Origin of the sequence: Inhella proteolytica, from assembly GCF_016093275.1 — a bacterium.
In the GTDB taxonomy this organism is placed as follows: Bacteria; Pseudomonadota; Gammaproteobacteria; order Burkholderiales; family Burkholderiaceae_C; genus Inhella; species Inhella proteolytica.
This window is the reverse complement of the sequence record NZ_JAEDAK010000004.1, coordinates 280,382-336,336: the sequence shown is the minus strand read 5'-3', so window position 1 is coordinate 336,336 and position 55,955 is coordinate 280,382. Positions and strand designations below refer to the sequence as shown.

General features: G+C 70.5%; 49 protein-coding genes (2 of these 49 running past the window's edge). 24 read left to right on the top strand and 25 right to left on the bottom strand.

Annotation, left to right across the window (positions count from 1 at the left end):
* On the bottom strand, positions 1-1,174 hold the 5' portion of the coding sequence (gene recG, locus I7X39_RS08365) for an ATP-dependent DNA helicase RecG (protein ID WP_198110523.1). Its footprint begins 875 nt before the window's first position; only the first 1,174 of its 2,049 coding nucleotides appear in the window; it begins with the start codon at positions 1,172-1,174; its stop codon lies off the left edge, out of view.
* 56 nt (positions 1,175-1,230) lie between these two features.
* Between recG and I7X39_RS08360 the strand changes: the two genes are divergently transcribed.
* From I7X39_RS08360 to I7X39_RS08345, 4 genes are all read left to right on the top strand, one after another.
* On the top strand, positions 1,231-1,860 hold the full coding sequence (locus I7X39_RS08360; protein ID WP_198110522.1) for a hypothetical protein: 630 nt from the start codon (positions 1,231-1,233) through the stop codon (positions 1,858-1,860).
* A gap of 70 nt (positions 1,861-1,930) precedes the next feature.
* Positions 1,931-2,386: a YybH family protein gene (locus I7X39_RS08355; RefSeq protein ID WP_198110521.1), complete on the top strand. Its 456-nt coding sequence runs from the start codon at positions 1,931-1,933 to the stop codon at positions 2,384-2,386.
* 155 nt (positions 2,387-2,541) lie between these two features.
* Entirely contained in the window at positions 2,542-3,285 is a 744-nt protein-coding gene (locus tag I7X39_RS08350; protein WP_198110520.1) for a matrixin family metalloprotease, read from the top strand.
* A complete protein-coding gene (locus I7X39_RS08345; protein WP_198110519.1) occupies positions 3,282-3,722 on the top strand; it encodes a hypothetical protein in 441 nt (146 codons plus the stop codon). Before I7X39_RS08350 ends, I7X39_RS08345 begins: the two co-directional genes overlap by 4 nt.
* Positions 3,723-3,764: 42 nt before the next feature.
* Here the strand turns inward: I7X39_RS08345 and I7X39_RS08340 are convergent, their stop codons facing one another.
* Positions 3,765-4,781 carry an alpha/beta fold hydrolase gene (locus I7X39_RS08340; protein WP_198110518.1) on the bottom strand — a complete coding sequence of 339 codons (1,017 nt, stop codon included), beginning with the start codon at positions 4,779-4,781 and terminating at the stop codon, positions 3,765-3,767.
* A 93-nt stretch (positions 4,782-4,874) separates the two neighbouring features.
* Here I7X39_RS08340 and I7X39_RS08335 point away from each other — a divergent pair, with 93 nt between their 5' ends.
* Positions 4,875-5,774 carry a LysR substrate-binding domain-containing protein gene (locus I7X39_RS08335; protein ID WP_198110517.1) on the top strand — a complete coding sequence of 300 codons (900 nt, stop codon included), beginning with the start codon at positions 4,875-4,877 and terminating at the stop codon, positions 5,772-5,774.
* Here the strand turns inward: I7X39_RS08335 and I7X39_RS08330 are convergent.
* The 5 genes from I7X39_RS08330 to I7X39_RS08310 all read right to left on the bottom strand — a co-directional run bounded on the left by I7X39_RS08330 (position 5,767) and on the right by I7X39_RS08310 (position 11,799).
* Positions 5,767-6,207, bottom strand: a complete 441-nt coding sequence (locus I7X39_RS08330; protein WP_198110516.1) for a hypothetical protein — start codon at positions 6,205-6,207, stop codon at positions 5,767-5,769. The two genes, I7X39_RS08335 and I7X39_RS08330, sit on opposite strands and share 8 nt — an antisense overlap.
* A gap of 154 nt (positions 6,208-6,361) precedes the next feature.
* Positions 6,362-6,736, bottom strand: a complete 375-nt coding sequence (locus tag I7X39_RS08325) for a YciI family protein (RefSeq protein WP_198110515.1) — start codon at positions 6,734-6,736, stop codon at positions 6,362-6,364.
* Between the two features lie 68 nt (positions 6,737-6,804).
* Positions 6,805-7,407, bottom strand: coding sequence for a chorismate--pyruvate lyase family protein (locus I7X39_RS08320; protein ID WP_198110514.1), 603 nt, complete (start codon positions 7,405-7,407; stop codon positions 6,805-6,807).
* 28 nt (positions 7,408-7,435) lie between these two features.
* Positions 7,436-8,239, bottom strand: a complete 804-nt coding sequence (gene proC / locus I7X39_RS08315; protein ID WP_198110513.1) for a pyrroline-5-carboxylate reductase — start codon at positions 8,237-8,239, stop codon at positions 7,436-7,438.
* 200 nt (positions 8,240-8,439) lie between these two features.
* Positions 8,440-11,799, bottom strand: coding sequence for a sensor domain-containing protein (locus I7X39_RS08310; protein ID WP_198110512.1), 3,360 nt, complete (start codon positions 11,797-11,799; stop codon positions 8,440-8,442).
* A gap of 117 nt (positions 11,800-11,916) precedes the next feature.
* Here I7X39_RS08310 and I7X39_RS08305 point away from each other — a divergent pair, with 117 nt between their 5' ends.
* Positions 11,917-13,281 (top strand): MATE family efflux transporter, encoded by a 1,365-nt coding sequence (locus I7X39_RS08305; RefSeq protein WP_198110511.1) that lies wholly within the window; start codon positions 11,917-11,919, stop codon positions 13,279-13,281.
* Between the two features lie 178 nt (positions 13,282-13,459).
* Here the strand turns inward: I7X39_RS08305 and I7X39_RS08300 are convergent, their stop codons facing one another.
* From I7X39_RS08300 to metH, 6 genes are all read right to left on the bottom strand, one after another.
* A complete protein-coding gene (locus I7X39_RS08300) occupies positions 13,460-14,428 on the bottom strand; it encodes a hypothetical protein (RefSeq protein WP_198110510.1) in 969 nt (322 codons plus the stop codon).
* Positions 14,429-14,659: 231 nt separating this feature from the next.
* Positions 14,660-19,462, bottom strand: coding sequence for an NAD-glutamate dehydrogenase (locus I7X39_RS08295; protein ID WP_198110509.1), 4,803 nt, complete (start codon positions 19,460-19,462; stop codon positions 14,660-14,662).
* Positions 19,463-20,314: 852 nt separating this feature from the next.
* The gene (locus tag I7X39_RS08290; RefSeq protein WP_198110508.1) at positions 20,315-23,227 is read right to left on the bottom strand and encodes a ligand-binding sensor domain-containing diguanylate cyclase; all 2,913 of its coding nucleotides are present in this window, start codon (positions 23,225-23,227) and stop codon (positions 20,315-20,317) included.
* 62 nt (positions 23,228-23,289) lie between these two features.
* Positions 23,290-23,904: an FMN-binding negative transcriptional regulator gene (locus tag I7X39_RS08285; protein WP_198110507.1), complete on the bottom strand. Its 615-nt coding sequence runs from the start codon at positions 23,902-23,904 to the stop codon at positions 23,290-23,292.
* Positions 23,904-25,067, bottom strand: a complete 1,164-nt coding sequence (locus I7X39_RS08280) for a GGDEF domain-containing protein (RefSeq protein WP_198110506.1) — start codon at positions 25,065-25,067, stop codon at positions 23,904-23,906. Before I7X39_RS08280 ends, I7X39_RS08285 begins: the two co-directional genes overlap by 1 nt.
* Positions 25,068-27,773, bottom strand: a complete 2,706-nt coding sequence (gene metH, locus I7X39_RS08275) for a methionine synthase (protein WP_198110505.1) — start codon at positions 27,771-27,773, stop codon at positions 25,068-25,070.
* A gap of 120 nt (positions 27,774-27,893) precedes the next feature.
* Here metH and I7X39_RS08270 point away from each other — a divergent pair, with 120 nt between their 5' ends.
* From I7X39_RS08270 to I7X39_RS08260, 3 genes are read left to right on the top strand one after another with little or no spacing between them, the layout of a single operon-like run.
* Complete coding sequence (locus tag I7X39_RS08270) at positions 27,894-29,093, top strand: HD-GYP domain-containing protein (protein ID WP_198110504.1); 1,200 nt, start codon at positions 27,894-27,896, stop codon at positions 29,091-29,093.
* The gene (locus I7X39_RS08265) at positions 29,090-29,851 is read left to right on the top strand and encodes a substrate-binding periplasmic protein (RefSeq protein ID WP_198110503.1); all 762 of its coding nucleotides are present in this window, start codon (positions 29,090-29,092) and stop codon (positions 29,849-29,851) included. Before I7X39_RS08270 ends, I7X39_RS08265 begins: the two co-directional genes overlap by 4 nt.
* A 15-nt stretch (positions 29,852-29,866) precedes the next feature.
* Positions 29,867-30,664 (top strand): substrate-binding periplasmic protein, encoded by a 798-nt coding sequence (locus I7X39_RS08260; protein ID WP_198110502.1) that lies wholly within the window; start codon positions 29,867-29,869, stop codon positions 30,662-30,664.
* Here I7X39_RS08260 and I7X39_RS08255 read toward each other — a convergent pair.
* From I7X39_RS08255 to I7X39_RS08235, 5 genes are all read right to left on the bottom strand, one after another.
* The gene (locus I7X39_RS08255) at positions 30,616-31,659 is read right to left on the bottom strand and encodes a homocysteine S-methyltransferase family protein (RefSeq protein ID WP_198110501.1); all 1,044 of its coding nucleotides are present in this window, start codon (positions 31,657-31,659) and stop codon (positions 30,616-30,618) included. The two genes, I7X39_RS08260 and I7X39_RS08255, sit on opposite strands and share 49 nt — an antisense overlap.
* A 22-nt stretch (positions 31,660-31,681) precedes the next feature.
* Positions 31,682-32,071 (bottom strand): SirB2 family protein, encoded by a 390-nt coding sequence (locus I7X39_RS08250; RefSeq protein ID WP_198110500.1) that lies wholly within the window; start codon positions 32,069-32,071, stop codon positions 31,682-31,684.
* 56 nt (positions 32,072-32,127) lie between these two features.
* Positions 32,128-33,657: a thioredoxin family protein gene (locus tag I7X39_RS08245; protein ID WP_198110499.1), complete on the bottom strand. Its 1,530-nt coding sequence runs from the start codon at positions 33,655-33,657 to the stop codon at positions 32,128-32,130.
* Between the two features lie 83 nt (positions 33,658-33,740).
* Entirely contained in the window at positions 33,741-34,673 is a 933-nt protein-coding gene (locus I7X39_RS08240) for a hypothetical protein (RefSeq protein ID WP_198110498.1), read from the bottom strand.
* 116 nt (positions 34,674-34,789) lie between these two features.
* Positions 34,790-35,146 carry an ArsR/SmtB family transcription factor gene (locus I7X39_RS08235; RefSeq protein ID WP_375140760.1) on the bottom strand — a complete coding sequence of 119 codons (357 nt, stop codon included), beginning with the start codon at positions 35,144-35,146 and terminating at the stop codon, positions 34,790-34,792.
* A gap of 104 nt (positions 35,147-35,250) precedes the next feature.
* Between I7X39_RS08235 and I7X39_RS08230 the strand changes: the two genes are divergently transcribed.
* The 6 genes from I7X39_RS08230 to I7X39_RS08205 are packed head-to-tail and all read left to right on the top strand — an operon-like array spanning position 35,251 to position 42,753.
* The gene (locus tag I7X39_RS08230; RefSeq protein WP_198110497.1) at positions 35,251-36,273 is read left to right on the top strand and encodes an efflux RND transporter periplasmic adaptor subunit; all 1,023 of its coding nucleotides are present in this window, start codon (positions 35,251-35,253) and stop codon (positions 36,271-36,273) included.
* Positions 36,273-39,482: an efflux RND transporter permease subunit gene (locus tag I7X39_RS08225; protein ID WP_198110496.1), complete on the top strand. Its 3,210-nt coding sequence runs from the start codon at positions 36,273-36,275 to the stop codon at positions 39,480-39,482. Before I7X39_RS08230 ends, I7X39_RS08225 begins: the two co-directional genes overlap by 1 nt.
* A gap of 2 nt (positions 39,483-39,484) precedes the next feature.
* Positions 39,485-39,694, top strand: a complete 210-nt coding sequence (locus tag I7X39_RS08220; protein WP_198110495.1) for a YgaP family membrane protein — start codon at positions 39,485-39,487, stop codon at positions 39,692-39,694.
* Between the two features lie 49 nt (positions 39,695-39,743).
* Positions 39,744-40,172: a thioredoxin TrxC gene (gene trxC, locus I7X39_RS08215; RefSeq protein ID WP_198110494.1), complete on the top strand. Its 429-nt coding sequence runs from the start codon at positions 39,744-39,746 to the stop codon at positions 40,170-40,172.
* A gap of 8 nt (positions 40,173-40,180) precedes the next feature.
* Positions 40,181-41,065: an MBL fold metallo-hydrolase gene (locus I7X39_RS08210; protein ID WP_198110493.1), complete on the top strand. Its 885-nt coding sequence runs from the start codon at positions 40,181-40,183 to the stop codon at positions 41,063-41,065.
* The gene (locus I7X39_RS08205) at positions 41,062-42,753 is read left to right on the top strand and encodes a SulP family inorganic anion transporter (protein WP_198110492.1); all 1,692 of its coding nucleotides are present in this window, start codon (positions 41,062-41,064) and stop codon (positions 42,751-42,753) included. The genes I7X39_RS08210 and I7X39_RS08205 overlap by 4 nt, the downstream gene beginning before the upstream one ends.
* A 155-nt stretch (positions 42,754-42,908) precedes the next feature.
* On the opposite strand, the gene I7X39_RS08200 is transcribed toward I7X39_RS08205, so the two are convergent.
* Entirely contained in the window at positions 42,909-43,082 is a 174-nt protein-coding gene (locus I7X39_RS08200) for a hypothetical protein (RefSeq protein ID WP_198110491.1), read from the bottom strand.
* A gap of 230 nt (positions 43,083-43,312) precedes the next feature.
* Between I7X39_RS08200 and I7X39_RS23675 the strand changes: the two genes are divergently transcribed.
* Positions 43,313-45,031, top strand: a complete 1,719-nt coding sequence (locus I7X39_RS23675; protein ID WP_198110490.1) for a methyl-accepting chemotaxis protein — start codon at positions 43,313-43,315, stop codon at positions 45,029-45,031.
* Here I7X39_RS23675 and I7X39_RS08190 read toward each other — a convergent pair whose 3' ends face one another.
* Positions 45,032-45,925, bottom strand: a complete 894-nt coding sequence (locus I7X39_RS08190) for an EamA family transporter (RefSeq protein ID WP_198110489.1) — start codon at positions 45,923-45,925, stop codon at positions 45,032-45,034.
* Positions 45,926-46,030: 105 nt separating this feature from the next.
* On the opposite strand from I7X39_RS08190, the gene I7X39_RS08185 reads away from it, so the two are divergent.
* The gene (locus I7X39_RS08185) at positions 46,031-46,561 is read left to right on the top strand and encodes an Lrp/AsnC family transcriptional regulator (protein ID WP_198110566.1); all 531 of its coding nucleotides are present in this window, start codon (positions 46,031-46,033) and stop codon (positions 46,559-46,561) included.
* Here I7X39_RS08185 and I7X39_RS08180 read toward each other — a convergent pair.
* Positions 46,470-46,997: an MOSC domain-containing protein gene (locus tag I7X39_RS08180; RefSeq protein WP_310739898.1), complete on the bottom strand. Its 528-nt coding sequence runs from the start codon at positions 46,995-46,997 to the stop codon at positions 46,470-46,472. The two genes, I7X39_RS08185 and I7X39_RS08180, sit on opposite strands and share 92 nt — an antisense overlap.
* A gap of 233 nt (positions 46,998-47,230) precedes the next feature.
* Between I7X39_RS08180 and I7X39_RS08175 the strand changes: the two genes are divergently transcribed.
* From I7X39_RS08175 to I7X39_RS08160, 4 genes are all read left to right on the top strand, one after another.
* Positions 47,231-49,090 carry a phosphoenolpyruvate carboxykinase (GTP) gene (locus I7X39_RS08175; RefSeq protein WP_198110487.1) on the top strand — a complete coding sequence of 620 codons (1,860 nt, stop codon included), beginning with the start codon at positions 47,231-47,233 and terminating at the stop codon, positions 49,088-49,090.
* A gap of 72 nt (positions 49,091-49,162) precedes the next feature.
* Positions 49,163-49,894, top strand: a complete 732-nt coding sequence (locus I7X39_RS08170) for a YecA/YgfB family protein (RefSeq protein ID WP_198110486.1) — start codon at positions 49,163-49,165, stop codon at positions 49,892-49,894.
* Positions 49,891-50,703: a metallophosphoesterase gene (locus I7X39_RS08165; protein WP_198110485.1), complete on the top strand. Its 813-nt coding sequence runs from the start codon at positions 49,891-49,893 to the stop codon at positions 50,701-50,703. Before I7X39_RS08170 ends, I7X39_RS08165 begins: the two co-directional genes overlap by 4 nt.
* Positions 50,704-50,793: 90 nt before the next feature.
* A complete protein-coding gene (locus I7X39_RS08160; RefSeq protein ID WP_198110484.1) occupies positions 50,794-51,216 on the top strand; it encodes a universal stress protein in 423 nt (140 codons plus the stop codon).
* Here the strand turns inward: I7X39_RS08160 and I7X39_RS08155 are convergent.
* Entirely contained in the window at positions 51,206-51,436 is a 231-nt protein-coding gene (locus I7X39_RS08155) for a hypothetical protein (protein WP_198110483.1), read from the bottom strand. The two genes, I7X39_RS08160 and I7X39_RS08155, sit on opposite strands and share 11 nt — an antisense overlap.
* A 325-nt stretch (positions 51,437-51,761) precedes the next feature.
* Here I7X39_RS08155 and I7X39_RS08150 point away from each other — a divergent pair, with 325 nt between their 5' ends.
* Genes I7X39_RS08150 through I7X39_RS08140 form a run of 3 tightly spaced genes read left to right on the top strand, consistent with a single transcriptional unit; the run spans position 51,762 to position 54,010 of the window.
* Positions 51,762-53,033, top strand: coding sequence for a D-amino acid dehydrogenase (locus I7X39_RS08150; protein ID WP_198110482.1), 1,272 nt, complete (start codon positions 51,762-51,764; stop codon positions 53,031-53,033).
* A gap of 4 nt (positions 53,034-53,037) precedes the next feature.
* On the top strand, positions 53,038-53,502 hold the full coding sequence (locus I7X39_RS08145; RefSeq protein WP_198110481.1) for a hypothetical protein: 465 nt from the start codon (positions 53,038-53,040) through the stop codon (positions 53,500-53,502).
* Positions 53,474-54,010, top strand: a complete 537-nt coding sequence (locus I7X39_RS08140; protein ID WP_198110480.1) for a hypothetical protein — start codon at positions 53,474-53,476, stop codon at positions 54,008-54,010. Before I7X39_RS08145 ends, I7X39_RS08140 begins: the two co-directional genes overlap by 29 nt.
* Here the strand turns inward: I7X39_RS08140 and I7X39_RS08135 are convergent.
* The 3 genes in view from I7X39_RS08135 to I7X39_RS08125 are tightly spaced (each overlapping or abutting the next) and all read right to left on the bottom strand, a layout consistent with a single transcriptional unit that may run on beyond the window.
* Positions 53,934-55,211 carry a sensor histidine kinase gene (locus tag I7X39_RS08135; protein ID WP_198110479.1) on the bottom strand — a complete coding sequence of 426 codons (1,278 nt, stop codon included), beginning with the start codon at positions 55,209-55,211 and terminating at the stop codon, positions 53,934-53,936. The genes I7X39_RS08140 and I7X39_RS08135 overlap by 77 nt on opposite strands.
* Positions 55,208-55,888 carry a response regulator transcription factor gene (locus I7X39_RS08130; protein ID WP_198110478.1) on the bottom strand — a complete coding sequence of 227 codons (681 nt, stop codon included), beginning with the start codon at positions 55,886-55,888 and terminating at the stop codon, positions 55,208-55,210. Before I7X39_RS08130 ends, I7X39_RS08135 begins: the two co-directional genes overlap by 4 nt.
* Positions 55,888-55,955 carry the end of a type 1 glutamine amidotransferase domain-containing protein gene (locus I7X39_RS08125; protein WP_198110477.1) on the bottom strand. Its footprint extends 1,054 nt past the window's final position, so the window shows 68 of its 1,122 coding nt (coding positions 1,055-1,122); the start codon falls outside the window, past its right edge — the gene reads right to left on this strand; its stop codon occupies positions 55,888-55,890. Before I7X39_RS08125 ends, I7X39_RS08130 begins: the two co-directional genes overlap by 1 nt.

Below are 55,955 nucleotides of genomic sequence, written 5' to 3'. Positions count from 1 at the left end.
AGCGGTGCTGCTCGTCGACGATGGCCAGACCGAGGTTGGCGAACTGCACCTTGTCCTCGATGACGGCATGGGTGCCCACCACCAGCTGGGCTTCGCCGCTGGCGGCCTGGGCCAGCAGGGCCTCGCGCTTCTTGCCCTTCACGCTGCCGGTGATCCAGGCCACCTTGACGCCGATCGGCTCCAGCCAGCCCACGAGCTTGCGCAGATGCTGCTCGGCCAGCAGCTCGGTGGGCGCCATCAGTGCGCATTGCCAGCCGGCGTCGATGCAGACGGCGGCGGCCAGGGCGGCCACCACGGTCTTGCCGGAGCCCACGTCGCCTTGCAGCAAGCGATGCATCGGCTGGGCATGGGCCAGGTCCTGCGCGATCTCCTCGCCCACGCGCCGCTGGGCCCCGGTCAGCTCGAAGGGCAGTTGTGCGAGCAATTGCTCCACCAGCTTGCTGCCGCGCAGCACCGGTGCGCGGTGCTGGGCGCGCAGGGCCTTGCTCTGCAGCTGGCTGAGCTGCTGGGCCAGCAGCTCCTCGAATTTCAGGCGCTGCCAGGCGGGGTGGGAGTGGTCCTCCAGCGTGGCCAGGGGCACGTTGGGCGGTGGGTGGTGCAGAAAGTTCAGCGCCTCGCGCAGCGGCGGTAGGCCGCGCGGCACGCTGCCGGGCGGCAGCAGCTCCTGCAGCGGTGCGCGCGGCAGCGCGGCCTCGATGGCCTTGCGCAGATAGGCCTGCGGCAGGCCGGCGCTGGTGGGGTAGACGGGCGTGAGCGCGGCGGCCAGCGGGGTGTCCTCGTCCACCACCTTGCAATGCGGGTGCACCATCTCGCGGCCGAACAGGCTGCTGCGCAGCTCGCCGCGCACGCGCAGGCGCCGGCCCTCGGCGTAGCTCTTCTGCTGGCTGGGGTAGAAGTTCAGGAAGCGCAGCAGCAGGCGCTCGCCCTCGTCGTCTTGCAGGCTCACCAGCAGCTGGCGGCGCCGCCGCGTCTCGACGCGGCAATCCACCACCACGCCTTCCACCTGCACCACCTGGCCATGGCGCGCTTCGCGCAGCGGCGTCAGCCGGGTCTCGTCCTCGTAACGCAGCGGCAGGTGCAGGGCCAGGTCGATGGGCCGCAGCAGGCCCAGGCGCTCCATGGCCCGGCGCGGGCCGGACGGGGCGGGCTTGGGCTTGGGGGGCTCGGCGGGCATGGGCGCGGATTGTGGCCATCTCTACACTCCCCGCCCTTGATGTCGGAGGAGTCGCCATGGAAGGCCCCGAAACCCACGCCCACCACCACGGCCACAGCGGCCACCGCTGGCTGGACATTGCGGCCGCGGGCTGCGCCATCGTGGTGTCCGTCATCTCCCTGTTTCTGGCCATCCACCACGGCCAGGTGATGAAGGAGATGGCCGACGCCAATGCCCGCATGGTGACCGCCACCTCCTGGCCCTGGGTGAGCACGGGCACGGGCAATCTGAATGGCGAAGGCAAGGCGGAGATCACCTTTTCGGTGATGAACAAGGGCATCGGGCCGGCGCGCATCCAGGGAGTGCAGATGCGCTACGAGGGCAAGGACCTGGGCCATGCAGTGGAACTGCTGGAACGTTGCTGCGGGTCCTCCCGCAAGGCCGGCGAGGTGCCCAGGCTCATGGACATCACTTCGGGCGTCAACGGCGAGGTGCTGCGCCCGGGTGAGCGGGTGGAGATGCTGCGCGTGCCCAAGGAGGGCAGCGAGCCCGAGGCCTGGTCGCGCCTGAATCGCGAGCGCTTCAAGGTCTCGCTGCGCATCTGCTACTGCTCGGTGTTCGATGAGTGCTGGACCACGCGCGCCGAGTCGAACGAGGTGGACAAGGTGCAGGCCTGCCCCGCCGAGTGGAAGAAGTTCAAGGGTTGACCCGCCGTGACGGGTGGCAGGGCCGCCTCCGAGGCCTAGGCTGTGCGGACCTTCTGATGCCCAGCCTGCCATGCCCGAACGCCGTCACCTCCTCGTGGGCGCCGCCAGCCTGCCCTTGATCGCCCGGGCGCAGCCCCCCTGGCCCGAGGCTGCCGAGATCGCCCGCCGCACCGAAGCCCTGCGCGCCACCGAGACCGCCTTTGCCGCCACCATGGCTGCGCGCGATCTGGCAGCATTCCGCCGCTTCCTGGCGCCGGACACGGTCTGGATCAAGGGCAAGAACGAACCCCTGCTGGGTCCCGACGCGGTGGTGGCCCACTGGGCTCCATTCTTCGAGGGCCCGACCCCGCCCTTCAGCTGGGCCCCCGACCTGGCCCTGGTGCTGCCCAGCGGTGAACTGGGCCGCACCAGCGGGCCGGTGCGCGACCCCGCAGGCAAGCTGGTGGCGCGCTTCCAGTCCACTTGGCGGCGCAAGCCGGGGGGGGATTGGGAGATCGTGTTCGATTTCGGCACCGGGCCGGGCTGAGAGGGGGCGCCGGGGGCGGGCTGTCGGCGGGCTTGACACGCCGCCCTGCGGTGCCGCCGGTGTGCGGAAAAACCCCAGTGCACGCAAGCACTTGGGCCGCCTGGCGCGATCCATGCGAGGGCAGCACAACCTGTCCCCTTCGAAGCGAGGATCCCATGCGCGCCACCCTGACCCGACTCTGTGCAACCCTGGCCCTGAGCCTGCCCCTGGCCGCTCAAGCCTTTGTGGTGGGCCCCACCACCCCCGGCAAATGGGGCTCGCCGGTGATGGGCACCGGCGCCACGGTGACCTACAGCTTCGTGGCCGATGGCGTGTCCTGCGCCGATGAATTCGTCGGGTGTGCCAACACCTCGTTCGCCACCCTGTTTTCTGGCCTCCCGGGTTGGCTGACCCAGGTGCAAAACGCCTTCAGCGCCTGGTCAGCGGTGGCCGACATCACCTTCGTGCAGGTGGCGGACAGCGGACTGGCCTTCAATGCCGCTGGCGCCGGTGCTGACATCCGTCTGGGCGCGCACACCATGGACGGGGTCTTCGGCACCCTGGCGCATGGCTACTACCCGCCTGCCAACGGCAGCAGCGCCGCTGGTGACATCCACTTCGACTCTGCCGAGGCCTGGAAGATCGGCTTCGGCGGTGCGGGCTTCGACATCTTCCAGGTGCTGGCGCACGAGATCGGCCACGCCATTGGCCTGGACCACACCGGCGTGGCGGGTTCGCTGATGAACCCCTTCTACACCGAAGCCTTCGCGGGCCTGCAGGCCGATGACATCGCGGGTGCGCAGTTCATTTATGGCCGCGCCGTTACTCACAACGTCCCCGAACCCAGCCCGGCCCTGCTGCTGGCCCTGGGCCTGTGCGTGGCCGGCCTGAGCCGTACGCGCGCCGCGCGCAAGCCGTGAAGCCCGGCCTGCGGCGCCGCGCCCTGCTGGGCGTGGTGGCCGCGGCCAGTTCCCAGGCGCGCGCCATGTGGGCACCGCTGAGTGATGCCGAGCTGCTGCGCGACTCCGACCTGATCGGCCTCGGCATGTGGTTGGGCCAGACCCAGTTGCAGACCGGGCCGCAAGCGGCTCCGTTGGATCTGGGCGTGCTCCAGTTCAGCGAACTCTGGAAAGGGCCGCTCGGCTTGCGGCTGGCGCTGGTGCGCAGCCGCGCCGCGCAGGCGCCGCGCTCCAGCAGCGACCTCGTCTTCCAGCCCGGCCAGCAAGGCCTGTGGCTGCTCCGCCTGGAGCCCGGTGCGCAGGGGCTGTACCGCTGCGAACACCCCCAGCGCTTCGTACCGGCTGGCGATGCGCATATCGAGGTGCTGCGCCGGCTCTGGAAAAACCAGGCGGGCTGAGGTGCCGGGGCAATCGGTCATGCCCGAATCCCGCTGAGCCTCTCAGTCCAGGCTGCGCCCGAAGCCCGCCACGCGCAGTGCCCAAGCTTCGGGCTCTTCGACGAAGGGGCGGTGGCCACTGCCTTCAAACACATGGCACTGCGCCTGCGGCAGCACGGACGCGATCTCCTGCGCGGCGGAGGGCGGGCAGATGCGATCTGCCCGTCCGCTCAGCACCAGGGCTGGCGCCTGAATGCGCGGCAGCTGCGGCAGCATTTCGACGCCCGCCAGCGTGCCGCCCACCTCCCACTCGGGGTCGTCGCCCAGCATGGCCAGATAGACCGTGCGGTTCAGCCGGTCGCGCTCCGGCTGCGGGCTGGGTGGTGGACCGACGGGGGGCTTGCGCCCCGCGTGCTCGGGGTTGTGCCAATAGAGCGTGTCCAGGCAGGGGCTGAGCAGGGTGTCGAAGGCGTCGCGGTCCGAGCGCAGACCGCGCGCCCGATCCGCCTGCCATTGCGCCCACACCGCCGGGTGCTGGAAGCGCACCTGTGCCTTGCAGCGCTCCAGTTGCTCCTGCCAGGCACGCGCACCGTGCAGGGTGTTGCCCAGGATCAGCCCCCGCACGCGCTGCGGGTGCGCCGCGCCCCAGGCCTGGGCCAGCAGGCCGCCGTAGCTGTGGCCGTACACGCACAGGCGCTCTTGGCCGAGGTGCTGGCGCAGGCGCTCGAGGTCCTCGACGTCGCGCGCGAGCGTGTAGCGGCGCGGGTCGGCCAGGCGTTCACTGCGGCCGCGGCCGATGTTGTCCAGGACCACCACGGTGAAGTGATCCGTGAGCGATGCTGACCAATGGCGCAGCGCCCAGCCGCTGCCACCCGGGCCGCCGGGCAGCAGCACCAGCAGCGGGCCCTGGCCGGCGCGGGCATAGGCCAGCGGGCCGTCCGGGGTCTCGGTCGTGTGCTCCTGCCAGTCCGTGGAGGGGGCTGTTGGATTTGCTGGCGCCAAGGTGGAGAGCGTGCTGGCACCCAGGAACAGGGCCAACTGGCGGCGCGTCGGCATCAGGGGGTGTTGAAGGCTGAGCATGGCGGTCGGGGGCAGGGAGTGGCGCGATCCTAGGCAGCAGGGTCGCTCCAATCCAGCGATGAATCCTGGTGCTACTGGATAGCATTGCTAACCATGTTGCCCCTCCAAACCCTGCGCGCCTTCCGCCAGGCGGCGCAGACTCAGAACCTGCGCGCCGCCGCCGAGCAGCTCAACCTGACCCATGGCGCCGTGAGCCAGCAAATTCGCCTGCTCGAAGACCGCCTGGGCCTGCCGCTGTTCGACCGCGTCGGCCGCGGCCTGCGCCTGAACGCCGCCGGCACCGCCTTGCTGAGCCGCGTGCAGCAGGCCTTGGCGCTGCTGGAGGCTGGCGAACGCGAGGCGCGCGCACTCGGTCAGGCGCCGCAGCGTGTGCTGCGGCTTTCCATGCTGCCGAGCGTTGCGCAATGCTGGCTGCTGCCACGCCTGTCGCGCTGGCAGCGCGCCCACCCGGGCTGGCGCCTGGCCATCGACGCGCGCCAGACCGTCGCGGAGGTGCTGGGCCCGGGGGTCGATGTGGCGATCCGCTATGGCCAGCAGCCCTGGGAAGGGGCCGTGGCCCAGTCGCTTGGTTTCGAGTGCCTGGTGCCGGTGGCCAGCCCCAGCCTGGCGGCCGCGCTGCGCGGCCTGGCGCCCGCCGACCTGCTGCGCTTTCCGATGCTGGAGGGCACCGCCAGCTGGGCGCTGTGGATGCAGCCGGCCGGCGTGCTGGAGCCACTGCCCGAGCCGGTGGCCAGCTTCAACGACGCCGGTCTGCTGCTGCAGGCGGCCGAGAGCGGACTGGGCATCGCGCTGGCGCGCGGTCTGCTGGTGCTGGACCGGCTGCGCGACGGGCGCCTGCTGCCCCTGCACACCCTGCAGGTGCCGTCGCCGCGTCAGTACTGGCTGGTCGCCAGTGCCCCGACCTGGCAGCGGCCCGAGGTGCAGGCCCTGCATGCATGGCTGCTGGTCCAGCTCGCCGAATCCGAGCGCGAGCTGGCCGGGCTGCTCACTTGAGCGTGATCTCCTGCATCGTCTTGTTGCCCAGGATCTCGCGCGTCTCGGTGCGTTTGACCATCATCTGCACCTGCTTCTCCTCGGTGCCGACCATCTTCAATGAGAGCGCGTCGAACTTGTCGGTCAGCCCATCGAAGGCGGCCCAGTTCTTGAACTCCACCATCAGCATCAGGTCCCAGTCCTCGCGGTCCGAGGCTTGGCCGATGAGGATCTTCTCGGACAGGATCAGGCCCTGCTTCTTGGCCTCTTCCATCAGCTTCTTGCGCGCCACGCCGAGGTCGCGCAGATAGATGTCCTGCATGCCGGGCTTCACCTTGATGAGGCTGATGCCCCAGACCGAGCCCTCGTTGTAGGGCTTGGTCTGAGCCGCAGCGGGCAGGCTGGCCGCCAGGGCCAGCAGGGCAGACAGAGCGAGTGTTCGACCGAACTTCATGAACCACCTCCTGCGCCGTCCTTTGGAGGACAGGATCCGCTGTGGACAGCCGCCAGCGGGCCCCTTGGAGGCGGACGATTGTGGGCCGCAGCCTGCCTTGGCGCACTCCGTATTTCGTCGCAGGACGGCGGGCCGGCTCGGCGTCGAGGCCGAGCTAGGGCGTGGACCTGCGCATGCCGATCAGCCAGGGTCGCAGCTCCACCTTCAGCAGGCCCGACTGCACTGCAGGATCCGCCTTGGCAAAGGCCTCGACCTCCTCGGCGGGGATGCCCGGCTCGGGCAGCATCATGCCGCCCGCCGCCGCGTCCATGAAGGGGCCGCCCAGCGCCAGCTTGCCCTGCTGCTGCCACTGGCGGTAATGGGCGATATGGGCCTGGATGCCGGGCTGCTCAAAGGGCGAGCGGCCGGCCACCCAGGCCGGGCCGGGGCTGTGGATGACGAGGTAGCGCAGATCGCGTGGCGCGGGCGACTGGGCTGCGGCGGCCAGCGGTAGCAGGCTGAGCAGAAGCAGGGAAAGGCGGCGGTGCATGGGGCCTCCGGCAGACGGGACGGCCAGCGTAGCGGGGCTGCGCCCGCAGTGCCTTTGGACAGGGCCGCTCAGCGCGGCGCGCGCGCCGGCCCCCACTGCGGGTGGTGCAGGCGTCCGGTCGGTGCGCAGGCCAGCGTCTTGAGTGTGGGCCGGCGCGTGCCTGGGTAAGGCGCCAGGGCCGCCACATCCGGGTGGAACAGCTCCAGGATGCGCAAGAGCGCGCCCTTGCGCTTGAACACCGAGTGGCGTGCCCATTGCATGCCGGCCGGCGCGGGCGTGCCGGTGGCCTGCAGCCACTGCTGCTGCATGTGGCGGCGCGTCGGGCCGCAGGGGCTCAGGCGCTTGGGTTGCAGGGTGCTGCGCTGCACGCGCCGGTCCTGGTAGAGCAGCTCGGCCAGCGGCCGCCGGCCCAGGCCCTTGAGCGCCTGCCAGGGGCCTGCAAGCGTGCTCTTGTGCAAGCTGGAGCGCGCCCACACGAGGGGCTCGCCATTGACGCGCAGCACCACCTCGCGCACCAGGGTGCAGCCGCGCCGCGGCCGCCCGAGCTGCTGGCGCTCGGGCGCGCGCAGCTTGGCCGTGGCCTGGCGCAGCAACTGCACCTCGAAGCGGCCGTGGCGGGCCAGGCGGGCGGAGAGTGAACCAGGGGCGCGCAGCCAGGCGCGCAGGCTCATCCGGGAAGCGATGCCCAAGGCGTGCGAATCAAGTTTTGCCGAGCTCGGCGGCGCGGGCGGCCGCCGCGCGCACGGCGCGCTGCACCGCTTCGCCCACGCCATCCGCCCGCAGGCTCTCCAGCGCGGCGTGGGTGGTGCCGCCCTTGCTGGTGACGCGCTCGCGCAGCGTGGCAACCGACTCTTCCGACTGCAGCGCCAGCGCGGCCGCGCCGCCGCAGGTGGCCAGCGCCAGCTCGCGCGCCTGGGCCTCGTGCAGGCCCAGGTCCAGGCCGGCCTGGATCATGGCCTCGACGACGTAGAAGAAATAGGCCGGGCCGGAGCCCGAGAGCGCGGTCACGGCGTCCAGGTCGTCCTCGCGCTCCACCCAGAGCGTGCGCCCGGTGGGCGCCAGCACGGCCTCGACCTCGGCGCGGTCGAGTTCCGTCACCGCCTCGCGAGCGTACAGGCCGGCAATGCCCTGGCCGATCAGCGCCGGCGTGTTGGGCATGGCGCGCACCACGCGCTGGGTGCCACAGAGGTCGGCGATCGTGTCGCTGCGCACGCCGGCCATCACGGAGAGGTGCAGGGCCTGGCCCAGCCAAGCGGCCGCGGGCGTGGCGGCCTCGCCGAACAGCTGGGGCTTGACGGCCCAGACCACCAGCGCGGCCTGGCTGAGGCGCTCGTCCGCATGGGCTTGGGCCTGCACGCCGTACTCGGCCGCCAGGCGTTGGCGCTGCGCTTCGAAGGGTTCGACAACCAGGAAGGCGTCGGCGGGGCGGCCGGCACGGCGCAGGCCGCCGAGGATGGCGCTGGCCATGTTGCCGCCGCCGATGAAGGCGAGGGTGGGATGCATGGCGGTGATTGTGGCGCTCAGCGCCTGTTCACGATCTCTTCGTGGTGCCCTGGGCTGCCTTGCCCTGCGGGTTGCCCCGCAAAGCCAGCGTCTGCGGTGTTGCAAATCCTCGCCGGGCCACCAGCCCGGCTGCGGTTTGCGCCTTGCAGCCACCGGCTTTGCGGGGCAACGGGCACTACGAAGAGATCGTGAACAGGCTCTCAGGCCGCGGGCAGCCCCTGCCACTGCGCGCGCCAGGCCTCGAACGAGGCCAGCGGCAGCGGCCGCGCGATGCCGTAGCCCTGCGCCAGCTGGCAGCCCATGCGGCGCAGGGTTTGGGCATGCTCCAGGGTCTCGACGCCCTCGGCCACCGCTTCCAGGTGGAAAGCGCGGGCCAGGCCGATGACGCCGACGACGATCTCCAGATCGCTCGGGCTGGCCAGCATGTTGCGGATGAAGCTCTGGTCGACCTTGATCACGTCCACCGGCAGCTGGCGCAGGTAGCTGAGCGAGGAGTAACCGGTGCCGAAGTCGTCGAGCGCGAAGCGCACGCCCAAGCTGCGGCACTCGCGCATCACGGCCACCGCCTGGGTCATGTCGCCGATGGCGGCGGACTCCAGCACCTCCAGCTCCAGCAGGGCCGGTGGCACGCCGGGGTGGCGTGCCAGCGTGGCGGCCAAGCGCGTGGCAAAGCCGGGCGCCAGCAGCTCGTGGGCGCTGATGTTGACGCCCGTGCACAGGGCCTGGCCCTGCGCGTGCCAGCGCGCCGCTTGGTCCCAGGCCTGCTCCAGCACCCATTGGCCGAGCAGCAGCTCCAGCGCGCTGCCGGGCAGGTAGGGCAGGAACTCGCCCGGCGGCAGCAGGCCGCGTTCCGGGTGCTGCCAGCGGATCAGGGCCTCGGCCCCGGTCAGGCGGCCCTCGGCCAGCTCGACCTTGGGTTGGTAGAACAGCACGAACTCGCCGGCCTCATAGGCCTGCTGCAGGCGCTGCAGCTCGCTGCGCTGCGCCTGGGCGCGGCGTTCGGCCTCGGGATCGAAGAGCTGGTAGCGGTCGCGTCCGGCGTCCTTGGCCTGGAACATTGCCTGATCGGCGTGACGCAGCAGGGTGTCGGCATCGACCTCGTCGTCAGGGAACAGGGTCACGCCGACGCTGGCGCTCAGGCCCAGTTGCAGGCCTTCGCCCAGCGCCACCGGCAGGCGGGCGGCGGCCAGCACGCGGTCCAGCACCTGCAGGCATTCCTGCGTGGAATGCAGCTCGGTGAGCAGCAGCACGAACTCGTCGCCACCCAGGCGGGCCAGGGTGTCGTCGGCGCGCAGCACGGCCTGCAGGTGCTGGGCCACGCCCACCAGCAGGCGGTTGCCGGCGTCCTCGCCATGCCGCTCATTGGCCTGGCGGAAGCCGTCCAGGTCAAGCAGGCACACGGCCAGCGGCTTGCCGCTGCGGCGCGCGCGCGCCAGCGCCTGCTGCAGGCGGTCGGTGAGCAGGCGGCGGTTGGCCACGCCGGTCAGCGGGTCGTAATGGAGCATGCGCTCCAGCTCTTCCTCGTGGCGCTTGAGCAGGCTGACGTCGGTGAACACGGCGATGTAGTGCAGCACCGCGCCCTCGGCGTCGCGCACCACCGAGATGGAGAGGATCTCGGCGTAGACCTCGCCGTTCTTGCGCTGGTTCCAGATCTCGCCGCGCCAGCGGCCATGCTGCTTCAGACTGGCCCACATGCCGGCGTAGAAGGCGGCGTCGTGGCGTCCGGAGGAGAACAGGCGCGGCGTCTGGCCGATCACCTCCGACGGGCTGTAGCCGGTGATGGCGCACAGCGCCGGGTTGATCTTGGTGATGCGCAGCTCGGCATCGCAGAACATGATGCCCTCGTCGCTGCGGTCGAACACGGTCTGTGCCTCGCGCAGCGCGAGCTCCAGTTCGTGGCGCTCAGTGATGTCGTTGAAGGTGCCTGCCATGCTCAGGGCCCGGCCCTGGGCGTCGCGCTCCAGCACGCGGCCGCGCACGGACAGGCGGCGCCAGCGCCCGTCCTGGGTCTGGCAGCGCAGCTCGGCCTGGTAGTGCGGGGTGGCGCCGCTCTTGTGGCGCTCCACGGCGGCCAGTGCCAAGGGCAGGTCCTCGGGGTGGACGAAGTCGTCCCAGCGCGTGCCGCGCTGGTGCAGCTGGCCCTCGGGGTAGCCGAGCAGGCGCTCCAGGTTCTCGCTGACCTGCAGGCGGTCGCTCACCAGGTCCCAGTCCCAGTAGCCCTGATCGGAGCCGGCCAGCACCCGGCGCAATTGCTGCTCGCGCTCGGCCAGCGCCATCTCGGCACGCTTGCGCGCGCTGATGTCCTGCAACGCCCCGCTCAGGCGCGCGGGCCGGCCGGCGGCATTCAGGTCCACGCGCAGGCGCGCCGTCACCCAGGCGCGGCTGCCGTCCGGGCGCCGTAGCTGCAGGTCGCCCTGGTAGGGCTCACCGGTGGCCAGCGCGCGCTCCAGCGCCGCCTCGAATTCCTCCCCGGGCTCGAAGCAGCGCGCCAGCTCGCTCAGGCTGTGCAGCAGCTGGCCCTCGGGCAGGCCGAGCAGGCGGCGCAGCTCGGCGCTGGTCTGCGGCTGGCCCTCGGGCAGCTCGATCTCCCAGCTGCCCATGTGCGCCAGCTGCTGGGCCTCGGCCAGGGCCAGCTGGCTGCGCGAGAGCACGGCCAGGCTGTCGCGCAGCTCGGTCACGTCGCGGGCGATGGAGAACACGCCTTGCCGCCCGCCCTGCGCGTCGGGCACCGGCCCCACGGTCAGCAGCAGGTGGTGCAGCGGGCCGTCGCGCAGGCGCCGCGTGGCCGCGACGTTGTGCACATGGCCATCGCCCAGCGTGGCCTGTTCCAGCGGGCTCAGCGGCCCCTCCAGCACGCCCTGCTGCTGCTGTGCCACCTGGTTGGCCAGCAGCACCTGGCCTTGCGGGTCGCGCACCCAGATGGCGTCCGGGCTGCCCTCGATGACGGCGTCGATCAGCAGGCGGTGGCGGCGTTCGCGCCGCAGGCTGCGCAGCAGCACCGCGCTGAGCAGGCTGATGACCACGCCGGTGCTCAGCATCAGCACCCACAGAAAGCTGTCCAGCCCGCTCCAGCCGAACGGTGACCAGCGCAGATCCGGCGTCAGCAGCGCGGTCAGCAGGCCCGAGAGCGTGGTGGCCAACAGGCCTGCCGTCAGCCCGCCCAGCAGCGCGGCCAGCACGATCGGCAGCATGAAGAGCAGGAACACCGGCCGTGCCTCCGCCAGCGGGGCCAGCTGCTGGCGCAGCAGCAGGGCCAGCAGCGGCAGCAGCAGCGCGGCCAGCAGGGCCAGCCAGGGCGGCGCCAGGCCCTCGCGGCGCGCCAGCTGGCGCGGCATGGGGTCGGGCGTCAACGTGCCGATGTGGTGCAGCGCCCAAGTCCAGAAGCCCGTCGTCAGCAGCACGAAGAGCACGCCCTTGACGGTGGAGAGGCGTTGCATCTGCTCGGGCAGCAGCAGCAGGGCCAGCAGCGCGTCCGACAGCAGGATCCAGGCCAGGCCGAAGCACAGATAGCCTGCGGCCAAAGCGGCAATGGCGCGGCGGCGCTTCGGGTCTCCCTGCATCGTGGTCGGCTCTTCTCGTGGCCCCAGGGCCGGCGGACGGCGTTTTTACACCCCGCCCCGTGCGGCGGTGCGGGCGGGCCGTATTACCTTGAGTTACGTCAGCACAATCGGCCCCACATGGCTGTACCTCTCCCGGCGGCGGCGCGCGCCACCCCCAAGCTCTGGCCCCTGCTCTGGCCGCTTTTTCTCGAACTGGCGCTGGGCATGGCGGTGGGCCTGGTGGCCACCGCGCTGGCCGCGCGCGTGAGCGATGGCGCCGCCGGCGCCTTTGCGCTCACCAACCAGCTGCAGGCCACCCTGTTCATCGTGTTTCGCGTCATCGGCGCGGGCATCGGCGTGGTCATCACCCAGGCGCTGGGCAGTGGCCAGCGGGGTGCGGCCGATGCGCTGGCGCGTGCCGCGCTGGGCGCCAGCAGCTGGATCGGCCTGGGCTGCGCGCTGGCTGCCTGGGCCGGCGCGCGCCCGCTGCTGGGCCTGCTGCAGGCGCCGGCCGAGCTGCTGCCGCTGGCCTTGCCCTTCCTGCAATGGCTGGCCCCGGGCCTGCTGCTGGACGCCTGGAACGCCAGCATGGGCAGCGTGATGCGTGCCCATCTGCGCGCGCGCGACACCCTGGCGGTGCTGATCGTGATGAACGCGCTGCAGCTGGGCCTGGCCCTGGCCTGGATGCCGGCCTACGGCCTGGTGGGCTTTGCCTGGGCGCTGATCGCCAGCCGCTTCCTGGCCCTGCTGCTGCACAGCCTGCTGTGGGCCCAGCGCCTGGACCTGCGCCCGCGCTGGGCCGACTGGTGGCAATGGCGCAAGCCCGAGGTGGCGGCCATGCTGCACATCGGCCTGCCCGGCGCGGCCGAGAACATCGCCTGGCGCCTGGCCTTCATGGTCAGCGTGGCCGTCACCGCCCAGATGGGCAGCCAGGCGCTGGCGGTGCATGCCTACGTGATGCAGCTGATGCACTTCATCCTGCTGGGCGGGCTGGCGATCGGACTCTCCATGGAGATCCTGATCGGCCACCTGATCGGTGCCGGCCAGCTGCGCGAGGCCAACCGCCTGCTGCGCCGCTCGCTGGCGCTGGGCCTGGCCAGCGCCGTGGCGGTATCCGGCGCCGCAGCGCTGGCCGGGCCCTGGCTGCTGGCCGCCTTCACGCGCGACGAGCAGATCACCGCCCTGGCCCTGACCCTGCTGTGGTGGACGGTGCTGCTGGAGCCCGGCCGCACCTTCAATCTGGTCGTCATCAACGCGCTGCGTGCGGCCGGCGACGCCAAGTACCCGGTCGCCGTGGGCGCCGTTTCGATGGCCCTGGTGCTGGCCGGCGGCAGCTGGCTGCTTGGCCTGCATCTCGGCTTCGGCCTGGTGGGGGTGTGGATCGCCTATGCGGCGGACGAGTGGCTGCGCGGGCTCCTGATGTGGCGGCGCTGGGCCACGCTGGCCTGGGTGCCGACGGCCAGGGCGGCAAGGCGGCGGCTGCGCGGGCTGCAGCGGGCCTGACGCGCCCAAGCGGTCAGCTTCAGCCCAGCTCGCGTTCAAGCCGCTGGTGCCGGCGCCCCTCGGCTTCTTCACGGCGCTGCCCAGCTCGTGGGCGTGCTCGGCCAGCACCTCAGCGAGGCCGCCTTGCTCCGCATGAAGCGGGACGCTGACTCGTGCTTTGCGCAGACACCAAGCGTCCTCAGCCGCCCCCCGCTGTTCCTGGCACCGGTGCATCGGGGCAATGACGGCGCGCGCTCAGCTTGTCCAGCGTGTCGGCTGCCGCGGCGCGCAGTTGCGCCTGGAGCTCAGACGACATGCCGTTGTTCATGTCTGGCAGCGCCCGGGGTGAGCGGCCCGTGATGGCGGCGTACAGGGTCAGGGCCGTCAGAAAGGCGCCCTGCCCATTGGCATGGTTGCCATCTGGGCTATGCAGGCGCAGCGAGGGGTGGCGTTGCAGGGCCAAATCCCAGGCCTGGCCGACGGGTGCCACGCAGGCCGGCTGCGCCTGGGCGATGCTCACATGAAGGGCGTAGATGCGCTCGGTTTCGGTGATGCCCAGACGGGGCCATTCGGGAAACAACACAGGCAAAGCATTTTGGCTGCGCACGGTCTTCACCAATTGCTGGGCCTCTTGCGTGGAATAGCTGAACTGCCCGCTGCTGCTGTACTTTTGCGCCTGCAAGACCACGGCACGCCAAGCCCGGCCGCTCAGCAAGGCCATGGTGCGCGGGTTGCTGAGGTGTTCGTCAAGAAACATCCAGTCGGGTGCCACCACCACCGTGACCGTCACCTCCGGCAGGCCGACCTGGAGCAGTTGACTCAGGTGACGCGGCAATTCGGCCACCGAGGTGTGGCTGTTGCCCATCATCAGGACGCTGTAGTCGAAGCTGGGCGGCCTTTGCTGGGTGGTCTCCTCGGCACTCCCTGCGTCGGGGCGGCTGGCGCCACCGCCACACGATGCAAGGCACAGGCTCAGGGCCACAAGCAGGGCGGTGCTCGGTCGGAAAAAAAGGGGCCAGATCTGATGGAGTTTCATGCCGTGAAGTAAGCCACCGCCCCCCGCGCGCGGCAACTCCAGACCGATCCAAAACAGCTCCAAAAGAAATTTCAATCGATTTGACAGGGACTTGGAGAAGCAGCCAGTGCAACCGTGCCACCCGCGGCGCACTGAGGGCCCTGGGGGTGGAGGCCACGAATAGGCGAGTGCCCGCGGTCACCGGGCGGCCAGAAAGGAGTGGCCGCGGTGAGCCGCAGCGGACCTGCTGAGCCTGCGGTGATGGGCTCGCCTGCCGGGGCGAGGCCCGGCAGGCTCTCGCGAACGGGCACCTGTCGGGAAGGGAGCGAGGCCTTCAACCTGCAACCCTCGCCCGGTCCCGAGCGGCATCAGTGGGGCGGCCCCTCAAACGAGGTTGCGCAACTCCCGCATCGCCACCGACAGCATCGCCAGATCCGCCTGCCGGGTCTCCGCCAGATCCGCCAGCAGGCGCTGCGCGCGCTCCAGCGTGGCGGCATTCAGCTGCTGCCAGCGTCCCAGCATCTCTTCCAGCGTGCCGCCGCCTCCCGCCAGCACGTCCTGCGAGAGCTGGCGTTGCAGGCTGGCGAGGTCGTCGGCCAGCGCGCTCTTGGCGCGGCTTTGCCAGTAGCTGCTGGCGGGCAGCTGCTCGATCAGCCCGGCCAGGCGCGAAAGGCCAAGCTGGCGCGCCACGGCGACGTGCACGGCGCTGACCTCGTCGAAGCCGCGCTGCACCGAATCGGCCACCTCGGCCACGTCCAGCGCCGAGAGAAGCGATTCGGCGGCCGCCACGCGCGCGGCCAGCGCGCTGGGCACGCCGACGGCGATCCAGCGCTGGGCCAGTTCGCTAGCCTGCGCTTCCGGGGCCAGACGGGCGGCCAGCGCGCTGACGGCCGGCTGCAGGCGCTCGATGGTGGGCTGCAGGGCTTCGCCGAGGCGGCGTGAGCGCAGGAACCAGGTGGTGGCGCGCGCGGTGAGCTGGCCTTCCTCGATCAGCAGCTCGGCCTGGATGGCGTCGGGCACCTGGTTGTCCAGCGCCTCGACCTGCTGCCACAGCGGCACATGGCCGAACACCTCGCGCGCCATCAGGTAGGCGCGCACCACCTGCGCGGGCTTGGCGCCGGTCATCTCCACCAGCCGGTGCACGTAGGTGGCGCCGACGCGGTTGACCATGCTGTTCAGCACATGGGTGGCGATGATTTCGCGCTTCAGCGGGTGGCGCGGGATGTAGCTGGCCAGTTGCTCGCGCAGCGGTGCCGGGAAGTAGCGCTGCAGGGCGGTGGCCACCCAGGGGTCCTCGGGCAGCTCGCTGTGCAGGATCTCGTCGAACAGCCACATCTTGCTGTAGGCCAGCAGCACGGCGCGCTCGGGTGTGGTGAGCTGGCCGCCGGCGGCCTTGCGCTCGGCGATCTCGTCTTCGCTGGGCAGGAACTCGATGGCGCGGTTCAGGCGCCCGGCCTTTTCCAGGAAGCGCATGAAGCGCGCTTCCTGCTCCAGCAGCTCCTTGCCCAGGCGGTTGGTGACGGACAGCACTTGGGTCTGGAAGGTGTTGTCGCGCAGCACGAGCTGGGCGACCTCGTCGGTCATCTGCGCCAGCAGGGTGTTGCGCTGCTTCTCGGTCATCTCGCCATCGGCCAGCGCCAGGCCGAGCAGGATCTTGATGTTGACTTCGTGGTCCGAGGTGTCGACGCCGGCCGAGTTGTCGATGGCGTCGGTGTTCAGGCGCACGCCCGCCTGCGCGGCCTCGATGCGGCCGAGCTGCGTGAAGCCAAGGTTGCCGCCTTCGCCCACCACCTTGCAGCGCAGCTCCTTGCCGTTGACGCGCAGCGCGTCGTTGGCGCGGTCGCCCACCTGGGCGTGGCTCTCGCTGCTCGCCTTCACATAGGTGCCGATGCCGCCGTTGTAGAGCAGGTCCACGGGCGCCTTCAGGAGCGCGTGCATCAGCTCCAGCGGCGTCAGGCGCTCGGCGTCAATGCCCAGCCGCTCGCGCACCTGGGGCGAGATCGGGATGGACTTCTCGCTGCGCGACCACACGCCGCCGCCTTCGCTGACGAGCTGGCTGTCGTAGTCGGCCCAGGAGGAACGCGGCAGTGCGAACAGGCGCTGGCGCTCGGCGAAGGAGGTCGCGCAGTCGGGGTTCGGGTCCAGGAAGATGTGGCGGTGGTCAAAGGCGGCCAGCAGCTGGATCTGGGTGGAGAGCAGCATGCCGTTGCCGAACACATCGCCCGACATGTCGCCCACGCCCACCACGGTGAAGGGTTTTGTCTGGCAGTCGTGGCCCATTTCGCGGAAGGCGCGCTTCACGCTCTCCCAGGCGCCGCGGGCGGTGATGCCCATGGCCTTGTGGTCGTAGCCCACGCTGCCGCCGCTGGCAAAGGCGTCGCCCAGCCAATGGCCGTACTCCAGGCTGACGGCGTTGGCGTAGTCGCTGAAGGTGGCGGTGCCCTTGTCGGCCGCCACCACCAGGTAGGCGTCGTCGGGGTCGTGGCGGTGGATGTGCGGCGGCGGCACCACCTTGCCCCCGACCAGGTTGTCGGTCAGGTCCAAGAGGCCGCGCAGGTAGTTCTGGTAGCAGGCCACGCCTTCCTTCATGAAGGCCTCGCGGTCGCTGGCGGGGGGCGCCTTTTTCAACACGAAGCCGCCCTTGGAGCCCACCGGCACGATGACGGTGTTCTTCACCATCTGCGCCTTCACCAGGCCCAGCACCTCGGTGCGGAAGTCTTCCAGGCGGTCGCTCCAGCGCAGGCCGCCGCGCGCCACCTTGCCGCCGCGCAGGTGCACGCCCTCAAAGCGCGGTGCGTAGACAAAGATCTCGAACAGCGGGCGCGGCTCGGGCAGGCCGGGCACGCGGGCGCAGTCGAACTTGAAGCTGAGGAACTCGCGGCGCGGGCCGGCTTCGCCGCTATGGCCCTTGCCGGTCCGCCAGAAGTTGGTGCGCAAGGTGCACTGGATCAGCGCCAGCAGCTGGCGCAGCACGCGGTCCTCGGACAGGCCGCTGACCTTCTCCAGCGCCAGCTCGATGGCGCGCACCTGCGAGGCCTCGCCCTCCGGGTTGGCGTTTACCGGGTCGAAGCGCAGTTTGAACAGCTGCACCAGCATGCGCGCGATGGGCGCATGGCTGGCCAGCGTGGCCTCGATGGTGGCCTGGCTGAGCGCAAAGCCGATCTGCTTGCAGTACTTGGCGTAGGCCCGCAGGATCACCACGTCCTCGGGCGGCAGCCCGGCGCGCAGCACCAGCTTGTTGAAGTCGTCGTTCTCCACCTGACCGGCAAAGACCTGGGTGAAGGCCTGCTCGAACAGCGGCGCCATGGTCTGCACGTCGATGTGATCGGGCACCTGGGCGCGCAGGTCGAAGTCGTGCACCGAGACCTTGCCGGCGGCGATGCGGTGGTTGTGCTCGCCCATCACGCGCACGCCCATGTGTTCGAGCATCGGCAGGCTGTCGGACAGCACCACCGCGCCGCCCAGGCGGTAGACCTTGAAGCCCCATTGATCGGGCTCGGCCCCCAGCGGCCGGTACAGCGCCACGGCCACCGGGTTCTCGGGGCTGAGCTGCGCGAACTTGCGCACATCGGCCACGGCGGCGCGGGCCGACACGCGGGCGCGGTAGTCCGCTGGGATGCTGCCTTCCCAGGCCTTGAACAGCGCCAGGCCGCGCGCCTCGCCCTCGGCCTCAACCAAGGCGTCGCGCAGCTGGTCGCTCCAGCGGCGCGCGGCGGCGGCCAGCTTGGTTTCCAGGTCTTTGCGGTCGTACTCTGGAATGGCGCCTGGCGTAGTGCGCACATAGAAATGGATGCGCGCCAGCCCGGCCTCGCCCAGCATCACCTCGAACTCCGCACTGCTGCCGGCAAAGGCCGCCATCAGGATGTCGTGGATGCGCATGCGCAGCTCGGTGCCGAAGCTCTCGCGCGGTACGTACACCAGGCAGGAGATGAAGCGGTCGAACGGGTCACGGCGCAGGAACAGGCGCAGGCGCTGGCGGTCGCCCAGGGCCAGGATGCCCATGGCGGTTTCGTACAGCTCGTCGATGCTGCCCTGCAGCAGCTCATCGCGCGGGTAGGTCTCCAGCGTGTGCGCCAGTGCCTTGGCGCGGTGCGAGCCCTTGGGGTAGCCGGCGCGGCGCGCAATCGCCTCCACCTTGCCGCGGATCAGCGGCGTCTCGGCCACCCGCGCCATGTAGGCGGTGGAGGTGTAGAGGCCCAGGAAGCGGTGCTCGCCCACCACCTCGCCGGCGGCGTTGTAGCGCTTCACGCCCACGTAATCCGTGTAGCCGGGGCGGTGCACGGTACTGCGCTTGTTGGCCTTGGTGACGACCAACACCGGCAGCGGCGCGCGTGCCAGCGCCTTGGCCTCGCGCGGCAGCACCGCGAAGCTGGCGGAGCGCAGTTCTTCGGCGGTTTCGCGCAGCACGCCCAGGCCGGAGCCGGGCACCAGGTGCAGCACCTCTTCGTCGTTCTCGCTGCGCAGCTCGTGCTGGCGGTAGCCCAGCAGGGTGAAGTGGTCGTCGGCGAGCCAGCTCAGGAAGTCGCGGCTCTCGGCCACCACGGCCGGGTCCACGGAGGCGGGCACCTGATCCAGCTCGGCAATCGCGTCGCCCAGGCGCGCCAGCATGGCCCGCCAGTCGCTCACCGAGGCGCGCACGTCGGCCAGCACGGCCTCGATGCCCTGCACCAGGGCCTGGCGGCGCTCCACCTCGACGATCCGGTCCACCTGAATCTGCATCCAGCTCTCGCGCGGCAGATCGCCGGCGTCCGAGGGGCGCGCCAGCTGAGTCAGGTTGCCGGCAGCGTCGCGCGCCACGGCAAAGAGGGGGTGCACGATGAAGTGCAGCGTCAGGCCCTGGCGGTTGATCTCGACCGTGGTGGAGTCCACCAGGAAGGGCATGTCGTCATTGACGATCTCCAGCACCGAGTGGCGCGCCGCCCAGCCATCCTCGCCCACATTGGGGTTGATCAGGCGCACCTTGGGGCTGCCTGGAGTCCGCTGCTGGCCAAACTGCCAATGCGACAGGAGCGCCCCCGCCAAATCGTCGCCGCTCTCCTGTGCGAGGTCGTCGGCATCGAACTGGCTCAGGCAATCCTGCGCAAACAAGCTGAAGGCCGCGCGCCGCTCGGCACTCAGTCTGGCCGTGGCTATGGCGTCGATCTGGGACAGGCGTTCGGCACGCAGGCTGTCACTGGCTGCTTCCATGGGAGGTCTCCGTCTCGGGGTGGCAGGCATCCTAGTGCGGGGTGGGCCGGGCGGCCATGCCGGTGGCGAAACAGGTGATGCGTCGGGTGGTTCACGGTCCTTGCCGCGGCCTCAGCGGGCTGCACTACGTGAGACCCCGCCGGGTCTCGGCCTTGCAGGCCGCATTCGCGCTTGCAAGCGCGAGTCCTTCGCAGGCCGTCGCAAGGTCCATTAGGACCTTGCTCGGTGCCAGCTCAGCCCGGCAGCCGAGTTCCTTTTGGCTTGACCCAAAAGGAACCAAGAGGTCACGCCCCGATGCGCAGCCCCTTGGCTTCGGCATGGGGTCCTCTCCGATGCTCGCTTGGCTGGGCCGGCCCGAAACTCACTGCGTTCAGACAGTCGGGCCGAATTTGATGGGAACGCGCGCTGCCCAGCCAAGCTGCGCTTCTCGGCCGCGCATAGGGGCAGCAGCCGAACAGCCAACAGCCAGGAAACGGCGCGCTGGTGGAAGTCCGGGCTGTTCGGTATTCGGCTGTTGGCTGTTTGCAGTTCCCCTATGCCAAGCCGAGGAGCACAGAAGAGCGGGCCCGCGCGCGTCAGCGCGCCTCGTGCTCTGACTTGGCGCAACTGTCTGAACGGAGTGAGCGCAGCGAACGCAGTGAGTTTTGCGCCGGGCCCGCTCTTCGAGCACCGCAGGGGACCCCTGGCGCAGCCAGGGGCGTAGGCATCGGGGTCGCCTTTCTTTGCCTTCTTTCTTTGGCGAAGCAAAGAAAGAAGGTCGGGTGCAGGGCTGAAGGCCCTGAGGGCTCTATGAAGCCGCGCCGTTGGAGCTTCCTGCTGAGTCCGGGTGAGCGCAGTACTCGATGCGTCCGCTCACCCCACCCGATTCCGCCCGCCCTGCTTGGCCCGGTACAAGGCCGCATCCGCCGCCGTGAACAGGCTCATGGGGTCCGCGCCGGCGTCGGGCACGCAGGCTGCCACGCCCAGGCTGAGCGTGACCACGGCGGCGGCGGGAGAGGCGGGGTGGGGCAGGGCGCGGGCTTCGCAAGCGGCGCGCAGGCGCTCGGCCAGGGCTTGGGCGGCTTCCAGGTCCAGGCCGGGCAGCAGCAGCACGAATTCCTCGCCGCCGTAGCGGGCCGCGCAGTCGCTGGCGCGGCCGCTGGTGTGGCGGATCACTTCGGCCACTTCGCGCAGCGCGGTGTCGCCCGCCGCGTGGCCGAGGCTGTCGTTGTAGGCCTTGAAGGCGTCGATGTCGGCCAGCACCAGGGCCAGGCTCTGGCCCTGGCGGGCGCAGCGGCGCCATTCCTGCTGCAGGCGCTCGTCGAAGCGGCGGCGGTTGGCCAGGCCGGTCAGGGCGTCGGAGAAGGACAGCTCGGCCAGGTGTTCGTTGGCGCGGCGCAGCTCCTCGGTCTTCTCGGCCACCAGGCGCTCCATCTCGGCCTGGCGCAGGCGCAGCTGGCGGGTGCGCCCCTGGTACAGGCCGATGACGGCCAGCAGGGCCGCCAGCGCGCCCAGCACCTGCACGCCGCGCCGCTCGTGCAGGCGGGGCTGCACGGTGACGGGCAGCTGCGCGCTTTCCAGCCAGTGCTGGCCGTCCAGGCTGCTGGCGAGGTGGAAGCGGTACTGGCCATGCGGCAGGGCCGGGAAGTTGACCTCGCGGCTGCCGCCAACCTCGATCCAGTCCGGCGTCATGCCCTCCATGCGGTAGCGAAAGCGCACGCGCTCGGCATGCTGCACGGTGGCAGCGGCGTAGCGCAGGGTCAGCGGCGGCACCGAGTCCGGGGGCAGCAGCAGCTCGGCCGCAAGGGGCACGGGCTGGCCGCCCAGGCTGACGGACTCGATGCGCACGGCCGGCGGGCTGCCCAGCTGCGGCAGGCGGCGGGGGTCCACCTGCACCAGACCCTTGAGCGAGGGCAGCCAGATGCGGCCCTTGGGGTCGCGCGCCGCCACCGGCTGCAGGCCGCCGGAGAAAGTGGGGGAGCGCAGCGCCTCGCCCACGCCGTAGCCGGTGGTTTGCACGCGCGCCAGGCGGCCGTCGAGGAAATCATTGAGCTCGCGCCGCGCCACCCAGTAGAAGCCGCGGTTGCAGCTGATCCACAGGCGGTCCTGCTCGTCGGCGATGAAGACCTGGGCCAGGCCGTCCCACAGCCCGTCGCCGGGGCGCACGGTGCGGATCTGGCCGTCGCGCAGCCGGCTGATGCCCTCGCCATTGGTGCCGATCCAGAGCGTACCGTCGGCATCCTCGTGCAGGGCCAGGATCCAGTTCGAGGGCAGCCCATCCTGCCGCGTCAGGGTGCTGAAGCGACCGTTCTCGTAGCGCACCAGGCCGTCGCCGGTGGTGGCGAACCACAGCCGGCCTTTACGGTCTTCCAGCATGGCCACCACGCCCTCCTTGGGCGCGCCGGGTTCGTTCACGGCGACGAAGCCGCGGCCCTCCTGCCGCGCCAGCCCGCTGCGCGTACCCACCCAGAGCCGGCCCTGGTGGTCGCGCAGCAGGCTGCGTACATCCACATGCGGCAGGCCCTGGGCGGTGCCGAAGCGCTCGATGCGGCCGTTCTGCCAGCGCGCCAGGCCGGCGGTGTAGCTGCCCAGCCAGATGGCGCCGTCCTGGTCCTCGTACAGGGCCGACATCTCCAGCGTGGCCAGGCCCTCGCGCAGGCCCAGGGTCTGCACCCGGTCGCCCAGGATGCGGTTGACGCCGCCGCCGGCGGTGCTGACCCAGAGCGCGCCGTCGCGCGCCAGCAGCACGGCACGCACGTTGTCGGCGGCCAGGCCCTCGGGCTTGCCGACGACCGGGAAGCCGCGCTTGCGCAGCCGGTTCAGTCCGCCGTTCCAGCTGCCGGCCCACAGGCTGCCCTCGCGGTCGGCGTAGACGGTCCAGATCTGGTCGCCGCCCAGGCCGTTCTCGCTGTTCACGGTGCTGAAGCGGCCGTCGCGCCAGCGGCTCACGCCAGCGCCCCAGGTACCGATCCAGAGCGCGCCATCGTCGTCGCGCACCAGATAGGTCAGCTGCTCGGTGGGCAGGCCCTGGGCCACGCCATAGCGCTGCAGGCTGCCGTCGGCGTGCACGCGCACCAGGCCGGCGCCGGGCGTGGCGGCCCAGACGCCGCCTTCCGGGTCGGCCAGCAGGTGGCGCACCTCGATGTGCGGAAAGCCGGCCACCGGTTCGAACTGCGCCTGGCCCGGGCGCAGGCGGAACAGGCCGGCGCCGGTGCTGCCGATCCACAGCACGCCCTCGCGGTCGAACACCAGGGTGCGCAGGCGCTCGCCGGGCAGACCATCGGCGCTGCGGTAGACCCTGGGCTGCGGGCCCTGCCAATGCACCAGCCCGCCCTCGGTGGCGCCCCAGACGCTGCCGTCCGGCGCCTGGGCGAACGCCCAGACGCGTCGGCCGTTCAGAAGCGCGGGATCGATGGCCGGCCCCCACACGCCTTCGCGCAACCGAGCGGCGCCGCCGGCGTGGCCGACCCAGAGCGTGCCCGCGCGGTCTTCCAGCAGGCCGAAGATGGGGCGCCGGCCCAGCGCCGGCACCTTTTCAGGCTGCACCAGCTGGAAGCCGATGCCGTCAAAGCGCGCCAAGCCACTGCCGGTGCCCACCCACAGCGTGCCGTCGCGCGTCTGGTGCAGGGTCTGCACCGCGCTCACCGGCAGGCCTTGCTCGGCTTGCCAGCCGTCGATGCGGTACTGGCTGAGCACGGCGTCGCTGAGTTCGGGCGGCAACGCGCGTGCCGCGCCGTTCAGCATGGCCAGGCAGAGCAGCAGGGGGATGAGGAGGAGCAGGCGCATCGCGGTCAGGGATGCCCAGGTTAGCCGAGCCGACGCCACGGGCCCGGTCGGGGAAGCGCGGATCAGGGCTGCATCGCGTCGGCCAGCGCGTGCGCACCGCGCTGGCGCAGCATGGCCGCGCTGCCCTGCTGGTCACGCGCCTGCTCGTCCTGGCCGAGCTTGAACTTGCCCTCCAGGCGCTCGACCTGGAGCTCGATGCCGACGATGACGCGCTGCAGCTGCTCGATGAAGCCGGGCGCCGCGTCCTCCAGGCGCCAGGGCTTGGGCAGGGCGGCCTCGTGCTGCCGGGTCAGCTCATCCAGCAGCTCGCGCACCCAGCCGGCCTCGTCCACCGCGCGCAGGTGGCCATGCGCATGCACGGTGCTGTAGTTCCAGGTCGGCACCTGGCGTTCGGTCTCGGCCTTGCTGGGGTACCAGTTGGGCGAGATGTAGCCCTGCGGCCCCTGAAAGATCACCAGCACCGGCAGCGGGCCGGCCGCCAGCGCCTTCAGCAGCGGGTTCGCGCGGGCCACATGGCCGGCCAGCTGCAGGCCGGCGTGCTGGCGCAGCAGCCAGGGCAGGGGTGTGGCCTCCAGGGCGTCGGCCTGCTGCCACACCAGGGTGCCCAGCGGATGGGTGCGCAGCAGCTCGATGCAGGCGGCGTCGGACGGCGCGGCGAAGTGCGGGGGGATGTACATCAGGCGGTGGGTTCGGAGAGCACGACACGGTCACGGCCCTGCTGCTTGGCCTGGTACAGCGCCCGATCGGCGCGGGCCAGCAGGGCCTCGGGGCCGGCATCTTCGGGCGTGCCGCTGGCCACGCCAATCGACACGGTCATCTGCACCGGCGCGGCCTCGCCCTCGGGCACGAAGCCCAGCGGCGCGCGGCGCAGGCGCTCGGCCGTCTGGCGCGCCAGTTCGAGGCTGACGCCGGGCAGCACCACGCAGAACTCCTCACCACCTAGGCGGCCGATCAGGTCATAGGGCCGCAGCTGCTGGCGCAGGGTGGCGGCCAGATGGCAGAGCGCGGCATCGCCGATCGGGTGGCCCTGGCTGTCGTTGATCTGCTTGAAATGGTCGATGTCCACCATCAGCAGTGCCAAGCCCTGGCCGAGGCGCTGGTGGCGCCGCCATTCGCGCTGCAGCGCGGCGTCGAAGCCGCGCCGGTTCAGCAGGCCGGTCAGCGGGTCGGTGGCGGCCTGGGTCTCCAGCACATCGAGCAGGCGGCCGGCGTGCAGGCTCATGAAGCCGAAGGCCATCGCCATCACGCCCAGGCTGTTGAGCATGATGACGAAGATCTGCCCCTGGCTGACGTAGATCGACTGCTGCGAGACCCCGCCCTCGTGCAGCGTGACGCCGATCCGCAGCAGGCCCAGGAACACCTGCAGGAGGTGCACCCCCAGTGGCAGCGCCAGCACCGCCGCGCCGACGCGCCGGCGGTGATCCCACAGCAGCAGCGCGCTGGCGGCCGAGAGCAGGCAGAGCAGGGCGTTGAAGAACAGCACCCGCAGCGTGTACGAATCCCAGACGTAGGTCAGCAGCACATAGACGCCGGCGACGGCCAGGTAGCCGGCCAGGATCCAGGGCCAGGGCCGACGCACGCCAAAGAGGCGCGCATAGCCCGTCCAACTGAACACTTGATTCGAGAGCAGCAACAGATTGGCGACGATGACGCCCAGCCAGGCGGCTAGGCCCTCGCGCAGGCCGTAGAGGGCGAGGCCCAGGCACACCGCCACCAGGGCGGCGGCCCAGTCGCGCAGGTAGGCGCTGCGGTCGCGCCAGGCCAGCAGGCCGATGCCGACCGTCACGCCGGCCGTGGTCAGCGCGGCGAACAGCAGGACGGTCTGGAGGTGCAGCTGCACTTAATCCAACAACGGCGCGAGCGCGCGGCGGGCCGCCGCTTCATCCAACCCGCAGCGGCGCGCCCAGTCCTTCAGCTGGTCCTCGCCAATGCGGCCGACGTTGAAGTAGGCCGCCTCCGGGTGGGCCAGGTAGAAGCCGCTCACCGAGCTGGCCGGGTGCATGGCCATGGATTCGGTTAGGGTCAGGCCGAAGGCTTCGGCGTGCAGCACCCGCAGCAGGTCCTGCTTCACCAGGTGGTCCGGGCAGGCCGGGTAGCCGGGGGCGGGGCGGATGCCGTGGTACTGCTCGGCAATCAGGGCCTCGTTGCTGAGCTGTTCGTCCGGCGCGTAGGCCCAGAACTCGGTGCGCACGCGCTGGTGCAGGCGCTCGGCAAAGGCCTCGGCCAGGCGGTCGGCCAGGGCCTTGAGCAGGATGGCGGAGTAGTCGTCGTGGTGGGCCAGGAATTCGGCCTCCTTGGCCTCGACGCCATGCACCGTCACTGCGAACAGGCCGACATGGTCCTGTGCCTGGCCGTCGCGCAGCGGGGCCACGAAGTCGGCCAGGCAGCGGTTCGGGCGGCGCTGGCCGTCCACCACCGGGCGCTCGGTCTGCATGCGCAGGCCCCGCCAGCACATCAGCGGCGTGCCATGGGCGTCGAAGACGGCGATGTCGTCGTCTTCCACCTGGCCGGCGGGCAGCAGGGCGAAGGCGCCATCGGCGCGCAGCCAGCGGCCGGCCACCAGCTGGTTCAGCATGGCTTGGGCATCCGCAAACACCTTGCGCGCCTGCTCGCCCACCACTTCATCTTGCAGGATGGCCGGGTAGGGGCCGGCCAGGTCCCAGGTCTGGAAGAAGGGGCCCCAGTCGATGCAGGCCACGAGCTCCTGCAGCGGGTAGTTCTCCAGCCGGCGCACGCCCACGAAGCGCGGCACCGGCAGGCTGCGGAAGTCCACCAGGGCCTTGTTGGCGCGCGCCGCCTGCAGGCTCACCAGCGGGGTCTGCTTCTTGTTGGCGTGCAGATCGCGCACCTTGCGGTAGTCCGCCTGGATCTCGGCCAGGTAAGCCCCACGCCGCTCGGGGCTCAGCAGTTCCGAGCACACCGACACCGAACGCGAGGCATCGGGCACATAGACCACCGGGCCTTCGTACTTGGGCGCGATCTTGACCGCGGTGTGCACGCGGCTGGTGGTGGCGCCGCCGATCAAGAGCGGAATGCCGGCATCGCGGAAATGCGGGTCGCTCTGCATCTCGGCGGCGACATGCTGCATCTCCTCCAGGCTCGGGGTGATCAGGCCGGACAGGCCAATGATGTCCGCCCCTTCCGCCTTGGCGCGCGCCAGGATCTCATGGGCCGGCACCATCACGCCCATGTTGATGACCTCGTAGTTGTTGCACTGCAAGACCACGGTGACGATGTTCTTGCCGATGTCGTGCACATCGCCCTTCACCGTGGCGATGACGATCTTGCCCTTGGCGCGCACGTCGGCGCCGGCCGCTTCGAGCTGGCGCTTTTCTTCTTCGATGTAGGGGATCAGGTGGGCGACGGCGGACTTCATCACGCGCGCGCTCTTCACCACCTGGGGCAAGAACATCTTGCCGGCGCCGAACAGATCGCCCACCACGTTCATGCCGGCCATCAACGGGCCTTCGATGACGTGCAGCGGGCGCCCGCCGCCCGCCTTGATGGCTTGCCAGGCTTCCTCGGTGTCTTCGGTGATGAAGTCGGTGATGCCGTGCACCAGCGCGTGCTTGAGGCGCTCGTTCACATCGCCGCTGCGCCAGGCCAGCTTGGCCGAATCGTCCTTGGCGGCGCCCTTGACGGCGTCGGCCACCTCCAGCAGGCGCTCGGTGGCGTCGGGGCGGCGGTTCAGCACCACATCCTCCACGCGCTCGCGCAGGTCGGCGGGGATCTCGTCGTACACGCCGATCATGCCGGCGTTGACGATGCCCATGTCCATGCCGGCCTGGATGGCGTGGTACAGGAACACGGTGTGGATGGCCTCGCGCACCGGCTCGTTGCCGCGGAAGCTGAACGAGACGTTCGAGACGCCGCCGCTGACCTTGGCGCCGGGCAGGTTCTGCTTGATCCAGCGCGTCGCCTCGATGAAGTCCACCGCGTAGTTGGCGTGCTCCTCGATGCCGGTGGCGATGGCGAAGATGTTGGGGTCGAAGATGATGTCTTCGGGCGGGAAGCCGATGCCCACGAGCAGGTCGTAGGCGCGCTGGCAGATGTCCTTGCGGCGCTGCAGGGTGTCGGCCTGGCCCTGTTCGTCGAAGGCCATCACCACCGCGGCGGCGCCGTAGCGCTTGACCAGCTTGGCCTGGCGCAGGAACTCGGCCTCGCCTTCCTTCAGCGAGATCGAGTTGACGATGCCCTTGCCCTGCAGGCAGCGCAGGCCGGCTTCGATGACGCTCCATTTGCTGGAGTCCACCATCACTGGCACGCGCGCCACATCGGGTTCGCTGGCCAGAAGGTTCAGGAAGCGCACCATCGCCGCCTGGCTGTCCAGCATCGCCTCGTCCATGTTGACGTCGATGATCTGCGCGCCGTTCTCGACCTGCTGGCGCGCCACGGCCACGGCTTCTTCGTACTGGCCGGCCAGGATCAGGCGGGCGAAGGCCTTGGATCCGGTGACGTTGGTGCGTTCGCCCACATTGACGAACAGGCTGCCCATGCCGATGGTCATGGGTTCAAGGCCGGACAGCTTCAGGGGCGGAGGAGTCATTGACGGGGATCCAGGTGGCGCGACAAAGCGCGCCAAAAGCGAAGAAATGCGCGGGAAAAGCCTGACGGATTCTAGGAACCCCCCTCTCCAGCCCGGCCAAGCCATGCCGACAATCGAAGGGTGGATCTCGTCCGACTGCCCCCCAATGCCCTTAAGCCCGGCCAGCGCCTGAGTTTTTCGCTGCGCGACGCCGACGGCAAGCTGCTGTTCTCGGCCGGCACCGTGCTGCCCGGTAGTGAGGTGGTGCGCGAACTGCTGGCGCGCGGCGCCTACACCCAGGTACACGAGACCGAGGCCTACCAGCGCGAGATGACGGCCAAGGCCAACACCTTGCTGCACCAGAACGCCTCGCTGCGCGAGATCGCTCGCGTGGCGCCCGACTTCCAGCACGAGCGCCAGCGCACCGCCGTGGTCACGAGCGACTACGCGCAGTGGCTGGACCTGCAGCTGCGCGTGCACAACCTGCTCAAGGACCCGAAGGCCGAGGATTTCCTGACCCGCTTCGAGGCCCTGCACCGCGAGGCCCTGGAGCGCCTGGAACGCCACCCCGACCAGACCCTGCTGCTGCTGGTGCACGACGCCAGCCAGGAGCTGGCCCAGTACACCGCCCGTCACGCCCTGCTCTGCACCGTGCTGTGCCAGCTGGCGGCCGAGCGCATGGACTGGCCGATGGAGATGATCGGCGCGCTCACGCGCGCGGCCCTTTCGATGAACCTGGCCCTGGGCCTGCTGCAGGACCGCCTGGCCCAGCAGCGCGAAGGCCTGAGCCCCGAGCAGGCGCGCCAGCTCGCCGGCCATGGCGACCGGGCTGCGGCGCTGCTGCAGAGCATGGGCGTGAGCGACCCGAACTGGCTGAACACCGTGCGCCTGCACCACGACACCGGCCCCGGCCCGCTGGCCGAGCGCGCCTGGCCCGAGCGCTTGGCGCGGCTGCTGCAGCGCATCGACGTGTTCGCCGCGCGCCTGTCGCCGCGCATCGCGCGCAAGGCCCAGGCCGGCGCCCAGGCCTCGCGCGCCATCTTTCTGGACGAACGCAAGCAGCAGGACGAGGCCGGTGCGGCGCTCATCAAGGCGGTCGGCCTCTACCCGCCGGGCACCCTGGTGCGCCTGGCCAATGGCGAGGAGGGCGTGGTCATCAAGCGCGGCGCCTCGGCCACCGAGCCCCTGGTGGCCGCACTCATCGGCAAGAGCGGCAACCCGCTGACCGAGCCGGTGCCGCGCGACACCCGGCTGGCCAGCCAGGCCATCAGCCAGAGCCTGGCCCCGCATGAACTGCGACTGCGCCTGTCGATTGAGAAGCTGATGCGCCTGGCGGTATGAGGCGCCGGGCCTGGGTGGTGCTGCTGGGCCTGCTGGCCCAGCTTCCGGCGCAGGCACGCGAGACCTGGCGTTTGGCCACGGCCGAGCTGCCGCCCGCCATCACCACCAAGCGGGCCGACAACGGCTACTACGCCGTGCTGGTGCGCCGCGTGCTGCAGGAGCTGGATGTCGATGCCCAGCTGCACTTCCTGCCGCCGGACCGGGCGATCCAGGAAACCATGGCCGGCCGCTACACGGCGGTCTTTCCGCTCTCGCGCACGCCCGAGCGCGAGCGCGAGCTGATCCCCAGCGAGCCGATCTTTCACGTCAGGGTGCGCGTGTTCGTGCGCCGCGATGACCCCTGGTCCGGCGGCGGGCTGGAGGCCATGCGCGGCCATCCGCTGTGCAACATCCAGGGCTCCAAGCTCTATCCGGAACTCGATGCGGCGCTGGCAGCGGGTTGGCTGCAGATGCAGCGCGTGCCCGAGATCGGCGCCTGCTTCCGCATGCTGGCGTTGGGACGGGTGCGCTTCGTGGTGACGGGCGAGAACACCGGTTTCGAGGGCATGGCCGCGGTGCCCGACGGCGCGCGCAAGTTCCGCATGGCGGCCGAGCAGCTGGCGCTGCAACCGGTGTTCCTGATGTTCTCGCGCCAGGTGAAGGGCAATGTGCAACGCGCCGAGGCCTTCAACCAGGCGCTGCGCCGGCTGCGTGCCGAGGGCGTGATGCACAAGCTGGAGCATCAGGTGCTGCCCCAGGGCTACGGCTACCGGCCTTGACGCACACTGTGGCCCATGTGCCGCTTGCTGGCGTTCGCCTTCCTGCTGCTGGGCGGTGCCGCATGGGCCCAGCCGGCGGTGCTGCGCATGGTCAGCAACGAGTTCCCGCCCTATGTGGGCAAGGATCTGCCGCAGCAGGGCTTTTATGCCGCCCTGGTGCGCCAGGTGCTGGCCGAGCAGGGCCTGCAGCTGGAGCTGCAGTTCCAGCCCCCGGCGCGCGCCCATGCCTCGGCGGCGGCCGGCCAGGTGGATGCCGCCTTCCCGATGCTGCGCACGCCCGAACGCGAGCGCGAGTTCCTGTTTTCTGAGCCCCTGCTGCTGGTGCGCTCCTACTTGTTCGTGCGCGCCGACAGTCCCATCAGCGGCCTGGCCGACCTGCCCGGCCGGCGCAGCTGCCATCTGCAAGATTCCAACCAGCCCGAGCCCGTGCAGCGCCTGGTGGAGGGCGGTAGCGTCAAGGTCGAGCGTGTGGCGCAGATGGCCCAGTGCTTTGAGATGCTGACGCGCGGCCGCGTCGACTTCGTGGCTCTGAGCGACTACGGCGGCTGGGCGGCGGCTCGCCAGGCCACGGCCGGGCCGGAGGGCTTCAAGCGTGTGGGGGCACCACTCTCGCTCGGCCTGCTGCACCTCGTATGGCCGCGCGCCGAGCCGCGCTCGGCCGAGCGTGCCGCGGCCTTCAACAAGGCCTTGACCGAGCTGCGCCGCCGCGGCGTGGTGGCGCAGCTGGAACGTGAACTGCTGCCCGCGCTGCCCGAGCCCGAGGCTCAGGCAGCGAGCAGGGCGCTGAACAGCCCGGCCGGGCGCGGACGGTAGCGGCCCACTTCGGCGGCGATGGCCGCCACATGTCCGGGCGTGGTGCCGCAGCAGCCGCCGGCGATGTTCAGCAGGCCGCGCGCGGCGAACTCGCCCACCAGCCGGCCGGTGATCTCGGGGGTTTCGTCAAAGCCGGTGTCGCTCATCGGGTTGGGCAGGCCGGCATTGGGGTAGCAGCTGATCGGCGTGTCGCCCGCGGCCAGGGCCAGCTCCTCCAGATAGGGCCGCATCAGGCTGGCACCCAGGGCGCAGTTCAGGCCCACGGCGATCGGGTGCGCGTGGCGCACCGAGTGCCAGAACGCCGTCACCGTCTGGCCGCTGAGGATGCGGCCCGAGGCGTCCGTCACCGTGCCCGAAATGATGACGGGCAGGCGCTCGCCCGTGTCCTCCATCAGCTCGTCCAACGCGAACAGCGCGGCCTTGGCATTCAGGGTGTCAAAGATGGTCTCGACCAGGAACAGGTCGCAGCCGCCGTCCAGCAGGCCCTTGGCCTGCTCGTAATAGGCGGCGCGCAGCTGTTCAAAGTCGATGTTGCGGGCGCCGGGGTCGTTCACATCGGGGCTGATGGATGCGGTGCGCGGCGTCGGGCCCAGGGCGCCGGCGGCGAAGCGCGGTTTGTCCGGCGTGGAGTACTTGTCGCAGGCGGCGCGTGCCAGGCGGGCGGCGGCCACATTCATCTCGTAGGCCAGCGGCGCCAGGTCGTAATCCTCCTGCGCCACCGAGGTGGCACCGAAGGTATTGGTCTCGATGATGTCGGCGCCGGCGGCCAAGTACTGCTCGTGGATTTCGCTGATGACCTCGGGGCGGGTGAACTGCAGCAGCTCGTTGTTGCCCTTCAGGTCCTTGCCATGGTCGGCGAAGCGCGTGCCGCGGTAATCGGCCTCGGTCAGCTTGTAGCGCTGGATCATGGTGCCCATGGCGCCGTCCAGCACCAGGATGCGCTCTTGCATCAGTTCGGGCAGGCGGGCGGCACGGGTGTAGGCGATCGGTTTCATGCCGCGATTGTCGCGGCCGCTCTCAAAGCAGGCCCAGCCAGGGGTCTCGTGTCTGGGAAACCCCGACGATCAGTCCCATGCAGAGTAGCGCCCCCAGGTAGCAGGCCACGCGCAGCTCTAGCGCCCGGTTCGGGTTGAAGGCCAGCGCACCCAGCAGCGCATAGATCGGCAGCAGCACCAGCTTGGCCATCAGCCAGCCATGGTGCACGGGGCTGATGTTGAGCAGGCCCCACAGGCTCAGGCCGGTGACGGTGAGCAGGATGTCCACGCCGCCATTGATGGTGCGCAGCCGGCTGTCCAGCGGCCAGCGCGCGCCCAGCAGCAGGCCCAGGCCGCGCACCGCGATCATGGCCATGCTCACCACCGCCAGCAGCAGGTGCAGCTCCTGGATCTGCGGGTAGTCGTAGGGCATGGCCGGCGGCGGCCGCGCTTAGCGGCCACAAAGCGTGTACCGGGTCTGAAAGTACTTCAGCCTTTTTGCTTCAGCAAGGCCTCGCAGGTGCTGCGCTGCGCGTCGGCCGTGTCCAACTTGGCGCACACCCCACCCAGCTGGGCCTGCAGGCGCTGCAGCACTGGGGCGTTGGCGCCCTTGGCCCAGGGCACCAGCTGGTCGCTGACCTTCTGCAGCGAGCGTGCACTGCGCTCGTAGAAGGCGCCCTTGTCCTTTTCGGCCTCGGCGATCAGCTGGGCGGCGAGCTTCTCGATGCGCGCCGTGTCCTGCGGGCTGAGCTTCACCAGGTTCTCGAAATAGGTCGAGCCCCACTGCAGGCGCGTGGCCGGGCCCTCGCTCTTGTTGAAGGCCTGCTCGTACCAGCTCAGCGCCTCGTCCTTGCGGCCGGTCTTGCGGGCGTTCGCGCCCAACTGGTTCATCAGGTAGTAGGGCGAGTGGCTCTTGGCCAGGTTGGCCTTGAGCATGGCATCGCTCTCGGCCCACAGGCCGGCCAGGCCCAGCACATGGCCCACGGCCGTCATCACCGCCTGGCGCTCGTAGCCGTCCTTGATCTCGCGGTCCATCAGGTTGGACAGGCCGCGCACCTCGTTCAGCAGGGCGGCGTCCAGCTTGGGGTAGACCTCGCCCTCGGGCAGGTCGATGCGGGCCAGCTGCACGCGAGCGATCAGGCAGTTCACGCGGTCGGCGCGCGAGAGCTGCGCATCGGCCTGCTGCGCCGCCAGGGCCTGGTTCAGCTGGGCCACCAGCGCGCTGCGCGCGGCGCCGGGCTGCGGCTGCAGGGCGCGCACCAGGTCGTCGGCGAAGTTGCTCAGCACGTCCAGGTGGGTGCGCACCTGCTTGGCGTCCTTCAGCACGCTGGCCAGCAGTTCGGCGTCGCCCTTGGCGGGTGCGGCGCCGGCGCCCAGGGCCTTGAGGCTCAGGCGGGTGCGGGCATCGGCCGGCACGCCCTTGGCGGTGGCCAGGCGCTGCAGCAGGGCGCCGCGCTCCTTGGCCGGCACCAGCTGCTGTTCGTCAGTGTCCCAGCTGTAGTAGCTCAGCAGCTGCCACTCGCCGGCCTTGAGCGCCTTGCCGGCGCGGGCCTCGGCCAGCACGGTCTTCATGGGTCGGCCGCCCGACAGACCCATCTGCAGCAGCTTGACGACGCGCTCGGCGTCGGCCTCGCCGGGCAGGCGCGTCAGCTCCTGGCCATTCGGGCTGAAGAGGATCAGCGTGGGGTAGCCGCGCACCTTGAAGCGGGTACCGAGCTTCTGCGCGCCCGGCAGGTCGCCGTCGATCTGCACCGGCACCACGGCACGGCTCTGTTCGATGAAGTCGGCGCGGTTGAACAGCGTGGCCTTGAGCTGGTTGCAGGGCGGGCACCACTTGGCGCCCCAGTACAGCAGCACCGGCTTGTTCTCACCCTTGGCCGCGGCAAAGGCGGCCTCGATGTCGCTGTCCTGCGCCGCCGCGCGCCAGGCGATGCCGGGCGGCATGTCCACGGCAGCCTGGGCGGCGGCACCGAGGGCCAGGGTCACAGACAGGGCGAGGGCGCGAAGGACGGGACGCATGAAGCAGGCTCCGGAAGTCAAGCCTGCGATTGTCGGCCGCCTGCCCCGGTGCTGTCTGTGCAGGGTTGCGCGGGTGCCGGAAGTCAGCGGCGGAACAGCCAGCTGCCATCCGGCTGGCGCACCACCTCGTGGCTGGACTTGGCCACTTCGCCGCTGTCCGCAGCCTTGTAGGCCACCTCGAACTGGAGGGCGTTGTCGGCTGGCATGGTCCAGCCCTGCACGCGCAGCACGTCCAGGCATTGGTTGCTGTCGTGGTACTTCATCTTGGGCATGGGCGCCTGAATCACCTTGGTCCGAAAGCTCACGCCCGCTGCAGCAAACTCATCCAGCGTGCTCACGGCACTGAAGGTGCTGATGCAGGCCATGCGCTCCACGAACTGCGCAAGGGTGGGCAGCAGGGCGGGCAGGGCCTCGCTCAGGCGCTCCGGGTGAGGGCCCTTGCGCAGCGCGGTGGCGATCTGCTCCGCCTGCGAGGGCGAGAGCATGGCGACGCCCTGGATGCGGGGCCGGGCGGGCGGCGGCGCCGGGTTGGCGGGCATGGCCGCAGCGGTCGGTGTTGGTGTGGGGCTCGCGCCGTCGCCCGCTGCGCCGGCTGCAATGGTCTTGCAGAGATGGTCTTTCAGCGTCTCGGTGCTGAAGATCATCAAGGGGCTGGTGACGAAGCTGGTGTTCACCTGGCTGCCGTTGCCCTGTGCCGTGACGGCGACGTTCAGGGGCAGGCGCTTGCCCTGCGCCAGCATGGCGGACTGCGCCGCCTCGATCAGTCCTGCGCCGGGGTTCTGGCTCAGCACGGTGAACCCGCTCAGGGACAGGAAGCGCGCGATGCGAGGCAGGGCGTCGGTGGGCGCCACGCCTTCGAGCATCCCGTGGGTGGTGTGGGTCTTGCCGGAGAGGGCTGAGCCCTTCACCGCGTAGTTGCGCAGGCATTCGTCCGACTGTGCGGCCTGCGAGGCCAGCGCGGGCCCGAGTGCGGCGAGCGTGGTGAACAGTACGGCCAGATTCTTCGGTTGGGCCATGGTGCAAAAGGGGCAGTGGAAAGGGGCCCGATGCTCTGGCCGGAATCCGCCGCCGTGCCCACCAGTGTGTGAGCAGGTGTTGCTACGCCACCCGACTGCGGGGGCGAGCGCCCCCTTCAGCGGCGGAACAGGCCCAGCCGCTCCTGCGCCGCCGCCTCGCTCTTGCGCGCCACGGTGCCGCAGACGAGGTCACAGAGCTGGTAGATCCCCGCATCCGCCACGCAGTAATACGCACTCGTGCCGCGGCTCTCACGCCGGACCAGGCCGCGCTGCTGCAGCAGGCTCAGGTGGCGGGAGACGTTGGCCGTGGTCATGCCGGTCTGTTCGGCCAGATCGCCCACGCGCTGTTCGCCATTGCGCAGCAGGTTCAGCAGGCGCAGGCGGTTGGGTTCGGCCAGGGCCTGGAAGAAGGAGGCCACCTCGTCCAGGGCGGGGTCGGGCAGTTCGTGCATCGAGGGCGCGGTGGCGGGCATGGGCATTCCTGACGGGTTCACGGGCCGCATTCTGTACGTTATTGACTATTTGAGCAAATGCGTAAATACTTAAGCCCGAGACAGACAGCCACCCCTGCCGCGCCATGAAACCCACCCTGCTTCGCGCCCTGCTCCCCCTGGCCCTGACGCTGCCGCTGGCGGCCGCGCAGGCGTCCGAGCCCTACCGCACCCTGACCCTGCAAGCCGGCAACCAGGCCGGCCTGCGCGGCTTCGAGGGCGTGGTGGAGGCGCAGCGCCAGACCGTGCTGGCCGCGCAGGTGCCGGGCGCCATCGTCGAGATCGCCGTCAAGGTGGGCGACCGCGTCAAGGCCGGCCAGCTGCTGATCCGCCTGGATGCGCGGGCCGCCGAGCAGGGCGCCCAGGCGAGCGCCGCGCAGGCCCAGGCCGTCAAGGCCCAGCTCGCCCTGGCGCAGCGCGACTTCGAGCGCCAGCAGCAGCTGCGCGCGCAGGGCTTCATCAGCCAGGGCGCGCTGGACCAGGCCGAGGCGCAGTTCAAGGCCAGCAGCGCGCAGCTGCAGGCCCAGGCCGCCGCGCTGGAAGCGGCCCGCACGCAAACCGGTTTCCACCGCGTGACGGCGCCGTACGACGGCGTGGTGGCCGAAGTGCCGGTGTCGCTGGGCGACATGGCCATGCCCGGTCGCGCGCTGGTGACGGTGTTCGACCCGCGCGCCCTGCGCGTGACGGCCAGCGTGCCGCAGCAGCTGCGCCTGCCGGACGCGGCCGCGCTGCAGGTCGAGATCCCCGCGCTGGGCCAGCGCCTGAACCCGACCCGCGTGCAACGCCTGCCGCTGGCCGATGCCGGCTCGCAGACCCAAGCCGTGCGCCTGGAACTTCCTGAATCCGCCGCCCAGCCCGGCCAGTTCGCGCGCCTGTGGGTGCCGCAGGAACAGGCCGCCGCGCCCACCCGTCTGTGGGTGCCGCAGGCGGCGCTGGTGCGCCGCGCCGAGCTGCGCGCTGTCTACGTGCTGGACCCCAAGGGCCAGCCGCAGCTGCGCCAGCTGCGCCTGGGCCCGGTGCAGGGCGATCAGGTGGAGGTGCTGGCGGGCTTGAGCGCCGGTGAGCGTGTGGTGTTGGAGCCGCAGCGCGCGGCCAAGGGAGCCAAGTGATGAGCAAGCTGGGCGTGTCCGGCCGCATCGCGGCCTTCTTCCAGAGCGCGCAGATCACCCCGCTGCTGGCGATCGTCGCGCTGCTGCTCGGTGTCTTCGCCGTGGCGGTGACGCCGCGCGAGGAGGAGCCGCAGATCAACGTCACCATGGCCAATGTGATGGTGGCGCTGCCCGGCGCGGCTGTGGCGGATGTCGAATCGCTGCTGGCGGTGCCGGGTGAGCAGGTGCTCTCGCGCATGCCCGGTGTCGAGCATGTGATGTCCGTTTCGCGCCCCGGCATGGCCGTCATCACCGTGCAATTCAAGGTGGGGGTGCCGCGCACCGAAGCCCTGGTGCGCCTGCACGACACCATTCAGAGCAATGCCGACTGGCTGCCGCCGGGCCTGGGCGCCTCGCCCCCGCTGGTCAAGCCCCTGGGCATCGACGACGTGCCCATCGTCAGCTTCACATTGTTCAGCCGCGACCCGAACTTCGGCCGCTACGACCTGGAGCGCGTGGCGCACAGCCTGGAGGCCGAGCTCAAGCGCGTGCCTGGCACGCGCGACATCACGACGATTGGCGGCCCCGGCCGCGCCATCAAGGTGGAAGTGGACCCGGCCAAGCTGAACCGCGTCGGCTTCAGCTTGAGCGAGCTGCGCCAGGCCCTGCAGGCTGCCCACCAGGGCGCGCAGGTGGGCGAGCGCGTGCTCGGCAACCAGACCATCCAGCTCGAAGCCGGCCCCTTCCTGCGCGATGCCCGCGAGGTGGAAGAGCTGGTGGTGGGTGTGCATAACGCTAAGCCGGTGCAGCTGCGCGATCTGGCCCAGGTGAGCGACGGCCCGCTGCCCGAGACCCGCCTGGTGTGGCACCGCGTGGACGGCCAGGACTTCCCGGCCCTGACCCTGGCGGTGACCAAGAAGGCCGGCGAGAACGCCATCGACGTGGCGCGCGCCCTGAGCGCCCGCGTGACCGAGCTGCGCGGCACCGTGCTGCCGGCCCAGGTGGACCTGGAAGAGACGCGCAACTACGGCAGCACCGCCAACGACAAGGCGAACCAGCTGATCCAGAAACTGCTCTTCGCCACCGCCTCGGTGGTCGCCCTGGTGTTCTTCGCGCTGGGGAAGCGCGAGGCCGCCATCGTCGGCGCCGCAGTCATCCTCACGCTCACCGTCACCCTGTTCGCCTCCTGGGCCTGGGGCTTCACGCTGAACCGGGTGTCGCTGTTCGCGCTGATCTTCTCCATCGGCATCCTGGTGGACGACGCCATCGTGGTGGTGGAAAACATCCACCGCCACCAGCAGCTGTTCCCGGGCAAATCCCTGCGCGAACTGATCCCCGGCGCGGTGGACGAAGTGGGCGGCCCCACCATCCTGGCCACGCTCACGGTCATCGCCGCCCTGCTGCCGATGGCCTTCGTCTCCGGCCTGATGGGCCCCTACATGGCGCCCATCCCCATCAACGCCAGCATGGGCATGCTGCTGTCGCTGGCCATCGCCTTCGTCGTCACGCCCTGGCTGGCGCGCCTCTTGATGAAGGCCGTGCCGGCCGGTGCGGGCCACGACCCCGAGGCCCTGCATGGTCTGTCCAAATGGCTGGCGCCGCGCTTCGAGCGCCTGTTCGGCCCGCTGCTGCACGCGCAGCGCGGCGGCCGCAACCGCAAGCTGCTGGGCCTGGGGGTGGCGGGCTTGATTGCCCTGTCCGTCGCCCTGCCGGCCGTGGGCCTGGTGATGCTGAAGATGCTGCCCTTCGACAACAAGTCGGAGCTGCAGGTCGTCGTCGACATGCCAGCCGGCGCGCCGCTGGAACAGACGGCGGCCACCCTGCAGGCCCTGGGAGCCTGGCTGGACGAGCAGCCCGAGGTGCGCCATTTGCAGGCCTATGCCGGCGCTTCAGCGCCCATCAACTTCAACGGCCTGGTGCGCCAGTACTTCCTGCGCGCCGACCCGCACCAAGGCGACCTGGCCGTGACCCTGCTGCCCAAAGGCCAGCGCAAGGAGCAAAGCCATGCCATTGCCACCCGCTGGCGCCCGGAACTGCAGAAGATCGGCCAGCGCTTTGGCGCCAATGTGAAGGTGGTGGAAGTGCCGCCCGGCCCGCCGGTGCTCGCGCCCATCGTGGCCGAGATCTACGGCCCCGAGGCCAGCGGCCGCGCCCAAGTGGCGGCCGCTGTGCGCAAGGTGTTGAGCGGCCAAGAGGGCGTGGTGGACGTGGACGATTCCGGCATCGCCGCCGCCCCGCGCCAGCTGCTGCAGGTGGACCGCCGCAAGACCATGGGCCTGGGGGTGGCCCCCGCCCAGGTGGTGGCCACGCTGCGCGCGGCGCAGAGCGGCGACGCGGCGATCTGGCTGCACGACGGCTCGCACCGCGCCGTGCCCGCCACGCTGATGCTGCCGCCCGAGCGCGCCGGCGACCTGGACGCCCTGCTGTCGCTCGGCGTCAAGTCGGCCAGCGGCGCGCTCATTCCGCTGCGCGAGGTGGTGACGGTGCAGGACGCGCAGCGCGAGCAGCCGATCTACCGCAAGGACGGCCTGGCCGTGCACTACGTGGTGGCCGACATGGCCGGCCGCATCGACAGCCCGCTCTACGGTCTGTTCAGCGCGCGCTCGGCCCTGCAGCAGATCGAGACCCCGGACGGCGGCCGCCTGCAGGAGTTCTTCATCCGCCAGCCCTCCGACCCCTACCGCGGCTACAGCCTGAAGTGGGACGGCGAGTGGCAGATCACCTACGAGACCTTCCGCGACATGGGCCTGGCCTACGCCGTCGGCCTGGTGCTGATCTACCTGCTGGTGGTGGCGCAGTTCGGCAGCTACCTGACGCCGCTGATCATCATGGCGCCCATCCCGCTCACGGTCATCGGCGTGATGCCTGGCCATGCCCTGTTGCATGCGCCGTTCACGGCCACCAGCATGATCGGCATGATTGCCCTGGCCGGCATCATCGTGCGCAACTCCATCCTGCTGGTGGACTTCATCAACCTGCAGGTGCGCACCGGCATGGCCTTCGAGACCGCCATTCAGCGCTCGGCCATCACCCGCGCCCAGCCCATCCTGCTCACCGGCCTGGCGGCCATGCTGGGCGCCTTCTTCATCCTCGACGACCCCATCTTCAACGGCCTGGCCATCAGCCTGATCTTCGGCATTGCCGTGTCGACGGTGCTGACCCTGGTCGTCATTCCGGTTCTCTACTACGTGGCCTATCGCCACCGCCTGCACCTCTTGAAAGGAGAGTGACCATGAGCTCTTGGCAAATCGTCCGTGTCGTCGCCGGCAGCTTCATCCTGCTGTCCCTGCTGCTCGGCATCCCCGGCAGCCCCGTCTTCCACTCACAGTGGTGGCTGGCCTTCACCGCCTTCGTGGGTGTGAACCTGCTGCAGTCCGGCCTGACGCGCTGGTGCCTGATGGAAAGCATCCTGCGCAAGTTCGGCATCAAGGGCGGGTGCTGAGCCGGCGGCCGAGCCGCCGTGCGCCTGCACCTTCCTGAAGGAGTTCGCCATGCATCTCGTCTGTTCCCAATGTGGCGCGGTCAACCGCGTGCCCGAGGAGCGCCTGGGTGACGGCCCGGTCTGTGCCAAGTGCAAGACCGAGCTGGCGCCCGCGCACCCGGTGGCGCTGAGTGACGCGCGCTTCTTCGACTACATCGCCAAGACCGAGCAGCCGGTGCTGGTGGACTTCTGGGCCGAGTGGTGCGGGCCCTGCCATGCCATGGCGCCGCACTTCGAGGCCGCCGCCGCGGCGCTACCCGGCGTGCGCTTTGCCAAGGTGGAAACCGACAGCAACCCGCAGGCCAGCGTGAGGAACCGCATCCGCTCCATCCCCACCCTGGTGCTCTACCGCGGCGGCGAGGAGATTGCCCGGCGCAGCGGCGCCATGCCGGCGGCGGAGCTGCAGCGCTGGGTGCAGGGCGCGCTTTCGGCGGGATGATGGCGGGCATGTCCGCACCGCCCTACCTCCTCGAGTCCTTCCACGACCCCGCCACCGGCACCGTCAGCCACCTGCTGGCCTGCCCGCGCACGCGCCGCGCCGCGCTGATCGACCCGGTGCTGGACTTCCAGGCCAACAGCGGCAAGCTGCACCCCACCAGCGCCCAGCGCCTGGTGGAGCGCGTGCGCGCGCTGGACCTGCAGGTGGACTGGCTGCTCGAAACCCATGCCCATGCCGACCACCTCAGCGCGGCGGTGTGGCTGCAGCGCCAGTTGGGGGGGCGCATCGCCATCGGCGCCGGCATCGACGCGGTGCAGGCCCACTTCCAACCCCTGCTGGACCTGACCGCGCCCTGCGACGCCGGGGCCTTTGACCAGCTCTTTGCCGAGGGCGACCGCGTGCCGCTGGGCGAGCTGAGCCTGCAGGTGCTGCACACCCCCGGCCACACGCCGGCCTGCATCAGCTACTACCTGCCTGGCACGCCCGAGGCCCCTGGTTGCGTGTTTGTGGGCGACACCCTGTTCAGCCCCGACTACGGCTGCGCCCGCGCCGACTTCCCCGGCGGCGACGCGGTGCAGCTCTACCGCTCCATCCAGCGCCTGCTTGCCCTGCCGGATGCCACGCGCGTGATGCTTTGCCACGACTACCCGCCCGCCGGCCGCGCACCCTGCCTGGAAACCACGGTGGCGGTGCAGCGCGCCAGCAATGTGCAGGTGGGCGGCGGGGTGTCGGAGGCCGACTTCGTGGCGCGCCGCCAGGCGCGCGACCGCCAGCTCGCCGTACCCGCCCTGCTCTGGCCCTCGCTGCAGGTGAACCTGCGCGGCGGCCGCCTGCCCGAGCCGGATGCCCAGGGCCGGCGCTTTCTGAGGATCCCGCTGGGCCTGCCCGAATGAAGGGGCTGGACCTCGGCCGCCCGACGCTCGACGACGCGCTGGCCGGCCTGCTGGTCAGCGCCTTGCTGCTGCCGCAGAGCCTGGCCTACGCCCTGCTGGCCGGCCTGCCGCCGCTGGCCGGGGTGATGGCCAGCCTGCTGCCGCTGCTGGCCTACGCACTGATCGGCAGCTCCACCACCTTGGCCGTCGGCCCGGTGGCGGTGCTGGCGCTGATGATTGGCGAGGCCGTCGGCCGCCTGGGCCCGGCCCATGGCGTGGGGCCGATGACGGTGGCCCTGGTGCTGGCTGCCGAGGTCGGCCTGCTGCTGCTGCTGACGGCGCTGCTGCGCCTGGACGCACTGGGTGCGCTGCTTTCCAGTCCGGTGATGCAGGGTTTCGTCAGCGGCTCGGCCCTGGCCATCGCCTACGGTCAACTGGTGCCGCTGCTCGGCCTGCAGTGGGCCCCGTCATCGCCCTGGCCGCAGCTGGACGCCCTGACGGCCGGCTTCGGACTGGCCGCCCTGCTGCTGCTGGTGCTGGCGCGCCAGTTCGGCGCGGGCGCCCTGCGCGCCCTGGGTCTGGCGCCGGCGCGCGCCCAGATGCTGGCGCGCATGGTGCCGCTGCTGCTGGTGGGCCTGGCCATCGCTGCCGTGGCCTGGCTGCAAGGGCGCGGCCAGGCCGGCGCACTGCCGCTAGCCGGGCGGATTGCGCTGGACGAGGTGCACGGCCCGGCCTCCTTGGCGGCGGCGCCGCTGGCGCTGTGGCGCGCGGCCCTGCCCACGGCCCTGATGGTGGCGCTGGTCGGCTATGTGTCCAGCCTGGGCGTGGCCCAAGGCCTGGGCGCTCGGCGGCAGGAGCGGGTGCTGCCGCGCCGCGAGCTGCTCGGCCTGGCAGCGGCCAATGGCGTGGCGGCGCTGAGCGGCGGCATGCCGATCGCCGGCAGCTTCTCGCGCAGCGGCCTGGTGGCCGAGGCCGGGGCGCGCACACGCTGGACGGGCATCTTCATGGCCCTGGCCTTCGCGTTCTGGATCAGCCTGGGCGCGCGCTGGCTGGCCTTGCTGCCGCAGGCGGTGCTGGCCGCCACCATCATCGTGGCCGTGCTGCCCATGGCCGAGTGGCAGCCGCTGCGGCGCGCCTGGCGCTATTCGCGTGCCGAGGGCCTGTTGATGGGCGGCGTCACCCTGGCGGTGCCGCTGCTGGGGGTGGAGATGGCCCTCGGCCTGGGTGTGCTGGGTTCGGTGGCCCTGCTGCTGCAGCGCACCGCCCGCCCGCACTGGGCCGAGGTGGGGCGCATTCCGGGCACCGAGCTGTTTCGCAACACCAAGCGCTTTGCGGTGGAGCTGCTGCCGGGCGTGCTGGCCATCCGCATCGACGAAGGCCTGCGCTTCACCAACGCCCACTGGGTGCGCGACCTGTTGTGCGAGGAAGCGGCCGGCCGGCCCCAGCTGCGCCACCTGGTGCTGATGATGAGCGGCGTCAACGAGATCGACCTCAGCGGCCTGGAGGCCCTGCAGCAGCTCGCGCTGGAGCTGCGCAGCCAGGGGCGGCAGCTGCACCTGAGCGAGCTCAAGGGCCCGGTGGCCGACCGGCTGTATGCCGCCGGTTTGGAGGACTGGCTGCCTGGCCGGGTGTTCCGCACCCAGATGGACGCTTGGCATGCGCTGATGGCTGCGCCCGGCGAGCCGGCGAGCCATTGGGTCTCGCCCTGAGCGGGCGGGGATTCACCGGCGGTGTTTGTCAGCGAGATCTGCCGGCCGACCGGTCGGTCGGAAAACAGAACGGCCCGGGCGAAGCCGGGCCGTCTGGGGTTGGCGCGCCCGCAAGGCGCGCCGGGGAGTCCGAGTCGAGTCCGATGCAGGCCGACTTATGCGGCCACGGCCTCGGCGGCGGCCTGCTCTTGCATGAAGAACAGGTAAGGCACCTCGACACCCCAGTCCTCGCTCACTTCATTCAGCGGAGCGGGTTCGATGAAGCTGCCGGACAGAAAGGACAGGACGCTGCTGGCGGAGCTGATGGAGGGGGTGTTCTGGGTGTTCATGTGCTTCTCCCGGGGGGACTGCGGACTGGAATGCTTTGCATTGTTCCGAGTCAAGCGTTGCGGGCATGTGATGGCGATCACGTCCGCCCCCGGTTTGTGCGCCGGCCCGCAAACAAGGGGGAGACCCGGCGGCCGGCATCGGGACCTTCCCGGCCCGTGCTGCCGCGCCACAGTCAGAGGCAGTCAGCGGGCCTAGAGTGGACCAACCCCGTCCAACCCAGGCTGCTCCCATGCTGCGCAACTTCAATATCGGCCGCCGGCTCGGCGGCGTGTTCCTGATCTGTGCCCTGCTACTGACGCTTTTGGGCGGCTTTGGCATCTATTCGTCTTACTCGGTCAACAAGTCTTTCGGTCTGTACGTCTTTCATGTCGTGGAAGCGGCGCAGCACGCGGCAAACATCCGGGCCGAAATGATCAACCTGCGGCGTTTTGAGAAGGACCTCGTCATCAATGTGGGCGACCCGGCCAAGGTCAAGGAATACCAGGGCCAGTGGGAGTCCGCCTACGAATTCATTCAGGAAACGTTTCGTGAACTCAAGCCGCGCTTACGTGACCCGGCAGTTGCTCAGCGGGTGGAAGGGGCCCAGCAGAACCTGAAGACTTATCACGACAACGTCCAAGCTGCCATGGCCAAGCTGGACGGCGCCGATGTGGCGGCCGCCAACCAGGCCATGCGGGCGGGGCGTGAAGGCTTCTTGGCGGCCGAGAAGGTTTTCGCGGAGACGATGCAACTCGTCACCAAAGCGACCCAGGAGGTCAAGCAAAAGTTCGACGAGGGTGCGCGCCAGGTCTTTATCTGGACGGTGGTGCTGGCCCTGGGCGCCATCGGTTTCATGGTCTGGATGGGCCTGGCGGTGACCGCCAGCGTGGTGGCACCGCTGCGTAACGCCAAGGACTTTTCCGGCGCCGTGCGCGATGGCGACCTGACTGGCGACATTCCCACCGCCGGGCGCGACGAGCCGGCCCAACTGGCGCAGGCCCTGCTGGACATGCAGAACTCGCTGAACCGCATCGTCAGCGAGGTGCGCACGGCGGCCGACAGCATCCAGGTGGCCAGCTCCGAGGTGGCGAGCGGCAATGCCGACCTCTCCCACCGCACCGAGCAGACGGCGGCCAGCCTGCAGCAGGCCGCCAGCGCCATGAACGAGCTCACCGCCACGGTGAACCAGACGGCCGACTCGGCCCGCACCGCCAACCAGCTGGCCAGCCAGGCCAGCGCCTCGGCCGAGCGCGGCGGCGCGGTGGTGGGCGAAGTCGTCAGCACCATGGAGCGCATCAACCAGGGCAGCCGCCGCATCGCCGACATCATCGGCACCATCGACGGCATCGCCTTCCAGACCAACATCCTGGCGCTGAACGCCGCCGTCGAGGCGGCGCGGGCGGGCGAGCAGGGCCGCGGCTTTGCGGTGGTGGCCGGCGAGGTGCGCCTGCTGGCCGGCCGCAGCGCCGAGGCCGCGCGCGAGATCAAGACCCTGATCACCAGCAGCGTCGAGTCGGTGGAGGTCGGCACCAGGCTGGTGGCCGACGCCGGCCAGTCCATGCAGGAGATCGTGGCCAATGTGCAGCGCGTCAGCGACATCATTGGCGAGATCAGCGCCGCCGCCGGCGAGCAGAGCAGCGGCATCGGCTCGGTGAACGACCAGGTGGTGCAGCTGGATCAGGCCACGCAGCAGAACGCCGCACTGGTGGAGCAGAGCGCGGCGGCCGCGCAGTCGCTGCGCGAACAGGCCCAGCGCCTGGCCGAGGTGGTGGCGGCGTTCAAGGTGCAGGGCGCGGCGCGCAGCCAGCCGGCTGCCCGCGCGCCCGTCAAGGCGCCGCTGCAGTCCGCCGCCCGGCCGGCCGCGGCACCCAAGCCGGTGACCAGCCCGGCGCCCAAGTCCGCGCCCACCCCGCGCCCGGCTGCGCCGAGCCCGGCACCGGCCAGCGACGGCGACTGGGAGACTTTCTGATCAGCGCCGGCCGCTGAGCAGCAGCACCACCCCGCCCAGCACCACGCCGGCCGCCGCCCATTCAAAGCCGCTCACGACCTCGCCGCCCAGGCCCACGCCCAGCAGCAGGGCGATGACCGGGTTGACGAAGCAGTAGCTGCTGGCCAGGGCGGTGCTGGCCCGCGCCAGCAGCACCATGTAGGCGTTGAAGGCCACCAGCGAGCCGAACACGACCAGGTAGAACCAGGCGCCCACGGCCAGGGGTTGCAGCGGCAGCAGGGCCTCGCCGCGCAGGGCCGAGAGAACCATCAGTACCGCGCCGCCGGCCAGCATCTCGGAGGCAAAGCCCGTCGCGCCCGGGGCGAGCGGGAAGTGGCGGCGGCTCAGCAGGCTGCCGGCCGTCCAGGCCGCGCAGGCGATCGCGATCGCCGCCAGGCCGGCGGGCGAGGCCTGGAAGCTCGCGCCCTGCGTGAGCAGCAGCACGCCCACCAGGCCCAGGCCGATGCCGGCCGCCTCGCGCGGTGCCGGGCGTTCGCCCAGCAGCAGGCCGCCCAGCGCCATCAGCACCGGCACCACGGCGATGAAGGCCACCACCAGGCCCGAGCCCACGGTCTGCTCGGCAAAGGCGGTGCCACCCATGCCGCCACCCAGCATCAGGCTGCCCACCACCAGGGCATTGCGCCATTCGTGTGCCGTCGGCCAGGAGGCCTTGCGCACCCAGCGCATCCAGGCCAGCAGCAGGGCGCCGGCCACCAGGAAGCGCGATCCCATCTGCAAGAAGGGCGGGAAGCTCATCAGCGCGAACTTGATGGCCAGGTAGGTGGAGCCCCAGACCAGCCAGGTGGCGGCCAGGCAGGCCAGCACCAAGGGGTTCAGATGGGCAGCGGTGGGCAGGGGCAGGGCGGCGGTGTTCATGGCCTTCATGCTAGAAAAGCCGGCTCTTCACTTGAATAAGAAACTGCTGGCAATCAGCTCACTTGGCTTTTAGAGTCAAGCTGAAATCAGCCAAGCGCCTTGAACATGGAATTCGATGCCAAAGACGACCGCATCCTGGTCGAACTGCAGCGCGACGCCCGCCTGACCCTGGCCGAACTGGGCCGGCGCGTGCACTTGAGCCAGCCGGCGGTGAGCGAACGCGTCAAGCGCCTGGAAGATGCTGGTGTCATCAGCGGTTACCGGGCCGTCGTCAACCCGCTGGCTCTGGGCCATGCAATCCGCGCCGTGGTGCGCGTGGGCCGGGTGGATTTCGAGCGCATGCGCGCGCTGATCGAGGCCACGCCGGAGATCAGCGACGCCTTCAATGTGACGGGCGAGGACAGCTGGATCCTGCTGCTGGCGGTGCGCGATGTGGTGCACCTGGACGAGGTGCTGGGCCGCTTCTGTGCCGAGGGGCCGACGGCCACCTCGGTGATCCTGAAAGTGCTGCGCGAGCGCGGCGAGGTGCGCTCGCCGGGCGCGCTCACATCCGGAACAGCTCGCGCACCGACAGCTCCCGCGGCCCCGGCAGCAGTTCGAAGGGCTCGCCGGCGCACAGCGTCCCCGGCTGGCTGACGGCCAGGTAGAAGCCGCAGTAGCCGCTCTGCTGCATCAGCTTGACGGCGTGCTTGAAGCCCATCACCGCGTTGAACTTGAAGCAGGGCTGGCGCGGCTCGGTCACCACCAACTCGCAGTTGGCAAAGCGCAGGCGGTCACCCTGCCAGACCTGGACCTCCTGCAGGCCCTCCAGGCTGAGGTTCTCGCCCATCGCACCCCAGGGCAGTTCGTCCTGCCAGCCGGCCACTTTGGCCTGGGCGCGCACGGTGCGCCAGAAGGCGTAGTGCTCGCCCGGGTAGGCGTACAGCGCCCGCTTGGGGCCGCCGTGCACGCTCAGGTCGGCCTGGGCGTCGCCTTCCAGTCCCAGTTCGGCCACGGCCAGCGCACCGGCGGCTGGCTGTTTGGCAATGCCGCTGGGCACGCTCTGGCCGTCCAGGGTGATCAGGGGTTTCACGGGGGAACGGTTCAGGCTGAGGAGACGCATGTCAACAAATCACGAAGGGGCCCGGGAACTCGCATTGCAGCATGCGCCACGTGCATAACCCCACGCCCCGGGGGAGTTACAGCGTGGTTACGGCCGCCGGACAATCCGCCTCCCCGCTCCGGCGCGGGATTCGGTGAACCCCCCTCAGGCAGTTGCAGGGGCTGACCCAATCCCGTTTCTTCACTTCCATGGAACCTTCTGTCATGAACCGACCCGTGCTGGAGGGGCTGCGCTTGAATGTGCCGGCCTACGTCAAACATGCCCGCCTGATTGCCTGGGTGGCCGAGATCGCCGCCCTGACCGAGGCCTCCGAGGTCTACTGGTGCGATGGCTCCAAGGAAGAGTACGACCGCCTGTGCGCGCAGCTGGTGGCCAAGGGCACCTTCAAGAAGCTGAACGAGGCCAAGCGCCCGGGCAGCTTCCTGGCCTGGAGCGACCCCAGCGATGTGGCGCGTGTCGAAGACCGCACCTTCATCTGCAGCGAGCAGAAGGACCAGGCCGGCCCGACCAACAACTGGATGGCCCCGGCCGAGATGCGCGCGCTGCTGCAGACGGGTGACAAGGCCCTGTTCCGTGGCGCCATGAAGGGCCGCACCCTGTACGTGGTGCCCTTCAGCATGGGCCCGCTGGGCAGCCCGATCGCCCACATTGGCGTGGAGCTGAGCGACAGCCCCTATGTGGCCGTCAACATGCGCCTGATGACCCGCATGGGCAAGGGGGCCCTGGAAGTGCTGGGCGATGACGGCGAGTTCGTGCCCTGCGTACACACCGTGGGCGCCCCGCTGCAGCCCGGCCAGCAGGATGTGACCTGGCCCTGCAACCAGACCAAGTACATCGTTCATTACCCGGAAACGCGCGAGATCTGGAGCTATGGCTCGGGATATGGCGGCAACGCCCTGCTGGGCAAGAAGTGCTTCGCGCTGCGCATCGCCAGCACCATGGGCCGCGACCAGGGCTGGCTGGCCGAGCACATGCTGATCCTGGGCGTGACCAACCCCGAGGGCGTCAAGCGCCATGTGGCGGCGGCCTTCCCGAGCGCCTGCGGCAAGACCAATTTCGCCATGCTGATCCCACCCCAGGGTTTCGAGGGCTGGAAGGTCACCACCATCGGCGACGACATCGCCTGGATCAAGCCGGGCCCGGACGGCCGCCTGCGCGCCATCAACCCCGAGGCCGGCTACTTCGGCGTGGCCCCCGGTACCAACACCCTGACCAACCCGAACTGCATGGCCAGCCTGGAGCGCGACGTGATCTTCACGAACGTGGCGCTGACCGATGACGGTGATGTGTGGTGGGAAGGCATGACGGACGAGCCGCCCGCGCACCTGATCGACTGGCAGGGCAAGGACTGGACGCCGGCCGACGGCAAGATCCAGGGCCGCAAGGCCGCGCACCCGAACGCGCGCTTCACCATCGCCGCCACCAACAACCCGGCGCTGGATGCCGAGTGGGACAACCCGGCCGGCGTGACGATCGACGCCTTCATCTTCGGCGGCCGCCGCAGCACCACCGTGCCGCTGGTGACCCAGGCGCGCAACTGGACCGAGGGCGTCTACATGGCCGCCACCATGGGCAGCGAGACCACCGCCGCCGCCGCCGGCCAGCAGGGCGTGGTGCGCCGCGACCCCTTCGCCATGCTGCCCTTCATGGGCTACAACATGAGCGACTACTTCGCCCATTGGCTGCAAATGGGCGCCAAGCTCGGCGAAAAGGCCCCGGCGATCTTCTGCGTCAACTGGTTCCGCAAGGGCGAGAACGGCAAGTTCGTCTGGCCCGGCTATGGCGACAACATGCGCGTGTTGGGCTGGATGCTCGACCGCATCGACGGCAAGGCCGAGGGCCACGAGAACCCCTTCGGCGTCAGCCCCAAGTACGACGAGATCAACTGGACCGGCCTGCCCTTCACCCGCGCCCACTACGAGACCGTCACCGAGATCCACAAGGCTGACTGGCTGGCCGAGATGAAGCTGCACCAGGAGCTGTTCGACCAGCTGGCGCTGCGCCTGCCGGCCGAGCTGCCGGCCACCAAGGCGGCGATCGAGCAGCGCCTCGCGGCGCTCTGATCGACTGGCAATGCCGCACCCAGGCCCGCGCGAGCGGGCCTTTTTTCATTTCGCCCGCCGACAATCCAGCCCATGAGCACCCAAGACCTGACCGACGCCGAGTTCGACGAACTCGATCACCTTCTCGAACAGACCCCGGGCGGGCTGGACCCCATGGATGTGGCCATGCTGGACGGCTTTCTGGCCGGCCTGCTGGTGCAGCCGCGCCTGATCCCGCTGGACGAAGCTCTGCCCTTCATCTTCGACAGCGAGAACCGCCCGCTGCCGGCCGAGCACGACCCGGCCTGGCTGGCCAAGCTGCGCGGCCTGATCGAACGCCGCCTGGCGCAGCTGCGCCGGGATCTGGTGGATGTGGGCGCCTTCGACCCCATCGTGCTGCAGCTGGATGAAGAGGCCCTGGCCAACGAGGAAGAGCCCGCGCTCAAGGCGCTGCCGGCCTACTCGCGTGCGCTGCTGCCCTTTGCCGGCGGCTTTGCTACCGCGCTGGGCGCCTTCCCGAATGATCTGGCCAGCTTTGTGGAAGACGAGGCGCATGAGGCCATCGCCCGCATCCTGCGCCACCTGCCGCCCGAGAACGACGAGGAGCGCGCCATCAATGCCGAGATCGACGCCGCGCTGCCGCTGAAGAGCGTGGACGAGGCCGTCGAGGACCTGGTGCTGGCCGTGGGGGAGCTGGACGCCTTGACCGAGCCCTACCGCTACAAGGTGGACGTGCGCAAGCACGAGGCGCCCAAGGTGGGCCGCAACGACCCCTGCCCCTGCGGTTCGGGCAAGAAGTTCAAGAGCTGTCACGGCGCCACTTGATCCTCCAACTGCTGAGCGATCTGCACCTGGAGCGTGAGCCGCAGCACCAGCCGCTGATCGCCCCCGAGGCCGAACTGCTGGTGCTGGCCGGCGACATCGGCTCCTACCAGGCCGGTTCGCACCTGTTGCCCTTCGGCCCCGAGGCCGACTGGGGCCTGAGCCGATTCGCGCCCGAACGCGTCGGCAAGCCGGTGCTGTTCGTGCCGGGCAACCACGAGTACGACGGCCTGCCCTTCGAGGCCGGGCGCGCGCAGCTGCGCGCCTGCTGCGAGCGCCTGGGCATCCACTGGCTGGACCGCGAGGTGCTGGCGCAGGGCGGCGTGCGCTTCCTGGGCTGCACGCTCTGGGCCGACTTCGACCTGCTGGTGGACCCGCGCGCCGACATGAGCGCCCAGCTCAAGACGCGCGACAAGGCCTACCGCGCCGCCAACTTCTACCTGCGCAAGTTCAGCGCACTGGAGGAGGGCCAGCCCATGCTGGCCGAACGCCTGCGCGAGCTGGCCCTGGCCGACCAGGCCTGGCTGCGCGCCGCACTGGCCCAGCCCTTCGAGGGCCGCACCGTGGTGGTGACGCACTTCGCCCCCAGCGGCCTGAGCGCCGACCCGCGCTACGGCCTGAACCCCGGCACGGCGGGCTTCTGCAACGCGCTGGACGAGCTGCTGCCGCAGGCCGATCTGTGGCTGCACGGGCATCTGCACTGCCGGCACGACTACCGGGTGGGCCGCTGCCGCGTGGTGGCCAATGGCCGGGGCTACGCCAGGAAGGGCGAGCAGGAGGGCTACCGCGAGGCCCTGACCCTCACGCTCTGACCGTCAGGCTTTGACCATCCGCAAGCCAGGGCACTGGCACGCGCGCGACACTCGCGCCCGCTTTCCCGGTTCAACCCCTCGGAGCTCCCCATGAAGATCCTGGTCGCCATCGACGGCAGCCCCTACACCAAGCGGGCCCTGGCTTACCTGACCGCGCACGACGAATGGCTGGGTGCGGCCCACAAGTACACCCTGCTGACGGTGGTGCCCGCTGTGCCGCCGCGCGCCGCCGCGGTGATCGACAAGGCGACGCTGCAGTCCTATTACGAGGACGAGGCCGAGAAGGTCTTCAAGCCGGTGCGCGCCTTCTTTGCCAAGCAGGGCGTCGCCGCTGAATTTGTCTACAAAGTGGGCCATGCGGCCGATGTGATCGCAGCCATCGCGGCCAAGGGCAAGCACGATCTCATCATGATGGGCAGCCACGGCCACGGCGCCCTGGCCAATCTGGTGATGGGTTCGGTCAGCGCCAAGGTGCTGGCGCAGTCCGAAGTGCCGGTGCTGCTTATCCGCTGATGCGGCGCGCGCGCACCCAGTCCATCGGGCTTTCCACCGGCGGGTGCTCGCGCTGGCTCTCCAGCTGCCCGTAGCTGCGGCTGCGCTTTTCAAAGTCGCCATCGCCTTCCAGGCTGGCTTCCATGCCGAAGGCGGTGCCCAGGTCCGCGGGGTCTGTCTGCGCCATGGGCGCGGGGCCGCTGCGGCGGCGCAGGAAATGCAGTGCGGGAGCGAATCGCATGGGGTACCTCTTCTTGCGGGAGCTCTACAACGTGGCACTGAAGCGCTGCGGGCACTGGCCCGGTTGACACCCCGGGCCCGCCTGCCTGCTCTGCAACCAAGTGTGCGCCGCTGGTTTCCCGGCACCACCCCCCTTTCGGGTGAGAGCAACAGCCGCGTTGGCAAAAGCGCACAGCAATTCACGCCGGCACGCTTCGTCATGAAGCCGTCAGCAAGCCGCGCTTGCGCCGAGGCGCAGGCGCGCGTGGCGCGGATGGGCTAACGTGCCGGCTTCCCCCTGGGCGGCTTACCCGCGCGCCCGGCAACCTGTTCACGGAGTACACGCCATGAAGGTGGTGGTTCTGGGCGCCGGCATCGTCGGCGTCAGCACGGCCTGGTATCTGCTGGAAGCCGGCCACGAGGTGGTGCTGGTCGATCGCCAGCCCGACGCCGCACTCGAAACCAGCTATGCGAATGGCGCGCAGATCTCGGTCAGCTTCTGCGAGCCCTGGGCGAATGCCTGGGTGCCCGTCAAGGTGGCCAAATGGCTGTTGAAGGACGACTCCCCGCTGCTGTTCCGCCCACGCCTGGAACTGGCCCAGATGCGCTACGGCCTGGCCTTCCTGATGCAGTGCACCACCGCGAGCTTCGAGCGCAATGTCGAGGAGCTGGTGCAGCTGGGCCGCTACAGCCACGCGCGCCTGAAGGAGCTGGTGCCGGCCACCGGCATCGAATACAACCGCCTGGAGAAGGGCATCCTGCACTTCTTCAGCAGTCAGCAGGACTTCGACAACGGCGTGGCCGGCGCCGAGGTGATGCGCCGCCACGGCGTGGACCGCCGCGTGCTCAGCCGCGAAGAGGTGCTGAAGGTCGAACCCGCGCTCGCCACCTTCGGCCCGCGCATCTTCGGCGGCACTTACACGCCCAGCGACGAATCGGGCGACGCCCTGGTCTTCACGCAGAAGCTGGCGCAGAAGTGCTTCGAGCGCGGCGCCGAGAAGCGCTTCAACACCCACATCCTGGCGCTGGAGAAGCAGGGCCAGGCCATCAGCGGCGTGCGCGTGAAGAACGCCCAGGGACAGACCGAGACGATCACCGGCGACGCCTATGTGGTGGCGCTGGCCAGCTACGCGCCGGCGCTCGTCAACCCGGTGGCCGACTGCCTGAACATCTACCCGGCCAAGGGCTACTCGGCCACGCTGCGCCTGAAGAAGCCCGAGCAGGCCAGCACCGTGAGCCTGCTGGACGACACGCGCAAGATCGCCATCAGCCGCCTGGGCGACCGCATCCGCATCGCCGGCACAGCCGAGCTGGTGGGCCTGGACACCAGCCTGAACTCCGCCACCAGCCGCACGCGCTGTGAAGCCCTGATCCGCCGCTATGAAGAGCTCTTCCCCGGCGTGGCCGACCTGAGCGAGCCGAACTACTGGACCGGCCTGCGCCCCAGCACGCCCACCAACATCCCCTACATCGGGCGCAGCAAGAAGGTGGACAAGCTGTGGTTCAACTGCGGCCACGGCACCCTGGGCTGGACGCATGGCGCCGGCAGCGGGCATGCGCTGGCTGAACTGATCAGCGGCCGCCGGCCGCCGACCGCGTTCCACTTCTACGGGGTCTGAGCCGATGCCAGTGCCGAGCCAGCTGCTGCGGGTCGTGTTCGCCGCCAGTGCGCTGGCCTGTTCGCTGATCCTGATGCTCTTCCTGCGCGGCCGCGCGCCGCAGGACGACATGAACTGGGGCCTGCTGCTGCTGGGCACCGGGGCCGTGGCGGCAGTGGCCTGCGCGCTCGCCTTTCGGGGCGGGCGCATGCGGCTGCAGGGCGTGGCCTGGGCCTCATTGCTGCACACCTTCCTGTGGCAGCTGCTCTGGACCTATCTGGTCTGCGCCACGCTGCTGACGCTGATCGGCTGGGGCCTGGTGGTCTGGGTCACGCGCTCGCCGCTGAACGCCGCGGCGCTGGCCACGCTGGCCGGCGCCTGGCTCTCGCTCTGGCTGGCGCCGGGCGTGGCGGCCTGGCGCACGGCGCGCCGCCTGCAAGCCCCCGCCCCAGGAACTCCCGATGCACACCCTGCCAGCCCTACCCCCTGAGCGCCCCTGGCTGCTGCGCCATTGGTTCGTGCCGGCCGCCCTGCTGTTGGCGCTGGGCGATCTGAGCTCCGTCTGGGCCCAGGGCTGGACCGACGCCCCCTGGCTGGAAGCGGTGCTGCTGTTCGACTTCGTCGTCGTCATCCCGCTGCTCTACCTGGTCTGCTACCGCCACAAGGGCAAGGCCGCCTGCGTTCAGGCCCTGGCCCTGGCCTGCCTGGGCATCTGGGCGCTGGACAAGCTGATGCCCGCCGAGGGACGCCAGTGGCTGGATGCACTCGTCGGCCTGCGCTGGTTTGGCTTGGCCTTACTGATTGCGCTGGAGATCAAGCTCGGCATCGTGGTCTACAAGGCCGTGGTGTTTTCGGGTCAGACGCGCGAGCAGGCGCAGAGCCGCTTCGAATCCGAGGGCCTGCCGCCCTGGCTGGCCCGCTTCATGGCCTTCGAGGCCGGGCTGTGGCGGCGGCTGTGGGTGTTCCTGCAGCGTCTGGTCGGGCGCGGTCCGCGCTGAGGCCCGCTGCCCACAGCCTGAGCTCCGTCCAGCCCTGCTGATGCTCCAACGCCAGGCGCGCGCCATGGCGTTCCAGCAGGCCTTGCACGATGGCCAGGCCCAGGCCGATGCCGGTGCTGGATTCGCCCTTCACAAAGGGCTGGCCGATGCCCGCTGGCAGCGCGGGGCTGGGGTTGCGGATGCACAGGGCGCCATCGGCTGCGACGCCAATGTGAATGGCGCCCCGGCCATGTGCCAGGGCGTTGCCGAGCAGATTGCCCAGCACCAGGCGCGCCACCGGCTCGGGCAGGGCCAGGCGGTGGGTGCGCGGCAGGTCCAGCTGCAGCGGCCGGCCCTCCAGGGTCTCGGCCTGGTCCAGCGCCCATTGCTCGATCAGCGGCAGGGGCGCGCACTCGGCCGGGGCGTCGGCGCCGGGCTCGCGGGCCAGCCAGAGCAGGCTGTCGAGCGTCTGCTCGAGCTGCTGTGCGGCGCGGCGCATGCGGGCCAGCTGCCGGGCGTCCGGCTGGGCATCCTCCAGCGCCAGCTTGAGCACCGCCAGTGGGGTGCGCAGCTCGTGGCTGGCGTCGCGCGTGAAGGCCTGCTCGCGTGCGATGAAGGCCTGGGTGCGCGCATGCAGGGCGTCGAGCGCACGCGCCAGCTGGCCCACTTCGTCGGCCCCGAGGCCGGCGCTGAGGTCTTGCGGCAGGGCCTCGGGGCGGCCCTGCTGCAGGCGTGCGGCCAGGCCCTGCAGCGGTTTGGAGAGCCGGCGCGCCAGCCAGGCGCCCAGGGCCAGGGCGGCGGCCAGCATGCCCAGGGTCCAGAGCGCCAGCCAGCCCAGCAAGCCCTCACGCTGCGGGCGCACCACCAGCCAGTCGCTCACCTCGGCCAGCAGCCAGGCGCCGTCCAGCTGCAGCAGGTGGTAATGGCGGCCGGCGGCGCCGCTGAACTCGCGCCGCTGGGGCTCGGCGGCCAGCTGGGCGGACAGGCCATCGGGCAGCTCGGCGGCCTGCGCCAGCAGGCGGAACTGCGGCGCGCTGGGCGCCGGCCAGGCGCCGGTCCGGGCGCGCGCGGCGCTCAGGCGCGCGCCTTCCTGCTCCAGCTGGCGCTCCAGAAAGCGGTCTTCCACCGTGTAGGCAAAGACCATCGCGAACAGGCTGAAGAGCAGGCTGATGCCCAGGGCCAGCAGCCAGAAGGCGAGCAGCAGGCGGCGGCGGAAGTTCATGGCAGGTCCAGCCGGAAGCCCAGGCCGTGCACGGTCTTCAGCAGCGCAGTGGCGAAGGGCCGGTCCAGCACTGCGCGCAAGCTGTGGATGTGGCTGCGCAGCGGGTCCGAATCGGGCGGGTCGTCGTCCCAGAGCCGACGGATCAGCTCGCTGCGCGTCAGCGCGCGCGGGTGCGCCTCCATCAGCAGGCGCAGGATGGCCAAGGGCGTGGGCGGTAGCGTCAGTGCCTGGTCGTCACGCCAGGCCTGGCCGGCGCGGCGGTCCAGGGCCAGCGGGCCCAGGCGCAGCAGATAGTCCTGGCCGGCGCCGCGGCGCATCGCCAGCGCCTGCACGCGCGCCAGCAACTCCGCCGCGGCGAAGGGCTTGACGAGGTAGTCGTCGCTGCCGGCGGCAAAGCCCTGCAGCTTGTCGGGCAGGGCGTCGCGCGCGGTCAGCATCAGCACCGGCACATGGTGGGCGGCCTGGGCGCGCAGGCGCGCACAGACCTGCAACCCGTCGAGCCCGGGCAGGCCCAGGTCCAGCACCAGCACATCGGGCAGTTCGTCGAGCGCCTGCTGCAGCGCCAGCCGGCCATCGGCGGCCTCGCTGACGCGGTGGCCGGCGCCGCGCAAGGCGGCCGCCACCTGCTCGCGCAAGGGCGCGTGGTCTTCGACCAGCAGGACGTGCAGTGGCGGCATCAGCTCGAGGGCAGGGCGGCCAACGCCTGCTGCGCGGCGGCGCGTTCGCGCTCGTCCAGCTTGCCGG

Coding starts and splice junctions, on each gene's coding strand:
- I7X39_RS08360 (WP_198110522.1), top strand. CDS start 1,231: ATGGAAGGCCCCGAAACCCACGCCCACCACCACGGCCACAGCGGCCAC.
- I7X39_RS08355 (WP_198110521.1), top strand. CDS start 1,931: ATGCCCGAACGCCGTCACCTCCTCGTGGGCGCCGCCAGCCTGCCCTTG.
- I7X39_RS08350 (WP_198110520.1), top strand. CDS start 2,542: ATGCGCGCCACCCTGACCCGACTCTGTGCAACCCTGGCCCTGAGCCTG.
- I7X39_RS08340 (WP_198110518.1), bottom strand. CDS start 4,781: ATGCTCAGCCTTCAACACCCCCTGATGCCGACGCGCCGCCAGTTGGCC.
- I7X39_RS08335 (WP_198110517.1), top strand. CDS start 4,875: ATGTTGCCCCTCCAAACCCTGCGCGCCTTCCGCCAGGCGGCGCAGACT.
- I7X39_RS08330 (WP_198110516.1), bottom strand. CDS start 6,207: ATGAAGTTCGGTCGAACACTCGCTCTGTCTGCCCTGCTGGCCCTGGCG.
- I7X39_RS08325 (WP_198110515.1), bottom strand. CDS start 6,736: ATGCACCGCCGCCTTTCCCTGCTTCTGCTCAGCCTGCTACCGCTGGCC.
- I7X39_RS08320 (WP_198110514.1), bottom strand. CDS start 7,407: ATGAGCCTGCGCGCCTGGCTGCGCGCCCCTGGTTCACTCTCCGCCCGC.
- proC (WP_198110513.1), bottom strand. CDS start 8,239: ATGCATCCCACCCTCGCCTTCATCGGCGGCGGCAACATGGCCAGCGCC.
- I7X39_RS08310 (WP_198110512.1), bottom strand. CDS start 11,799: ATGCAGGGAGACCCGAAGCGCCGCCGCGCCATTGCCGCTTTGGCCGCA.
- I7X39_RS08305 (WP_198110511.1), top strand. CDS start 11,917: ATGGCTGTACCTCTCCCGGCGGCGGCGCGCGCCACCCCCAAGCTCTGG.
- I7X39_RS08295 (WP_198110509.1), bottom strand. CDS start 19,462: ATGGAAGCAGCCAGTGACAGCCTGCGTGCCGAACGCCTGTCCCAGATC.
- I7X39_RS08290 (WP_198110508.1), bottom strand. CDS start 23,227: ATGCGCCTGCTCCTCCTCATCCCCCTGCTGCTCTGCCTGGCCATGCTG.
- I7X39_RS08285 (WP_198110507.1), bottom strand. CDS start 23,904: ATGTACATCCCCCCGCACTTCGCCGCGCCGTCCGACGCCGCCTGCATC.
- metH (WP_198110505.1), bottom strand. CDS start 27,773: ATGACTCCTCCGCCCCTGAAGCTGTCCGGCCTTGAACCCATGACCATC.
- I7X39_RS08265 (WP_198110503.1), top strand. CDS start 29,090: ATGAGGCGCCGGGCCTGGGTGGTGCTGCTGGGCCTGCTGGCCCAGCTT.
- I7X39_RS08260 (WP_198110502.1), top strand. CDS start 29,867: ATGTGCCGCTTGCTGGCGTTCGCCTTCCTGCTGCTGGGCGGTGCCGCA.
- I7X39_RS08255 (WP_198110501.1), bottom strand. CDS start 31,659: ATGAAACCGATCGCCTACACCCGTGCCGCCCGCCTGCCCGAACTGATG.
- I7X39_RS08250 (WP_198110500.1), bottom strand. CDS start 32,071: ATGCCCTACGACTACCCGCAGATCCAGGAGCTGCACCTGCTGCTGGCG.
- I7X39_RS08245 (WP_198110499.1), bottom strand. CDS start 33,657: ATGCGTCCCGTCCTTCGCGCCCTCGCCCTGTCTGTGACCCTGGCCCTC.
- I7X39_RS08240 (WP_198110498.1), bottom strand. CDS start 34,673: ATGGCCCAACCGAAGAATCTGGCCGTACTGTTCACCACGCTCGCCGCA.
- I7X39_RS08235 (WP_375140760.1), bottom strand. CDS start 35,146: ATGCCCGCCACCGCGCCCTCGATGCACGAACTGCCCGACCCCGCCCTG.
- I7X39_RS08230 (WP_198110497.1), top strand. CDS start 35,251: ATGAAACCCACCCTGCTTCGCGCCCTGCTCCCCCTGGCCCTGACGCTG.
- I7X39_RS08225 (WP_198110496.1), top strand. CDS start 36,273: ATGAGCAAGCTGGGCGTGTCCGGCCGCATCGCGGCCTTCTTCCAGAGC.
- I7X39_RS08220 (WP_198110495.1), top strand. CDS start 39,485: ATGAGCTCTTGGCAAATCGTCCGTGTCGTCGCCGGCAGCTTCATCCTG.
- trxC (WP_198110494.1), top strand. CDS start 39,744: ATGCATCTCGTCTGTTCCCAATGTGGCGCGGTCAACCGCGTGCCCGAG.
- I7X39_RS08210 (WP_198110493.1), top strand. CDS start 40,181: ATGTCCGCACCGCCCTACCTCCTCGAGTCCTTCCACGACCCCGCCACC.
- I7X39_RS08205 (WP_198110492.1), top strand. CDS start 41,062: ATGAAGGGGCTGGACCTCGGCCGCCCGACGCTCGACGACGCGCTGGCC.
- I7X39_RS08200 (WP_198110491.1), bottom strand. CDS start 43,082: ATGAACACCCAGAACACCCCCTCCATCAGCTCCGCCAGCAGCGTCCTG.
- I7X39_RS23675 (WP_198110490.1), top strand. CDS start 43,313: ATGCTGCGCAACTTCAATATCGGCCGCCGGCTCGGCGGCGTGTTCCTG.
- I7X39_RS08190 (WP_198110489.1), bottom strand. CDS start 45,925: ATGAACACCGCCGCCCTGCCCCTGCCCACCGCTGCCCATCTGAACCCC.
- I7X39_RS08185 (WP_198110566.1), top strand. CDS start 46,031: ATGGAATTCGATGCCAAAGACGACCGCATCCTGGTCGAACTGCAGCGC.
- I7X39_RS08175 (WP_198110487.1), top strand. CDS start 47,231: ATGAACCGACCCGTGCTGGAGGGGCTGCGCTTGAATGTGCCGGCCTAC.
- I7X39_RS08170 (WP_198110486.1), top strand. CDS start 49,163: ATGAGCACCCAAGACCTGACCGACGCCGAGTTCGACGAACTCGATCAC.
- I7X39_RS08160 (WP_198110484.1), top strand. CDS start 50,794: ATGAAGATCCTGGTCGCCATCGACGGCAGCCCCTACACCAAGCGGGCC.
- I7X39_RS08155 (WP_198110483.1), bottom strand. CDS start 51,436: ATGCGATTCGCTCCCGCACTGCATTTCCTGCGCCGCCGCAGCGGCCCC.
- I7X39_RS08150 (WP_198110482.1), top strand. CDS start 51,762: ATGAAGGTGGTGGTTCTGGGCGCCGGCATCGTCGGCGTCAGCACGGCC.
- I7X39_RS08145 (WP_198110481.1), top strand. CDS start 53,038: ATGCCAGTGCCGAGCCAGCTGCTGCGGGTCGTGTTCGCCGCCAGTGCG.
- I7X39_RS08140 (WP_198110480.1), top strand. CDS start 53,474: ATGCACACCCTGCCAGCCCTACCCCCTGAGCGCCCCTGGCTGCTGCGC.
- I7X39_RS08135 (WP_198110479.1), bottom strand. CDS start 55,211: ATGAACTTCCGCCGCCGCCTGCTGCTCGCCTTCTGGCTGCTGGCCCTG.
- I7X39_RS08130 (WP_198110478.1), bottom strand. CDS start 55,888: ATGCCGCCACTGCACGTCCTGCTGGTCGAAGACCACGCGCCCTTGCGC.